The organism is Salinimicrobium oceani (assembly GCF_012037645.1).
Genome location: NZ_JAAVJR010000005.1, coordinates 230,686 through 288,356, shown reverse-complemented (window position 1 = coordinate 288,356; position 57,671 = coordinate 230,686). Strand labels below are relative to the sequence as shown.

The following is a 57,671-nucleotide window of genomic DNA, read 5'->3' as shown; positions in this document are numbered from 1 at the left end:
ATAAAAGAGAATATAAAAATCTTAAAAGGTACTGTAACTATTATTTTAATTGCCCATAGGTTGTCTACCGTGAAATATGCCGATAGGATTTACATGCTTAAGGAAGGAGAAGTTATATCTTCCGGCACCTATAATGAGTTACTTCAGAATTCAGAGTCTTTTCGTCGATTAGTAGCACTTCAAAAAGTTTAAAATGAACATCTTGATTGCGGGAATTTTTGGTTATAACAGTTATTCGAGGGGCATTATGCCTGATGTCCTGCAAACCTTAATTAATAAGTATCCGGAGGCTAATATATCTTTTCTAAGTTGTTCGAATAGTTTCGATGTCTGTTATTTTAATCCACAAAAACAGCCCGATATTTGTTTCCGTTGTAAGGCGGGAAATGCTAATACTCTGGAACTTGTCTCGGGTAATTTTACCCATCTCAAAATCGACGACCTGATCACGATTAAAGATCGGGCAACTGCCAAAGGTTTCTTTCAGAATAAGCCGCGAATAGACTTTGACCAGGTTTATGAGAATTTTGAAGTGGGTGAAGCCACACTCTCTACATATATTTCGGTAACACGCGACCGTGACCTGAAGGATGTTCGTCAACCATTCGTGAAGGAATTAGCAGTCAATGCTCTAACTCTTTACCTGGGGCTTCAGCACTGGTTAATTGAAAAAAAAATTGATGTAGTTTACAATTTTAATGGAAGACAAGATTATGTAAGGGCTGTGATGAGAGCGGCTATTTCCAAAAATATAGATTGTTATAATGTGGAAAAAACCCGATTAAAAGGGCACATTGACTTTTATAAAAACTCCTTTCCTCATGATCCTCAGTCTAAATTTGAATTGGTGGAGACATACTGGAGAGAATCTCCTCTTCCACTAAAAGAAAAAGAACGTATAGGAACAGAGTTTTATCTAAGACAAAGGGCAGGAGAAAGTGTGGTATTTCCTTCTTATACCAGTAAGATGAAAGAGGGAAGCATTCCGGAAGAAGCTTTAAATGGTAATAAAAACATCGTTCTCTTTAATAGTTCAGACGATGAAATTGCCGCATTTGGAGACCTATTTCAAAATCCTCATTTTAAGGATCAGAATGAAGGAATTAAATTTCTTACTAATTTTGTAGGTCAAAATCTTGCTGATCATAATCTTATAATTAGAATGCATCCTAATCTCACAGGTGTGCGGCAGGATTATGTGCAGGAAATAATTGATCTTCACCAGGTCTTTCCCAATATTTATGTAATAGCTCCCGAAAGTGCTATAGATTCTTACGCTCTTATGGAGTCTGCGGAGAAGGTGGTAAGCTTTGGCTCTACTACCGGTCTGGAGGCAACCTTTATGAGGAAACCTGTATTATTGTTAGGGATAGGTTTTTTTTATCCTGCCAATTATGCCTTTAAACCAAAAAATCGATCAGAGATTGAACATTTACTTCGAGCTCCTCTCCAACCGGCATCTCTTGAGGATACTCTTAAAGTAGGTTTTTTTATTGAGCAGGGAGGAATAAAAACACTGTTCTATTCCGAAGAGAAAATGGGCGAAGGGATCTATTTCAAGAACAGAAGAGTTCATTTTTATTCCTTTAGTCAAAGATCAAAGGCAGCGTTTATTAAAGTTGCTCATCAGTTATTTAATCTCAGATTAAAGTTAAAAAGTTAATTGTATGAAGTCAGGTTTCCGGTTTGCCGCCTTTGTTATGACCTACGAGAGACCGGATATATTAATCAATACCTTGAGACAGCTTCAAGGTCAAAGTTTGCCGCCGGAAATAATTATAGTAGTAGATAACAGCGATTCAAATGAAACTTCACAACTTCTGGATACACTAAATTTTGAAAAAGTAAATTATCTCCGGGTTGGATATAATTCAGGTCCGGCGGGAGCAGCAAAAATAGGACTTGAAAAATTAACTGCCATGGGCTATCAGTGGATCTATTGGGGAGATGATGATGATCCTCCCGCAAGCGAACAGGATTTTGAAATACTTTTCGGAGGAATAGAAATCTTGCAAAGAAAAGGAGTTAAACTTGGAATATTCGGAGGAAAAGGAGGAAGGTTGAATAGGTTGACCGGAAGAATAAGCTCTCTATCCAACAAAGAATTAAAGGAAGCTCCTTATCTGGATGTAGATTTAGTACCCGGAGGTCAGAATATGTTAGTGAATGCTGAGGTGGTTAAAGCCGGAATTTTGCCGGATGAAAGGTTATTCTTTGGTTTTGAAGAACTGGATTTCTGTCTTAAGGTCAAATCTGCCGGTTTCAAAATTTACATTGACGCTGATAATTGGTTCAGAACACGGGTAAGATCAGGTAATGTAGCAAAAAATTATCGATGGCGGGATCATTCTTTCGGGAACAGAGAATATTTACAGCGTGAGTTTTACAGCACCAGGAATCTACTTCAAATTTATTACCGGCATAAGTTTTTCTTTGCCTTCTTCTATTTCTTGTTAAAAAGCATTGCTAAAATGGTACTCGGTTATCGGTTTGGGAGAAATTATGGAAAGAAAATGTTCCTTTCTCAATGGAAAGCATTGAAGGCATTTGTGCAGCAGGATTTCAGCAGAAGACTAAAACCCAATTAATGCGGAATGCTTATATTGCGTAACAATCACTAGAAAAATATGTCTCGCATTACAAAGAAAGGCCTTTCTCTGCTCGACTGCACCTTAAGAGATGGGGGGTACTATTCCGATTGGGATTTTAGTGAGGATCTTGTTGAGGAATATATTGCGAGCATGAACGCTCTTCCTGTTGATTTTATTGAGATTGGTTACCGTTCACCGGTTAAATCCGGCTATTACGGAGCTTTTTATTACCTCCCGGAGGTGGTCCTTAGCAGGATCAGGAAAAATACTACAAAAAAACTAGCAGTCATTCTTGATGAAAAGGAAATCAAACAGGAAGATCTCCGATCACTACTTCTTCCCTGTCGGGGAATTGTTGAAGTAGTTCGATTGGCTGTTGCACCTCAAAACTTAATGAGAGCCTTAGCCCTGACTAAGGGTATCAGGAATATGGGATTTAAAATATCCTTTAATCTTATGTATGCCAGTACCTGGGAAGAAAAATTCCTTTCTGAATTGGATTTGGAGAAGCTTGAAAGATCCATTGATTATCTTTACGTTGTTGATTCCTATGGCGGAATGTATCCCGAACAGGTGAAGGAAATAATTTTAAAGTTGAAGAAAAATCCGGGTCTCAAAATTGGCTTTCATGGACATAACAATCTTGAGATGGCCCTCGCCAACTCTCTTGCAGCTATAGAGGCAGGTGCTGATATGATTGATGCTACAATTGGTGGTATGGGACGCGGCGCTGGTAATTTGAAAACTGAGCTCTTGCTCACTGTCTTGCATCAACAAAAAGACTTAGCTGTTGACTTTGATGTTCTGAATAACATCTGTAGCCGGTTTACACAGCTTAAGAGAAAATATAATTGGGGAAGTCACTTGGCCTATATGGTTTCCGGCGCTTTTTCCTTGCCCCAAAGGACAGTATTCTCCCAATTGAAAAAAAGGTATTTTTCATTAAATGCTATTGTTTCAAAAGTTAATACTTCTCCTGACAAAAACTCCTGGAGCCTCCGGAAAATTCCTTTTTTCAAATGCGGGCTAAAAACCGCAAAAGTAATGTTAGTAGGAGGAGGTCCGGGCGTACGGAAATATTCGGAAGCTTTAAATTTTTATCTTGAAGAGAATTCTGATGTAGTGATCATTCATTCAAGCTCTAAAAACATGAAAGTGTTCCAGGGATTACAAAACCGGCAGATCCATTGTATGCCAGGTTTGGAAGGAAAAAGGTTCGAGAGAATCTGGAAAAATTTTGATCAGGGCAAACACGAATTAATTTTTCCTCCGGAAAGCTATGCTTTGAGCGAGTACATTCCAGAAGGGCATGAGCAGAATAGTAACCGTCTTAACAAATTATCTTTTCCTGCTAATGGTGAAATATCAGCCACAGCCATGGCTCTTGAAGTAGCTCTGCAGCTTTCAGCTAAAGAGATCCTGCTGGTGGGCTACGACGGGTATGATGAATTAGTAAGTATGGAAGAGATGGAACTATATGAAGAAAATGATGATCTCTTTCAGCATGCTAATGATAAAGGTTTGGATATTCGATCTCTCACCCCCACTAAATATAATGTCCCGGTAACATCAATTTTTTCACTCATTTAATGTCTGTATCTGTTTTTTTGCCTGTAAGGAAAGGAAGTGAGCGTGTAGTTGAAAAGAACACCCGTGTTTTTAGCGGTATTCAGGGTGGGCTGTTGCAATTAAAACTTGAACAGTTACAAAAGATTAAGGAAGTAGATGAGGTAGTAATCTCCACGAATGATGCTAAATGTTATGACATTGCAACGTTCTGGCAAAAATCTTTTAATAAAATAAAAATTGTTGAACGTCCGGCCGGGTTGGGCGATTCAAACACAATCCTTTCAAATCTTATTGTTCATGCAGGGGAGGTTTGTTCTTCACAACATATACTGTGGACTCATGTCACATCACCATTTTTTGGACCGGAGCTTTATTCGGAAGCTATTAAAAAATATATTGTCGCATTGGAAAATGACTCTGATTCTCTTGTAACAGGCAGAAAGTACAGGGATTATCTCTTGGATGTGAAATCCGTAAAATTGATAAATAATCATTCGGTATTTACATGGCCCAGAACGCAGGATCTGAACGATTGTTTCGAAATCAATAATGCTGTTTTTTTGGCTGCCCGCGAGTTCTTTAGAAAAGGGGTTAGAATAGGCAAGAAACCTTTCTTAATGGTTACCGGAAAAATTAATTCCTTAGACATAGATGATGAAGAGGATTTTAAAATAGCTGAAGCGGTGTATGAAAGATTTATTAAGTAAAAAAAATATTCTGTGGGATTTTGACGGAGTCATATTAGACTCTATGAATATTCGGACAGAAGGCTTTAAGCAGGTGCTGATAAATTATCCTGATGACCAAGTTGAATCCTTACTGGTATATCATAGAAGGAACGGAGGCTTATCCCGGTATGTGAAGTTCAGATATTTTTTTGAACATATACGGCAAGAAACAGCTGAAAAGGCGAAACTGCAGAAACTAGCAGAAAATTATTCCAAGATTATGAGGAGCTTTTTAACTTCTCCTGAAAGATTAGTTCCGGAAGTGATAGATTTTATTAGAAAATATTTTCAACAACACCGAATGTACATTGTTTCCGGTTCAGATGGTAATGAACTAAGATTTTTATGTAAGGAACTTGGAATAGAACAATATTTTGTAAGTGTAGAAGGTTCTCCAACCCCTAAGATTCAACTTGTACGTAATATTCTTGAGAAGAATTTATATAAAAAAGAGGAGACCTGTCTGGTAGGAGATTCTGTTAATGATCTTGAGGCAGCGGAAAAAAACGGAATTAAATTCTTTGGTTATAACAATGAAGACCTAAAGGAGAAAGCGGACTATTATCTAAATTCCTTCCGATGAAGCTTATCAGAAATATTTATGCCGGCACGTTAATGCTTTCATCGGTTAAGATTTTTGATCCCCAAAAGGATTACAGGAACAAAAGAGTAGCTATCATAGGGGCCGCTGACTCGGCTTTTGATGAAAAGAACGGTAAATATATAGATGAACATGATGTGGTTGTCAGGATTAACAAGGCTCCGCATGTATGGACTCCTGAAAAGGCTGAATACATTGGTTCTAAATTCACCTATTTATACCACAGTTTTTATGAGAACGACTACAGCGGTGGTGGCCCTATTGATTGGGGATATTATGATAAACTCGGTATAGAAAAAATAATTAATCCTGTTTTTTCATCCAAAGGCCTAAGGACCCATTTTAGCTATTATAAAAGACATCGTTCATCGCGAAGCACCTACATACTCTCACGAGCTGATTATATTTGTATCAGTAAATCTTTAGGAAGCAGCATTCCAACTGTAGGTTTTTCTGCCCTAATGTCTGTTTTACAGGCTGATTTTAAGGAAGTCTATATTACCGGGTTTACCTTTTTTCAAACTCCCTACGCTACCGGTTATCGTGATCATTTATTAGATAAAGAGAAAAATAAGGCACATATTAAAGAACAGGGCTTACATGATCCTGATCTGGAGTTTAAATTATTCAAACAAAAACTTCAGCAGATATCATTTAAGAAAGTCATTTTTGATAAACAGCTTCAGTTTCTGCTGCAAAATGAGAAAATCTAAACTGATTTCTCTTATGTTGCTTCATTGGAAGGTGAATCACCTGAAAATTTGCCTTTAGAGACGTGAGTAATAATAAATGAAGGTTTGTTCTCCTAATTCTCCTTTAAAGATTGGGTATATTTGCCAAAAAACTTTATGCCTCCCAAACTTATCCGCATCACCACCATTCCGATTTCTTTGGAAAAACTTCTTGAAGGGCAGCTGACGTTCATGAATGAGTATTTTGAGGTGACGGCTATTTCTGCAGAAAAAGAACGCCTCGAGAAGTATGGTCGGGATAATGGCGTGGACACCTTTCACCTGCAAATGACCAGGGAGATCACTCCGGGAAAAGATCTGAAGGCCTTACTAAAACTCTACAGATATTTTAAAAAAAATAAACCTGAAATTGTTCATACCCACACTCCAAAAGCCGGAATCGTTGGAATGATGGCAGCTAAACTGGCAGGAGTGCCTGTTCGATTGCACACGGTGGCCGGTATGCCATTGATGGAAACTTTGGGAACTAAAAGAAAGATTCTTGAGCAGGTGGAGCGGCTGACCTACAGTCTTGCTACAAAGGTATATCCGAATTCCGAAGGTCTTAAAAAGATCATTCTAAACCATAATTTTATCAAACCCGAAAAATTGAAAGTATTAGGAGAGGGGAGTTCGAATGGGATAGATACTAAATATTTCAATCCGACAGATTTCACTGCAGAACAGAAGAAGGAAATCCGTCAGTCTTTAAAAATTCCTGCAGATGATCTCGTTTTCATATTTGTAGGCAGACTAGTCAAGGATAAAGGAATTAATGAACTGGTGCAGGCTTTTAAGCAATTAGCCTCAGAGAGTGAAAATATCGGTTTGCTCCTGGTTGGTCCCTTTGAACAGGAATTGGATCCCATTACAGGCGAGAATTTCAAGGAAATAAAGAAGCATCCAAAAATTATCACCACCGGTTACCAGGTAGATGTCCGGCCATATTTTGCAGTTGCAGATGCGCTGGTTTTTCCTAGCTACAGGGAAGGATTCCCTAATGTAGTTATGCAGGCCGGGGCAATGGGATTGCCTTCTATTGTTACCGATATAAATGGCTGTAATGAGATCATCCGGGACGAAGAAAACGGTTTAATAATTCCGGTAAAAGATCAGGGAGCTCTTCTGTTCGCCATTAAGAAACTGGCAATTGATAACGAACTACGCCAAAAGCTCGCCACAAATTCCCGTTCTGTTATAACTGCTAAATATGAAAGAAAAGTGTTCTGGAGTTTGCTTTTAGAGGAATATAGGTTACAGATGAGGGAAGTAGGCCTTGGGGACTAGGAGACAGGGAGACGAGGAGATTAGGAGAATTGAGACTGGGAGAAGAGGAGATTTTCGGTAAAAATTTTTTCACTTCCTTTAGGGATGGGGTAAAACAAAAAAACGAGACACTTAGTTCAGGAACTGCTGGCGCGGATTTGTAATCCGTGATGATACAGTTGTAAATTCCCAGCACCAAATTTTAATCACCAAATACTTAATTCCGGTTTAGACTGAGGGATAGGAGAAGAGGAGAACAGAGTATTGGGTGATTGGTAGCCCGGAGGATTGAGGGACTGCTTAATGAGGACATCTACTAAGTTCCATTTTTTTTGGCTCCCTTTAAGGGAAGAGTTAAAACGAAAAAAAATGGAATCCAGCAAAAAAACAAAGAACATAAGTATTGATTAACGCCTCCCAATTTACCAATCACGAATTAACCAATTACAACTTATCGATTCCCGTTTCCGATTTCCGATTTTTTCCCATCATAGCACGTGGCGAAAGAGGGCTGATTTCCCCAAATAACGTTTCCCGTTTTCCGATTCTCGAATTAACTAATTAATGATTCTCCAATTAACTAATAACGAAAGTCGAATTACCGAAATTAACATATCTTTGCGACGGATTTAAGCTATAAATCCTTTAGTTTGCCCCTGAAAAATCGGCTTTGTGTACAGAAGATATTTAAAACCTCTTATTGATTTTTTTATTGCACTGCTGGCTTGTTTTTTTCTTTTGCCGGTATTCCTGTTAATAGCTCTTTTATTATTTATTGCGAATAGGGATAATCCTTTTTTTTTTCAGCTGCGTCCGGGTAAAAATGGAAAGTTATTCAGGATCATTAAGTTTAAAACTATGAATGACAAAACGGATAGTAGCGGTAAATTGCTTCCAGATGCTGAACGCCTTACTCCCATAGGAAGAATCGTGAGAAAAACATCTCTGGATGAAATTCCTCAGTTGATCAACGTTCTTATCGGCGATATGAGCTTGATTGGTCCTCGTCCATTGTTACCAGAATATTTACCTTTATACAATAAAGAACAGCTTAGAAGACATGAAGCTAAACCTGGTATTACGGGATGGGCTCAGGTGAACGGAAGAAATTTTGTGAATTGGGATCAGAAATTCACCCTTGATGTTTGGTATGTTGATCATATAAGTTTTTCACTAGATTTCCGAATTTTATTAATGACGTTTTTAAAAGTAGTTAAGTCAGAAGGGATTAGTGCAAAGGGACATCCTACGATGCCGACTTTTACAGAATATTTGAAACAAAAAAAAACATATGAATAGAATTTTAGTTACAGGTGCCGGGGCCCTTTTAGGTCAGGGCATACTGAGATCTCTTAACCATTCAAAAAAGGAATATTTTGTTATATCTGCAGATCCCGATGTTCGTGCTACCGGTCATGCTTTGGCAGATAAATCATATATTATTCCTTCCGCTACAGAAAATAATTATCTTGGAAAGATTGAAGAGATCATTCAAAAAGAGGCAATAGAAATTATTTTAATAGGTACTGATGTGGAATTACCTCTTTTTGCAATAAAAAAAAACTATTTAGAAGATAAATATAAGATTAAAGTTGTGGTCTCAAATACAGAAGTGGTTGAAATTGCCAACAACAAGTGGTTGACCGCAGAATTTCTTCGGCACAAGGGATTTCCTTTTCCGATATCTGCTTTAACCACAGACAATTCTGGTATTAACAATTTACTTAAGAATGCCGATTTTCCATTTATTGCCAAACCAGTGGATGGGGCCAGATCAAAAGGAATAAAAATAATTAATTCACGGAAAGACTTAGAAGAGGTGACCCGGTATGAGAATAATCTGGTCGTTCAGGAAAAATTGGGAGAAGATGAAGGTGAATTTACAACCGGCTGTCTGGTTATTAACGGAAAATGTGTGGCTGTGGTTTCACTTGTGAGAGATTTGAGGGATGGAAATACGTGGAGAGCTTATAGAAAAGGTGATTCCCCTTATGATTTAGCCATTGCAAAGATAGCTGAAGAATTAGGAGTGGAGGGACCTGCAAATTTCCAATATAGAATAAAGAATGGCCAACCCGTAATCTTTGAAATTAATTGTCGATTTAGCGGAACGACTCCAATAAGACTAATGTTCGGATTTAATGAGGTTGAAGCTCTTGTGGAATATTATTTAAATGAAAAACCAATAAAAAAACCAAACTTACGACAAGGTACCGTACTTAGGACTTTTTCGGATATTTTCGTTTCTAATGAGAAGCTTGACGAATTTCGCCAAAAGGGTTCAATAGAACCATATTGTGCTGAATTTTTTCCTTTTAAATTGAAGGAATAAAAATGAAATATGCAATTTTTGGAAGCACTGGATTTATTGGTCAGCATCTTGTAAGTTATTTACGAGATCGTGGGGAAGACGTACTGGAAATTTCCAGATCGGGAAAAAGTGACTCCATACCTGTCGATATTACTAATAAAGAGGAATTTACTAAGATTAAATTTTCCCCTGATATCATAATTAACTGTGCATCAAGAACTCCGGTAAAAGGAAAAACATCCCAGGATCCTGATTTTCTTAAAGAAATTTTTCTGACCAACATTATAGGAGCCATTAATATTGCAAACTGGGCAATAAATGTAAAAGCAAAAAAATTAATCAATTGTTCTACTCTTGCGGTAGTTAACAAACCCTGGCCAGATCCTCTTTTGGAGAATCACGTAGATATTCCCAATGGTTATCACGTTGGCTACTCTATGTCAAAATTGAGCCAGGAACAAATATTAAATGAAGCTCTTAAAGATACTTCTGTTGAATTAATTCACGCCAGATTATCAGCGATATATGGTTTAGGTATGGTAGAGGAGGGGTTGATATATTCTCTCCTGGGCAATCTTATACAAGATAAAGATGTGGTTCTTTTTGATGCACATAAAAACACCTTGGATTTGCTACATGTTCGGGATGTGAGCGAAATTTTATTCCACCTCAGTCAGTCAAAAGATAGACATAATGTGGTGAACGTGGCGAGGGGAAAACAGATTTCTGTCTTTATCCTTGCAGAAGTTCTTAAGAAATTGTCGAAATCTTCATCTAGATTAGTTGACAAAGAAACCTCGAATTTGCCTTCTAAATCCAACGTCAGTACACTGCTTTTAAAGGAAGTTTTGAGAAATAAAAAGAGGGATTTTATTTCCATCCAGGATGGGTTAGAAGAAATTGTACAACATTTTCTAGATAAAAAAGAACTCGATTTTAATTAGAATTATGAGGTATTTGATCTTTGGTGATGTCCATGGCAATCTACCAGCCTTGGAAAAATTATTAAAAAAAGAGGAAGGAAATTTTGATCAATTAATTTCTCACGGGGACGTAGTTAATTATGGGCCTTGGAGTAATGAGTGTGTTGAATTATTAAATGATATACCTAATACCATTAGGCTTAAAGGTAATCATGAGGATGCTTTTTTATCAGGAAATTATCCGGGAAGTAATGAAGTGGTCAAAGCTTTTTTCGAACATTGTTATAGAAAATTTAAAAAAACAAATTTTATTGCAGAATATCAGCAGATGTACGATATAAAAAAATTTAGAGTACAGCATACTATAAGTAATGAATATATTTTTCCAGATACGGATATTTCGAAAATGAATATTAAGAGAAATTATGTCATTGGTCATTCTCATTATCAATTTGACCGGATTTTTGAAAATAATAGATTGATCAATACTGGCAGCATAGGCCAAAACAGGAAGTTTATTAATCTTGCTGAGTACATTATTGTAGATGAAGAAAAGGATATTTTAATTTTGAAAAACTTCATTTATGATGTCAGCCTGGTGATTAACGAGATGATTGCTGAAAATTTTCCAAAAATCTGTATTGACTACTATAAAACTAAACCTCAGTTATGAGCTTGTCAAAAATATGGCTTTCCTCTCCACATATGGGAGGAAATGAACAAAAGTATATTGCTCAGGCCTTTGAGCAGAATTGGATTGCACCCTTAGGTCCAAATGTCACCGGCTTTGAAGATGACCTTAAAAAATATTTAGGAGAGGATGTTGAAGTGGCTGCATTAAGTTCAGGAACCGCTGCATTACATCTGGCTTTGATTCTTTGCGGAGTGCAGAGAGGGGATGAGGTACTGTGCCAAAGCCTTACGTTCGCGGCTTCGGCAAATCCTATAGCATATTTGGGAGCGACCCCGGTTTTCATCGATAGTGAGGAGGACACCTTTAATATTTCTCCTGACTTCCTTGAAGATGCTATAAAAGACAGGATCCAAAAAGGCCAAAAACCTAAGGCACTTATTGCCGTTCATCTTTACGGAATGCCTTATAAAGTAGAGGATATTCATGCAATAGCAAGAAAATATGACATTCCTGTAATTGAAGATAGTGCTGAAGCCCTGGGAAGTACTTATAATGGGCAGAAATGTGGAACCTTCGGCGAATTTGCGGTTTTATCTTTTAATGGGAACAAGATCATTACCACTTCAGGAGGCGGGGCATTGGTGAGTAAGGATCCTAAGATGAAAGAAAAAGCGATATTCTTAGCTACTCAGGCGAGAGATGCGGCTCCCCACTATCAGCATAGTCAGATTGGATATAACTATCGACTGAGTAATATTTCAGCAGGAATCGGAAGAGGTCAAATGGAAGTGCTGGATGCTCATATCTTAAAGAGAAGAGAGATGAACCTCTTTTATAAAGAGATATTTGCTTCCTTAGACGGGGTGAAAGTATTAAATGAACCCGAAAAATCTTACTTTTGTAATCATTGGTTGACTGTTATTAAGTTAGATAAGGAAAAAATTCCTTTCAGTACAGAAGAACTTCGGTTACATTTGGAGAATTGGAATATTGAAAGCAGACCACTGTGGAAACCAATGCACATGCAACCAGTTTTTAAGGAAGCTCCTTTTTATGGAAATGGAGTTGCAGAAGAAGCATTTTTGACTGGTCTCTGTTTACCTTCTGGCTCTAACCTAACAAATGAAGAAAAAGAAAGAATAAAAGAAGCAGTAGATAATTTTCTTCAAGAGAAATAACTGACCCTAAATTTTAATATGGGTAAAAAGCTCAATTACGCATTACGCCAGATACTTTCATCAGAAAACAGTCTGGATATTAGAAATATTAAGTATTTGCCAAGATGGGCAATCCTTGGTATAGATACAGCCATTGTCATAATTGCTGACTTGTTGACAGTGGTAGCTCTAAGAGATCTTACTTCTCATTTTTATGACTTTCTTTCTCTTTATGAAAGGATGTTCCTGGTGATCGGAGTTAATATTTTTTTCTTTTTTATTTTCAGAACCTACGCAGGTCTAATACGACATTCTTCTTATGTCGATGCCCTTAAGATTATGTTGGCTTGCTTCAGTACTTTTTTGACCTTACTTTTTATCAATTATGCGAGTTATGTCTTGATTGGTGAAAAAATTTATCTTGTCGCCGGTTTAATTTTCTATTTCCTGGTTTCCTTTTCACTTCTTTTTCTCTTTAGACTTTCCGTTAAACAATTGTATGAGTATTTTAAAACCACTCAGAAAAATCAGAATTTGCAAAAGGCTGTGGTCTTTGGTGCCGATGAAAATGCGATCTCCATTGCAGGAGCATTAGAAATAGAACATCCTAAGAGATTTGATATTCGTGGTTTTATTACTAATGATAATACGCGTAGAAATATCAGGATCCTGGGGAAACCTGTGATCTATAATGGATTAAAAGTGAGTGCAGAGGCTAAGGCTCTTGGAGCCACTGCATTGATTCTTTCTGAAAATACACTGACTGCTGAAGAAAAATTTTCTTTAGTGGAGGAATGCCTTGAAAATGATATCAAAGTTTTTAACGCGCCCATTGTCTCAAATTATGAAGACGAACAATCGGTATCAAACAAAGTAAAATCCCTGCAAATAGAAGACCTGCTGGATAGAGAACCAATCCTTCTAAATAAAGAAAATAAGAGACAGCAATTAACAGGAAAGACAATTCTAGTAACTGGAGGGGCAGGTTCAATAGGAAGTGAGATTGTAAGACAGGTAGCAGAATATAACCCAAAATTGCTTATAATTTTGGATCAGGCAGAAACTCCTATGCATAATCTCCAGTTAGAGATTCAGGCAAAATTTCCAGATCTTAATTTCAGTAGTATCATTTGTGATGTGGGCAACAGAAAACGGTTGGAATTGTTGTTCAAGAAAAGACCGGTTGATGTTATTTATCATGCTGCTGCTTATAAACATGTGCCTCTTATGGAAGCCAATCCTCATGAAGCGGTTTTTGTTAATATCATGGGAACTAAAAACCTGGCCGATCTTGCAGTTCAGTATGAGGTAGGGCACTTTGTTATGGTTTCCACAGATAAAGCAGTGAATCCAACTAATGTAATGGGGGCTTCAAAGAGGGCTGCAGAAATGTATGTTCAGGCTCTTTATCATGCTGCTTGTGCACAGGGAAAAGGGAAAACAAAGTTCATTACCACACGTTTTGGAAATGTACTGGGATCTAATGGATCTGTAGTGCCATTATTCCGAAAACAAATAGAAAAAGGAGGTCCTGTTACCATCACACATCCAGATATCATACGGTACTTTATGACAATTCCTGAGGCATGTCAATTAGTGCTTGAGGCTGGAGCTATGGGAAAAGGAGGTGAAATCTACATTTTTGACATGGGAGAACCGGTCAAAATCATGGATCTGGCGATTAAGATGATCAAGCTAGCTGGTTATATTCCAAATAAACAGATTGGTATCAGGATCACTGGCTTACGACCTGGAGAAAAATTATACGAAGAGCTATTGAGTGAGAAAAGTAAAACCTTACCCACTCATCATAAAAAAATTATGATTGCAATAGATCAGGTTGGCAATTATCCCGAAATCAGTGATTCCGTTGATCAAATCGTCAAAGCAGCAAACAAATTAAAGAGCCATAAGGTTGTGGCTAAGCTTAAAGCATTAGTGCCTGAATTTAAAAGCAATAATTCTACTTTTGAAAAGTTAGATAAAGAACCTATTTTACACCCAAACCAGAAGAAAACAATTTAGATGGTCCAATTTAATCCCCTGAAAAACAAACTTAGGAGCTTTGTATCCCTAAAATTGTTTTTATTAATCTTAATGATTTTTTCAATTTCTTCCTGTTCTACAAAAAAAGAGATCGTTTATTTTCAGGACTTTGAGAGACTGCCAAATATGGCTGCACCTGAAGATTTTGTAGCCAAAATCGAGATCAATGATGTGCTTCGGGTGGATGTTTCTTCAATGGATCAGGAACTGTCGGCACCTTTTCAGTTAAACCTGAACCAGAGTTCAGGAGGTGGAGGAGGTAACCAGAATTCGTCAATGACAGGTTATCTCGTGAACTCAGAAGGCTATATAAATTTTCCCGTTCTTGGTGAGATCTATGTAGAAGGAAAAAGTAGAGAAGAACTGGAGGAAGAACTCACCACTGTGCTCCGTGAAAAGTATCTGAAGGATGCAGTAGTAAGAGTTCGAATAGTCAATTTTAAGGTGACAGTAATGGGGGAGACCGGTAGCAGCGTCATTGATGTGATGGATGAAAGGATCTCTGTGCCACAGGCAATTGCTATGTCAGGAGACATAACTTATGACGGTAAAAGAAATAATATTTTAGTGATTAGACAGGTGGATGATGAAATGAAGTATGAGACACTTGATCTCACCAGCGTAGATATTTTTCAAAATCCTTTTTATTGGTTAAAACAAAATGATATAGTTTATGTAGAGCCCACTTATAGAAAGGTGAAATCGGCAGGATTTATTACCAGCTGGCAGGGGCTAGTCTCAATTGTAACTACAGCGTTTAGCTTGTTAGTATTATTTAGCAGATAATTATGGAAGAACTCGAAGAGTTTTCAGAGAAGCAGGAATCGAATTTTGACCTTAAAGCTGAGATCTTTAAATACCTGAAGCATTGGAAATGGCTGGTTTTCGGCGTTTTTTTAGGATTAACTCTTGCTTATTTATATAACAGATATACGCTTCCCAAATTCGCCACGGAAGCAACCATGATGATCCTTAAAGATGAAAGCAGTAATCTTGTGGGAGCTTTGCCTTCAGGGGGAACATCTATTTTAGCATTTGAGAATAATTCCCTGGAAAATCAGATCGTTAATCTTAAATCTAAGCGATTAGTTGAAGGTGTCATAGATGAATTAAATTTAAATGTGTCCTATTTTTTAGAGGGTAATGTTATTGCAGTAGAAGCATATCAGAACCCTCCCATTGTCATCGAGTTTCTTTCCGAACAAAGGGAAGTTCATGAAGCCTTTTTAAACTTCTGGATTACACCGGTTAATAGCACTTCCTATGAACTGGAGACCGCTGACGGATCCTCAAAAACTTACAGTTTCGGGGAACCCGTGACCTTAAATGGAATTAGCTTCCTTATAGCACCAAATAAGAATGAGATCAACAGAAATGTTACCGTTAATGTTTTAGTTCGTCCAATAAGAGAGGTTGCGAATGAATATATCTGGAATATGACTGTTGCTCCGCAAGGAAAAGCCCAGGATATCCTTTCTCTTTACATCACTGGGGAAGTTCCTCAAAAATCTCAGGACTTCCTAAACACCTTAATGGTTCACTTTAATGCAGATGGGGTAGCAGATAAAAGGCAGGTAGCAGAAAATACTTCGGAATTCATTCGGAAACGACTTGAATTGATTACTCAGGAATTGGACTCCGTTGAAGGTGGTATTGCAGATTTTAAAAGTGAGAATAGATTCATGAGCGTTGAAAGTAGTGCTAGCCAATATTTATCAAAATCCACAATGGCTGAACAGGAGATATTCTCTCTGGAAACTCAACTTATGATCTTGGAGGGAGTTGAAAGTACATTAAGATCAGCAAAACCCTATCAATTGTTACCTGAAGGAATGGGGCTGGAACAAGGTGGTATGGGAAGTGCAATAAGTAATTATAATCAGCTGGTACTTCAGAGAAATGCCTATTTAAAAACCGGGACTTCTCAGAACCCCGTGGTAGAAACTCTTACTGAACAACTGGACGCCTTAAGAGATAATATTTTAAGCAATATTGACCAGACCAGAAGTTCAATAAATATTCAGCTCAGGGAACTTAATCAACTGGATAGAAGGGCAGAGGGACAGTTCAGCACTTTCCCAGGCCTGGAAAAAGGAATACGCAGTATTGAGCGGCAACAGGAAATAAAAGAACAACTTTACCTCTTCTTATTGCAAAGGAGAGAAGAATCAGCTATTTCTTTCGCATCAACATCTCCAGTCGCAAAGGTCATTGATCCTGCATTTACTTATAACGAACCTGTTGACCCCAAGCCCTGGTTGATTCTTACGGGTGGGGGATTGATAGGGTTACTTCTTCCTCTTCTAATTATTTTTGTAATAAACTTTTTAGACACTAAGGTTCATCACAAAGGAGATCTGCAGCCACTAATAAAAAACATTCCATTTTTAGGTGAAATTCCCAGAATAACAAAAGAGGAATCTGAGGTGATCCAGCTCAATGATCGATCTCCCCTTGCAGAATCTTTTAGAATACTTAGAACAAATCTTGCATATCTAGTGCAGTCACGAAATAAAGAAAAAGCAGAAGTAATTTTCGTAACCTCTACAATTAAAGGTGAAGGTAAAACCTTCATTTCATATAATTTGGCACGCACCCTTGCCAGTACAGGGAAAAAAATACTTTTAGTGGGTGCAGACGTTCGAAATCCGCGGCTCCATAAGTTTGCAGGAAATACTCTGGATACTAAAGGTTTGTCCGACTATTTATATGATATGGATATCAGTGCCGATGATATTATTCAAAATTTGAATCAGGATAATATACCAGTAGATACAGTCTTTTCAGGAGCAATTCCTCCTAACCCTGCTGAGTTGTTAATGAATGATAGAATGGAAGATTTTATCAATAGCCAGAAAGGGAATTATGATTTTATTATTGTAGATACCGCCCCTACAATGATTGTTACAGACACGCTCTTAATAAGTCAGCTCGCCGACACAACTATTTACGTTACTCGTGCAGGTTTTACTGAAAAGAAATTATTGGAATTTCCAAAGGATCTTAAACAGCAGGGGAAATTGAAAGGCCTGGCAATTGTTCTAAATGATGTGGACTACTCCAAATTCTCATATGGAGCCAAGTATGGTTACTCTTATGGCTACGGTTATGGATACTCTGCCGATGAAGAAAAGAAAGGTATATTTAACTTTCTGAAAAAACCATTTAGAAAAGCTTAGTAAGCAAAGACTTTTTTTGTGTTCTGAATTACGGGAAGGATGAGTTCAAGATCTTTTTTTCGAAAGCTTGCGGTTGATAGCTTTTCCAGATGGCGAAGCTGATGAGTATCGGTACCTAAAAAATCTATCATGCCTTCCTCAAGTAATCTGTAAGCAATCTCTTGCATATTTCGACCGTAGTGGCCAACAAGACTAAGCAGGTTTAGTTGAAATAGACACCCTCTACTCTTAAGGTCTGAGTATTTATTGAGAGATTTCGAATGGAAGTAGGCATAACGTTCTGGATGAGCTAATACAGTGCGATATTGGGCGGTTTGTAATTTGAACAGGATCTCATTTAAGTTTATTGGGGGTTGAAAATAAGACATTTCGACCAGTACCATGTTATCTTTAAGACACAAGAGATCCTCCCTCTCGAGTAAATCCAAGAATGCTTGATCCATCATATATTCCGCGGCAGGTTTTATCTCTATCTGGATGTTCTTATCCTTCAAAAGCTGCTGTAGATGGTGATGTGCCTGCCTAATACTGCTCGAGGTATTGGGGTAATAATCGTTCATTACATGAGGGGTAGCAATTAATTTTGAAATCCCTAAACTCTTAAAACGGTTTATTAATTCAACGGAAGCTTCCACATCGGCTGCCCCATCATCTATACCTGGTAATACATGATTATGAATGTCTATATACCCTTCCAAATAATCCTTTAGAAAATATTTTTTATGAAAAAAATTAAACATGTCGTGGTTTTGGAAGATAAAATTACTCATTTTAGTTCTAAGTGTATTGACCTTTATCTGGATAATACTACTTTTACAAGCAAATCTAAAACGTGCTACGTAAGCTCCCCTTTTTACTATTTTTAATGACCTCCGGGCTCTACTCTCAGGAAATTAATTATAATCTTTCTGCTATTGCTCAAGGCACTTTATTTTCTGGGGAAGAAAGTCCCTTCTGGATCCATTCAAACCAAAGGGGAAGGTTGGATGAAAAAACCAATCTCAGTTCCTGGTTAAATGGAACTGGAAGTTATGAATTTCGTTATGGGGGAGTGTTGACTGCAGGATTGGGAATACTATACCACGATGGCTACTCGAACGAGGTACAACTGGATGAATACTTTGTAGGCTATGAGAATAACTGGTTTGAAGCATATGCCGGCAGGAAACAAAAGACAGAATTTTTTAGCGGAATTAGCGCCACAAATGAGAATGTTTTGTGGTCTCTAAATTCAAGGCCAATTCCGGGATTAAGCTTTAGTACTAAAACAATTCCGCTCTTTGAACGTGCTGGAATTGGGTTTAAAGCCTCCTGGGAAGAATTTTTCTCTGAAGAAACCGAAAGATATATTCAAACGCCACGAATTCACCACAAAAGTTTTCATTTCATCTTCAACGGAATCAGGAACGTAGAACTGATTGCAGGAGGGCACCATTATGTACAATGGGCTGGTAAATCTCCGGAATATGGGGATTTACCATCTGGATTTGAAGATTATCTTAAAGTGATAACAGGAGGTAGTATCATTGGGGGAGATGGGTTTGTTGGGGAACAGGAAGTCAATGGGCTAGGAAATCACCTTGGAGGTTATGAAGTACAGCTAAACACTTCCTTCTCACATTATGACCTATCGCTGATCTACAATACCATTTTTGAAGATTTTTCGGGAATTAAACTTCGGAATACTCCCGATGGTCGCTACGGAATCTACTTGAAGGATCAGGAGCCGGAGAAGTGGGTGCAGGCTATGATGTATGAGTTCTATTTCACACGCCATCAAAGCAAAACCTATCCTACTACAGATGGGAAAGACAATTACTTTAATAATCACCTTTACCGCTCTGGCTGGACCTATGAAAAAAGGATCATCGGACTTCCATTTATGATGCTGGACAATGAGCGATTCAGAGTTGCTCATAACAATGTAGTGGCACATCATCTTGGATTAACGGGAAATGCGTTTTACACTTACCCTTATAAGCTTCTAGCCAGTTATCGCGCAAATTATGGCGCTAAAGGTGGAACCTCGAAACCAGTGGAACAGATCCTCTCCACATATTTAGATGTGAATGTATGGCAGGATTTCCTGAATATTAACCTTCAGTTTGGGGCAGACATTCATTCCGAAGATTCCTCAAATGTAGGGATTGGCCTAAGGGTTCAAAAAAGCTTTTTTTAGAGATGACTTAAATATTGCAAAAAACGAGAATCAAGCAGAAGCTTAGGTCTATACCTGAATTTCTCACTTCTAAAGTCGTCCTTCTAACTTGCTTCTACTCATCCTTAAACAAAATCGTAAAACTTAAATATATTCCCGCTACTGCCGCCAGTATAAAAAATATAATCGCCAGGCCGGGATATCCAAAGATCATAAAAGGTGAAGGAACGCTCATTAACATTGCTGCGCCTATGATCATTGCTGCAATTATTAATCCGAGGGTTATTCGGTTAGCTACTTTTTGAAATCCATCAGTAAACCTTTTTTCATCAATAGCATCAACCCGGAATCTGAATTCATTTCTGGCGAGGTTCTCTGTTATTTTATCCAGTCGATCAGGTAGATTTTCAGCAAGCTTCTTAGAATCCAGGAGGACCGAGAATATTTCTTCAGGCTTCAATTCATTCAGCATCTTATCCTGAAGTAATTTACTCATGTAACGTCTTACCGCGGCTCTCAGATCATACTCAGGTGCCAAAAATGCGATTATTTGATCCATGTTCAAAAGGATCTTTCCGAGGATATTGACTTCAACCGGCAAATGTATGCCGTTTAAAGCTGCACTTCTGTTCATCTGGATCAATAGTTTACCCGTCTGCATGTCCTTTGCAGTACTGTGACTGCTTTCCTGAACCATAATGCTAATTTGCCTGCGGAATTCCTTCTCGGTCGCCTGCTCTGTCATTTCACTCATGTGGAGCAGAATATCAGCGATCTCTTCCCCGTCGTTCTTACTAAGTCCTAAAAGCAGCCTTAGAAGGTATTCTTTCATCTTTTTGGAGAATTGCGCGACCATTCCCAGGTCCATCAAAGCAATTTTTTCATTTTCCAGAAGGTGGATGTTCCCGGGATGAGGATCGGCGTGTACGAACCCGTCAGAAACTATTTGCTTTAAATAGGCCTCTACTAATTCATCCACCAATGGCAAGTAATCGTTCTCTGTCTTTTTTAGTGGAGAAACACTGGTGATTTTCTTTCCTTTCACATACTCCATCGTAAGTACCCTCGAAGTAGTATAGTCAGGAATGGGTTGTGGCACGATGAGCCGTCGGTAATCGAGTAGATTGGTTCCTAAGGTGACAAGGTTGGTTGCCTCTCTTAAGTAGTCGAGCTCATGAAGCATAATTCTTCGTAACTCTCCCAGAACGTCATTAAATCCATATTTTTTACCCACCTCGGTATGTTTAACTGCGAGAGCGGCCATTTCCTCCAGCGTATCCAGATCATCCATGAATTTTTTTCGTATCCCCGGTCTCTGGACTTTTACTGCCACTGTTTTACCAGATCTCAGTTCAGCTAAATGAACCTGCCCAATAGAAGCACTGGCTAGAGGTTCTTCTTCAAAAAAATTGAAAGCCTTTGAGATCTTTGTACCTAATTCACTCTCAATGATGGTCTGGACTTCATCGTACGAAATAGTAGGTAGATCATCCTGAAGGGAAGAAAGAGCCTCAAGATACCTGTCGGGTAAAAGGTCGGGGCGAGTGGAAAGTAACTGTCCCAGTTTAATATAAGTCGGTCCCATTCCCTTAAGATCCTCAACTAACTCTTCCGGAGTTTGCTCATAATCCAGAAAACTTCGCGCTGTTTCCTCTTCCATTGCATTAGAAGCGGTCTGGTTGAGCAAATCACTGTTCCAATATTTAAGCATAAAGCTTAAGAACTTTTGATATCGGGCAAGACTTTCGGGCAAAATAGACATAATGATCTGTTATTGTTTTGAAGCTTTAAGGGTGAATTCCTTCTTCTTTCTTTATTTTATTAAAAATATAATTAAAAACATGGCTATCATCTGGTTTTTATAATTTTTAACTGAAAGGACCAGAACAAGGACAGGATCCGGGATTCCGTATAACTGAAGCTTTTTATAAATTATTGACTGAAAATGTATTATAAAAAATACCTTCCAAAAAGAGCAAAAAATGAGAAAAAGGTTTGCACAGATGTATCTGAAAACATACATTTGCAACCGCAAAATATTTGCAAGTTCATTTAAATAGGAGAGTTGCCAGAGTGGTTAATGGAGCAGTTTGCTAAACTGTCGACGAGCAATTGTCGCGTGAGTTCGAATCTCACACTCTCCGCTGAAATGATTCAAGATTTAGAATTCAAGATTAAAAGGAAAATTGAATCTTAAATTTTGAATTTTGAATCGCTACGGGGTGTAGCGTAGCCCGGTTATCGCGCCTGCTTTGGGAGCAGGAGGCCGCAGGTTCGAATCCTGCCACCCCGACAAAACAAAGCCCTACACGAGAGTGTAGGGCTTTTTTGTTGTTCTTAGGCGTGAGCTTGCTCACTAGCCTAAAGAACAACAAAAAAACCGGCAGGCGCCAGCCTGCAGGGCTTTGTTTTAGTCACCCCCCCTTCAGGATCACCGACCGCAGGGAGGTAATCCTATGAGGAGAAGTTCGAATTAGAAAGTATTAAATGTCGAAGCTCTCATAAGCCGCAGGGTCAACAAAAAAAACCAGGCAGGCGCTAGAATGCAGGAACTGGTTTTAATACCAATACTTTTGTATCCTGTGTTTTAAGCTGGTAATCCTTTAAGCAGATTCAAAGTGGAATTATTTCCGACTTTACATCCGGGATTGATTACTAAATAGCTAAAAATATGGTCCTTAAAATTGCCAGTTTTTTCACCTATTTTTAAGTGGCTCAAGCCATAGATTCAGGCATAATTTCTTAAATTTATATCAAACCTTCTTTTTGAATTCAGAACCTTTATACCAATCGAGATTTGTTGCGCTCCAATGCTGCGTCCTCATTCCCACATATAACAATCACACTACTTTAAAGAGAGTCTTGAATGATGTTTTAGAATTCACCAGGAACATTATTGTGGTTAACGATGGCTCTACAGATGCTACTAAGGATATTTTATCTGCTTTCAGTGATCTACATGTCATTAATCTTCCCGTCAATAAAGGCAAAGGAAATGCACTTAAAACGGGTTTTAAAGCGGGGCAGAAACTGGGATTTGACTACGCGATCTCTATGGATTCTGATGGTCAGCATTTCGCAGATGATCTTGATGTGTTTCTGCAGGCACTTGAAAACCATCATGAAAAGCAGCCCTTGCTGGTTATCGGCTCCCGAAAAATGGATGCTCCCGGTATCCCTGAAAAAAGCAGTATCGGGAATAAATTTTCCAGCTTCTGGTATTGGGTGGAAACCGGTATAAAACTACAGGATACGCAATGCGGCTACAGGTTATATCCTCTTCCTGTAGTCAATTCTCTGCATCTTTTCACCTCTCGCTTTGAACTGGAGATCGAGGTCATTGTAAAAGCGGCCTGGAAGGGAGTAGTGGTGAAGAATCTGCCCGTTAAAGTACTTTATGACCCTCAGGAGCGGGTAACTCATTTCAGGCCATGGCAGGATGTGGCAAGGATCACGCTTCTCAACATCATTTTTGTTTTTGCCGCAGCTTTTTATATAGCTCCCAGAAATCTTCTCCGAAAGCTGGGTTCTAATAGAGAAAGCATTCCTAAGACAAAATTTTCAGAGGAAAAATTGCCTCTGGAATGACTCCAAAATTTACCTTTTTTGACACAGTAGTACAACCTTCTCTTCCGTGTTAAGTGTAGTGAAGAAAAGAAAATCACTTCCCCCTTCTTTAATTCCGAAGATCTTACGCAGATTCTGAACAGATTCGGGAAAATTCCTCGTGGTAATGTTCGCTTTAGCCGATTTAAAGTTCCTTTTAAGCTCCTTTTTTCTGAATGGTAAAACTTTGATGATCTCAAACCTTCTCCCAGGAAATTCCCGGAGCTCATTTGAGGTAAAAAGCTGGGTGTTCGGATGTAATTTCTCAAGCCTAAAATCCCTGCCTAAAGCTCCAAACATCCCACTTTTCATGATGGCTGCGTTTGGTTCATAGAGGAATTTTTGAGGCGCAGTGTATTCCTCTGCCGGCTGGTGATCTATAAAGCTCTCAAACACCTGTTTTTCCTGCTTCTGAAAATTCACAGTTTTCACTTTCACAGCTTCGGAAGAATTTTTGCTAAGAATCCAGAGCAACTCCTTCACGTCATTATCTACAGCTATGATATGGATCTCACTCACCTTGTCTAGTTCTCTCAATCCCGCCTGAAGATCCAAAAGGGGAGAGGTCTTTATCAGAATATTTTCTGCTTTCTTCTGAAGTAATTCAAGATTTTCCGGCACATTCGGAAGGCAGTCCGATAAAAAGAAGACTCTGCCTCCGTGATCACTTCTTCTGGAAGGATCCAGGTAAAGCCAATCAAAACTTTCCGAAGTAAATTTCAGGAATTCCATTCCATCTTCGGGCTTGGAAATGACATTTTTGGCACCTAATATTCCGAAGTTATGCGCAGCGATTTCCTGAAGTTCCCTATTGATTTCAAAATGATAAACTTGATCAACATGCTTCGAAAAGTAAAAACTGTCAATTCCAAATCCGCCGGTGAGATCTGCCATAGATCCTCTTGAAACCAGCCCCGCTTTGTAGACCGCAGTAACTTCTGAAGAAGTTTGTTCTAAATTGATGTTGGGAGGATATAGAATTCCCTGGTGAGAAAACCAGGTTGGCAATTTCTTTTCTGCCCGCTTTTTACCCGATAGCTGCACCAGAAGTTCCTGAGTGGAAACCTCCGGAAAAGGACTCCCCTGAAATGCCATTTTTGAGGTCTCTTCTTTGTAATGGCTTTCCAAAAACTCCTGAACCTCTTTATGTAAAAGGTTCCTGTTCAATTATAGATCGCGGGTTAGACGTTTTACAATTTTGTATTCGCTCAAAGACTCTTTGGCTATTACTTTTACAGCGGTATAGAAAGGCACAGCCACAACCATTCCCATAATTCCGGAGGTAAGCCCTGCAATAAGGATCACCAGGAAGATCTCAAGGGGATGTGAGCGTACGCTGGCTCCAAAAATGAGTGGCTGATTGATGAAATTGTCGATAAGCTGACAAATAAGATAGCCGGCCATCACATAGATGAGCTGCGGAAGGATGATCGTCTGGAAATCTGCGCCCAGGTTACTGGAAATCACGAAGAGTGAAACCAGAATTCCCGCAATGATTGGTCCCAGGTATGGAACGATATTCAGAAAGGCACATATAAATGCAATTGCAATTGGGTTATTTATCTCAAAGATGGAGAGCAAAATACTATACAGGATAAAAAGAACAGTAATTTGCATGGTGAGGCCAACAAAATACCTGGAAAGCAGCACTTTAATTTTATTAAAAACCCGTTGAAATTTATCCTCATGCCCTTTATTGGCAAAGACAAGGATACTGTTAAGCATCAATTTGCTATCCTTTAAAAAGAAGAACGAAATAAAGATCACCGAAAAAACAGCGATCACCCCGGCACCAAGAATTCCGAAAAAGTTATTGAGATACTGCGGAATAGTGGCAAGATCAAAGTTCCGGATAAACTCAGTTTGTTTGATCCCTTCAATAATATCAATTTCCTCAACGCCGAAATAATTATTGATCTGTGTATTCAGCTCATTAAGATCTCGCGTAAAAGCGTCCATGTCTATCTGCCCAAGATTTTTACTCTGCTCTACTACAATTGGGATAAAAATGGTGATAAGGCCAATAAAACTGCTAAGTACTAGAAGAAGGACCATAACCACCGCTGCCTTGTTTGGGATCTTGAGGTGGTTGCGTAAGAAGATTACTACGGGTCTTCCTACAAGAGAGATCACTCCTGCAATGGCAATGTATACCAGCACAGATTGAATGAGGTAGAGGAAGTATAGTAGAAAGGCTACTCCCAGTATTATGGCAATAGCCCGAAGGATTCCAAAGGAAAGCTCTTTTTCGTTCACGAAGTAAATATATTATTTCTCACCGAACTGGATGCAGGCTTTTAGTAATTTCAAATAAGGCAATTCCTGCGGCATGTGTCACGTTCATGCTGCTGTTCTTCCCAAACATATTGATGTGCAGCAGCTTATCGGCCATTGTGAGGATATTACTGGTGATCCCTGAATTTTCATTTCCAAGAACAAGCGCTATTTTATTGTAAGTATCATATTTCTCCTCTTCAAGAGGGACACTCTCGGCTGCAATTTCAAGCGCCATGATGCTGTAGCCGCTTTCCTGTAGGTTTCTGCAAACTACTTCGGAATTATCATGCTCCTCAAAAATGACATTTTTGACAGTCGATCTTGCAGTTCTTTTCAGGCGGTTGCTCTTGAGATGGAGCTCTGTACCGCAGAAAATTATCTTTTCCACATTAAAAGCATCTGCAAGCCGAAAAAGGCTGCCCACATTCGCCGGACCAGATACCCCGTCCAGCACCAGTACCAGCGGAAACTTTTTTTCCTGAAAATCTGTAGTTTCGTGTGTTTTCTGCATTTAATTCGAGAAAGCGTATTTGATAATATTAGCGCCCATTTTCAAAGCTTTTAATCGAACCTCTTCGGGATCGTTATGAACCTGCGGATCTTCCCAGCCATCTCCCAGGTCACTTTCGTAAGTGAAAAGACATAGGAGTCGGTCATTTTCGAAGATTCCAAAAGCCTGGGGTCTAAGACCATCATGTTCATGAATTTTTGGCAAACCTTCTGGAAAAGAAAATGCTTCAGAGAAAATAGGGTGGGAGGCAGGTATTTCCTCCAGTTCCTTATCTGGAAAAACTTTTTTAAGCTCCCGCCGCACGTATTCATTCATCCCGTAATTGTCATCTATATGCAAAAACCCACCTCCCAAAAGATATTTCCGAAGATTCTCTGTTTCTTCCGGACTAAAAAACACGTTCCCATGACCGGTCATATGGATGAATGGATATTGAAAGATATCAGGACTTCCCGGAGTTACAGCTTGTGGTTTGGCATCAATCGAGGTGAAAATATTCTGATTGCAGAATTGAATAAGATTGGGCAGGGCAGTAGGATTTCCATACCAGTCGCCGCCACCGCTATACTTTAGTACGGCTATTTGTTGGGAAAAAAGGTTACCGGTGAATATTAGCAAGAAAAATAAAAGCAGGCTTTTTTTCATGTCTCTAAAATAGCAAAATTGGAGGTTATTCCTGCTCATTGATCAACGCTACAGTATGGCAGGCGACAATACCCGCAGTTTCTGTACGTAACCTGCTGCTGCCAAGACTTACCGCTTCCCAACCTCGCTTTAAGGCGGCATGAATTTCATCTGAGGAGAAATCTCCTTCCGGACCAATTAAAATAGTCGTGGAAATGCCCTTTTTGACACTCCTGGAAAGCAGCTTTTTTTCTTTTTCATCTTCACAATGGGCAATAAATCTATCTCCGGAAAATTCCTTTTCCAAAAATTCGGAAAAGGTTATGGGCTCATGAAGAACAGGCATTCGGGCATGTAAGGATTGCTTCAATGCACTTTGTATGATCCTTTGAAATCTTTCAGCTTTAACTACTTTTCTTTCACTGTGATCGCAAATTACGGGAGTGATCTCCTGAACTCCAATTTCGGTAGCTTTTTCCAGGAACCACTCGTAGCGATCATTCATTTTTGTGGGCGCAACTGCGAGATGTAAATGATATGGAGCAACAGGTTCCTTTTCGGCATTGATAATACGCGCGCTGCAATTGTTGGTACTGGCCAGGGTTATCTCGGTTTCAAAGATCCAGCCCTTTCCATTGGTAAGCTGCAGTTTATCGCCTTCTTTTTTGCGCAGCACTTTTACAATATGCCTGCTTTCCTCCCTGGAAAAGCGTATTTCTTCTTCATTTTCAGAAGCTTCAGGATGAAAGAATAACTGCATGACTTACATTTTAATTCTGGCTTTTGCCGTAGTTCCCATATGTGCAAAGTCTTCAGAAAGAAATTTGAAATGCCCTGCAATGGCGATCATTGCGGCATTATCTGTAGTATATTCAAACTTCGGAATGTAAGTTTTCCACTGGTATTTTCCTTCGGCTTCTCTTAAGGTCTGTCTTATGCCGCTATTTGCTGAAACTCCGCCGGCTATAGCTATTTGCTTAATACCGGTCTGTTTTACAGCTTTTTTCAGCTTATCCATTAAGATCCCGATGATCGTATGTTGAATGGAAGCGCAAATATCTTCCAGGTGGTCATCAATAAATTTCGGATCTTCTTTTAATTGCTTCTGAATAAAATAAAGAATTGAAGTTTTGAGTCCGCTGAAGCTGAAGTTCAGTCCTTCCACTTTTGGCTTTGGAAAAGGAAAAGCTTTGGGATCTCCTTTTTGTGCATACTTATCAACCAGAGGGCCGCCGGGGTATGGAAGTCCAAGGATCTTAGCGCTTTTGTCAAAAGCCTCTCCAACTGCATCATCCAAAGTTTCACCAATGACTTCCATTTGAAAGTAGTCACTGACCTTTACAATCTGCGTGTGGCCTCCGCTTATTGTGAGTGCTAAAAAGGGAAAATCGGGTTTCTTGAATTCTGGTTCCTCAATAAAATGCGCAAGAATATGCGCCTGCATGTGGTTGATATCTAAAAGTGGAATATTGAGTCCCAAAGAGAGTGACTTTGCAAAAGAAGTTCCTACCAGCAAAGAACCCATTAGGCCTGGTCCCCGGGTAAAGGCAATTGCCGTGAGGTCATTTTTTGAAATTCCTGCTCGTGACAGGGCTTCATGAATAACAGGTACGATGTTTTGCTGGTGAGCTCTTGAGGCTAGTTCTGGGACGACTCCACCGTATTTTTGATGGATCTCCTGGGTTGCAACAACGTTTGATAAGATCCTGCCATTATGAAGAACCGCTGCGGCCGTGTCATCACAGGAAGATTCGATGCCGAGTATATAAATATTTTGTGAAGCCATCCTTAGTTTTTAGGCCTGAAAATTGTTAATATTGTTCGCAAAGTTATAACATAAAAATCTATCAGAAAATTCTGGAAAATACTGGGTAAATCGCTGCTCGCCCTGCTGCTGCTATTCATCATTCTATTGATAGTTTTTTCCATTCCCTCTGTACAGACTTTTGTTGCCAGGAAAGTTACAGATTCCCTTCGAACATCTAAAGATGTGGATATCAATATTGGCCGGGTAGGTCTTACTTATGGGGGAAAACTGGACCTGAAAGATGTTTTGATTAGAGATCATCACCAGGACACCCTCATTTACTCCAGGAGTGTGCGAACTGCGCTTACGAGCCTCTCAAGTCTTTACAACAACAACCCTACCCTGGGAAGCACCACCGCATCAAACCTTTATATGCATATGAAAGTGTATGAAGGGGAAGAAAGAGACAATCTGAATATCTTTCTTAACAAACTGAAGTCTCAGAAGCAACAGGAATCGAAGCCTTTCCTGCTGGAGATCGATAGACTCGAGGTCATCAACGGCAAGTATAGTTACATTAATGAGAATCTTAATTACCCGGAAGTTATCGTACTTGATGAGCTCAACATTAATGCAGAAAATTTTGTTCTGGAGAATTCTGATGTTTACGTAGATATCAGGAAATTATCGGGTAAGGAGCAAAGAGGATTTCGGGTAGATCATCTTAGCACTCAATTCACTTATACTTCTGAAGAGATGACGCTGGAAGATCTGGAAATTGAAACTCCAGAATCGTCAATAGCGGCAAATATTCGATTTGATATTACAAATGGCTTTGCCGGTTTTATTAATGAAGTTCCCGTGAGAGCAGTTTTCGGGCCTTCCGTGATTTCCACAAATGACCTTCGCTTATTTTACGACAAATTCGGGGCCGATCAAAAAATTACCTTTTCGACGACACTTGAAGGCATCCTCAATGATTTTCATCTTTCAAATCTTGACATGAGCGGACTGGACAGAACTGTGCTGCAGGGCGAGTTTCAAATAAAAAACTCTCTCTCTACCGAAGAGAATGAGTTTTCTCTTGAAGGTAATGTCCAGGAACTTTCTACTAATTATTATGATCTGGTGAACCTTCTCCCCGGAATTTTAAAAGAAAAATTACCGCTTGAAGTACGGGAATTCGGAAGCGTTAAGATGGCAGGAACTGTTTTTGTTTCTGAAAATACGCTGGTAACAGATTCCAGGCTGATTTCTCAATTGGGTGCTGCAGATGTTGACCTGGAGATCAATGGCCTGTCTGGAAATGCGATTCCTTCTTATAAAGGAAAGTTACTCGTAAAGAACTTTAATGTAGGGAAGCTCACCAATGTGAAAGATCTTGGCGTTGCTTCTTTTAATGTGAGCTTCGATGGCCGTGGCTTTACAACAGAAACCCTGAACTCTCAAATCCGGGGAACGGTCTCTAAACTGGTGTACAAAGGTTATGCATATAACAACCTGAAGCTTCGCGGGACCTTACGGGCGCCACTTTTTAACGGGAACTTCATTTCTCTTGATCCAAACCTGCAGATGGAATTTAATGGACTTGCAGATTTTTCAGAAAATACCAATGTCTATGACTTTGAAGCTTCTGTAGCACATGCAGATCTCGCCGCTATGAACCTTGTTCAAAGAGATAGTGTCTCGGTTTTTCGCGGAGATGTTATTATGAATATGCAGGGAACGAATCTGAATAACTTCGAAGGGCAGATCTATCTTTTAAATACTTCCTATAGAAATGAGCTCGATACTTACAATTTTAGAGACCTTGATGTTACTTCCAGCTTTGATGGAGAAGTCAGGACGATTGAGATTCATTCTCCCGATGTGATCAACGGTAAAGTAGAAGGCGTTTTTGACATTACCGAAGTACCGGCGCTGGTGGAAAATGCTGTTGGGAGCCTGTACACGAATTACCGGCCGAATAAAATTACTACAAACCAATACCTCACTTTCGATTTCGATATTTATAATAAAATTGTAGAGGTGTTTTATCCTGAAATCACTCTGGCGCCAAATACTTTTATTAGAGGTAGTGTGGAGTCTGATGAATCTGAATTTCGTCTTGCCTTTCGCTCTCCTCAAATCAATGCTTTCAATAACCTATTTGAACAGGTTAATATTCAGGTAGATAACTCAAACCCACTTTTTAATACCTTTATTGAAATTGACAGCGTCGCTACCAGCTTTTATAACGTAAAGGATTTCAACCTAATTAACGTGACGCTTAATGACACCCTATTTATTCGTTCTGAATTTAGAGGCGGACCTAAGAGTGATGATGTTTTCAATCTCAATATGTACCACACCATTAACGAGAATAATAACTCGGTGGTTGGGATGCAGCGGTCAGACATTAAGTTTAAAGAAAGCACCTGGCATTTGAACGAGGAAGGTAACCGCTCGAACAGAGTAATTTTTTCAGAAGGACTTTCCAATATTAGGGTAGATTCTTTAGTCTTAAGCCACGAAGAGGAAGAAATAAGGCTTTCAGGACAAATGAGGGATACTACCTATAAGGATTTTCAAATGGAATTTGAAAATGTTGACCTCTATAAGATCACGCCAGAGATCAACAGCCTTGACATGGGAGGAATCGTTAATGGATCGCTCAACCTGCTTCAAAGAGACGGTGCGTATTATCCCAATACTTCCCTTACCGTAAGAAATCTTACCATTAACAATCAAATGCTGGGAAATCTTAACCTTGATGTAATGGGTAACCACGATCTTAGCCTTTACAACGTCAACACCACATTAAAGAACGAAGGACTCGAATCCCTCTCGGCTATTGGGGAGATTGTGGTTGAAGGAAATTCTCCCGTTATAGATCTTGATGTCTCTCTGCGGAATTTCAATATGGCTGCATTTAGTCCTTTAGGTCAGGAAGTGATTAGTAACATTCGCGGACTCGTGTCGGGAGAAGCCGATGTGACAGGAGATTACAGGAATCCTGATATTGAAGGACGATTGTTTCTGAATAAGGCTGGTTTAAAGATTCCCTATCTTAACGTCGATTTCAGCTTTGAGGAAGGCGCCGTAGTAAACCTCACGCAACAGCAGTTCAATTTTGATGAGATCAGCATTACCGATACGAAATATAAGACCACAGGAATACTTGACGGCACCATTTCCCATAAAAACTTCAGCAACTGGATTTTGGGATTAAATATTTCGACAGACAGGCTGCTAGTATTGGATACAGAGTACGACGATGAGGCCCTTTATTACGGTACAGGATTCATTGGTGGAAATGCTTCTATCTACGGCCCAACTTCCGAATTAGTCATAGATGTGATTGGCGCCACCCGGAGAGGAACCGTTTTTAAGATTCCTATCAGGGATTCAGAAAGTATTGGTGATAACTCCTTTATACATTTTTTAAGTCCCGAAGAGAAAGCGGCGCGATTGGCAGGGGAGGAGATCGCTTTTCAGGAAGTGAAAGGCCTGGAGCTTAATTTTGATCTTGACGTAACCAATGACGCCCTGGTTGAACTGGACATTGATGGTAGTATACTTCGAGGCAGGGGAGCGGGAACCTTATTAATAGAGATCAATACCCTCGGAAAATTCAATATGTGGGGAGATTTTATTGCCAACACCGGAGAATATATTTTCAACTATGGAGCGCTTCAAAAGAGGTTTGAAGTTAGGCCGGGGGGCAGCATCAACTGGAATGGGAACCCGGCGCTGGCCGATCTTAATATTAGTGCAGTGTATGAAGCACATGCAAACCCTGCTATTATTCTCGATAATCCCGGCATAAGTCGAAGAATTCCTGTAGATGTGGTGATCAACCTCGAAGGAGGCCTTCTGCAGCCCGATATTTCCTTTGACCTGGAATATCCTAATGTGGCATCGGCGGTACGCTCTGAACTGGAATACAAGATCGAAACAGGAACAAATACAGAAATCCAGGCGTTTTCACTTATTACCCTGGGGCAGTTCTATACCGAAAACGTACTTGTAGGCAGCCCCGGAAGTTTATGGGCCGGAAATCTTTTTGAAAGTGCTTCCGGCTTCTTTAATAACCTCTTGTCTGATGATTCCGGAACTTTTCAGGTAGGCCTTAACTATGAACAGGGAATTCGCACGCCAGAACAATCTATGGCCGACAGGTTTGGGGTTACGCTTTCAACACAGATCAGCGAAAGAGTTTTGATCAATGGGCAGGTGGGAGTACCGGTGGGCGGAGTAACAGAAACAGTAATTGTAGGGAATTTGGAAATAGAGTTCCTCTTAAATGAAGAGGGAAACCTTCGCGCCAAGATCTTTAACAGAGAAAACAATATTCAGTATCTGGGAGAAGAGCTTGGATTCACACAAGGTGTGGGCTTGTCATACCAGGTAGATTTTGATACTTTCAAAGGACTGCTCCGCAAAATTGTTGACGGCCAGGTGAACAATGCTGCAATACGACAGGAAGAAGCGGAAGGAGAGATACAGGAAAGAAAAAGCCTCGCCCCGGATTATATTAAATTCCCGGGATCTGATGACAATTAAGAGGTGTCAAAAATGACATTTTTGACACCTTATTTTACAGCAATCATACTGATTTCTACATTCACAAACTTTGGAAGATTGGCAACTTCAACAGTTTCTCTTGCCGGCGCAGTCGCTTCATCGAAGTATTTCGAGTAGATGGCATTGATCCTGGTGAAGTTATGCATATCGCTAATGAAGATAGAGCTCTTCACCACATTTTCAAAAGACATATCGGCTGCTTCAAGAATGGCTCTAAGGTTTCTCATCACCTGTTCCGTTTCCTCTTCAATGTTTTCCTGTTCCAGCTCTCCGCTCACAGGATTTAAAGCGATTTGTCCTGAGATATACAAAGTGTTTCCGCTTAATACAGCCTGATTGTAAGCTCCAATAGGTGCCGGCGCGTCTACAGTTTTGATGATCTTTTTCATACGGTTTTGATTTTAAAGGCTTCTATCTCTTTCCCTTCTTTTTTCATACTTAATGTCACTAAGTAATGAAGATTTTATACCTATAAAGAAGTTCCATTGTTTATACAATCCAAAAGGCGTCCAGCTAAAGGTCATTCTCCAACTCTCAAGGTCACGGGCGAATCTTAGCTGAGTATGGGTAAATCCATGATTCACGAAATCATAACCGGAAGATGCTCCAATATTCCAGTTAGGGGAAAGTTCTATATCTCCCGAAAACATGAGGGAATGTGAAGAAAGTTCATTCTGTCTTGCACTGTTGGAGTAATTCATGGTATACGCCAGGCGCAGATCCCACGGAATATTGAAGTTATACCAGCTGTTCTGGCTTTCCTCATCTTCTTCAGGCATATCTTCCTCTTGCTCATCGTAGAAGGTGCCATCAATGTCCATATCTTTTCCGAAGAGATCATCAGGCCTTCCTCCGTTTCGGAAGGTCTGGTTCTCAAGTCGGTTCACATTTTCCTTACCTCCTGAAAAATCTCTGCTTGAAAAGGAATATCCGAAGCTCACATTAGCGTTGGTGAGCCTAAAAAGACTTCCGCCGTTCTGAATATTCAATCGGTCGATACGCCGGTTGTTATTATTTAGCGCGTAAATATCGAGATTGGTTCCGAAGTTAACGTCAAGTTTGTTCTGTACAATGGGAATACTTCCCCTCACACTTATGGGAGACAGTCTTAAGGAATCTCCCGCGAGGTTGTAGGAGGTGCTAATATTCAGGTTGTTGAGTAGCTTGACCTTTCTTGGAGCAGCATCTGCCGAATCTTTAACCTTAGCCTCGAAAGTATTAGAAAGAGACAAGCCAATGGAACTTGAAAAGAGTTTTCCGGGAGGGCCGTAAAGTGTCCCCTGAAAACGAGAGTATTCCACGATCCTTGCTTCCCTATCATCGGTCTCGGGGATCATGTATTCATCATAATAATGCTCAAATCCGGGATTGATGTTATAACTGATGGAAGGTCGAAGTACATGACGAATGGCCTGCCATTTCCCATTGCCGCTAAAATTCTTTGTTCCGTAGATGGTAGTTCCTATACTGGTATTGAAATTATAGGTTCTATAAGAGTCAAACCCGCTTACCGTATCTATTACTTCCAGCCTTGCGTCTTCATCATATCTTCTTTCGAAGGTTTTGAAAACCCAGGCTTCGGTGTAGTTTGTTCCTGCATTGACACTTAGATAATTGAATAGCTTGAAGTTGGTCGTCAATGGAATTTGATGCTGGGCCCCGAGGATTGCATTTTTAAACATTTCGGGCTTAAAGAAAAGGGAATCAGTAGTTTGGAACCTGTTCTCTCCTCTAAAATTATACTGAAAATTTATATTCTCAATAATGCCTTTTTTGGCACCTATTTTTGGCTCAAAAGGATAAACCCTGGCCATACTTGCCTGCACAGTGGGCAAAGTCATGTTGATTTGCTGAGTATTGGTATTCTGGCTGTGGGTAGCCGCAACGCTTAAATTTACCTGCGGCTGAATATTAAAAGTTTTGGAATAAGAAACAGAAGAGCTCAGCGTGTTGGTCAATCTGTTTCCGGTATTCATTTGATTCGTTGAAGCCTGATAGTAATCACTACTACCAAGGTTTACTGAAGCCGAAAATCTCGAGCTGGGACTCGCTTTAGAATCCTGAGTATGATGCCAGCGCAGGTTATATACCGAAGATTCAGAAAAATCGGGAAATCCGCGTTCACTATTGATCAGCTTTTCATACCTAAAACTTAAATTTCCTCTGAAGCGGTAGCGAAGCGCATATGAAGACTCGGTTCTGAACCCATAACTTCCATTGGTGTAATAATCACCTAGCACGGTCAAATCCACATAATCACTTATCGCAAAATAATATCCACCGTTCTGCAGGTAATAACCGCGGTTATTGTCATCTCCAAATGATGGAATAATAAAACCTGAAGTTTCTTCTTCGGTCATTGGAAAGTAGCCAAAAGGCAGTCCAAGAGGGGTAGGTACATCGGCAATGTACATGTTTACCAGGCCAGAAACGATCTTCTTGTCTGGCACAAATTTAATGCGGCGGGCGTAAAAGTAATAATCTGGATTTTCTTCATTGGGAGAGGTGGTGAATTTGACATTTTTCATGTAATACACGCTGTCATTTTCTCGTTTAGTGATCTCTCCAAGTACTTTAAATTCTCCCTGTTCTGTTCGGGAATTAAATACCAGCGCCCTTTCGGTGTCAAAGTTGAACCTTATGGAGTCTGGCCTTACAACATTCTGCCCCTGTGTGAAAACGGGTTTTTGGCTGTAGGTTCCTGTAGAATCGGGAATTCCATAAGCGTAAATTTCATTTCGCTCGTTATCGAGAATTATTTTTCCTGCTGTAATATTAATATCTCCATAAGTAATCACAGCGTTGTCGTAGAGGTAAAGTCGATTTTCCCTGGGGCTCAACCTCATATAATCTTCAGCCGAATAGACTACCTGATCTGTTAGTACTTCATTAGATCGCCGAACCGTGTCTTGAGGGGCAGCGCCGGGTATTGCTGGGGTAGGAGCCGTTATGACAAGAGAATCCTGAATAGCTGGCGCAGCTCGCCGTTCAGCAGGAATGCGGATACCTTCATTAGTTTTGATCTCCTGCGCCGAAATTTTTGAAGCTGAAAGCAGCAAAAAAATAGAGCAGGAAAGTATGTAAAGTATCTTTGTTCGCAATGCTACTTATGCTATTTTTGTAAGGTGTGGCTTGTTTTTTGAAGTCTCAAAATTACATATATTTTTTAAGGTACCTTTTGAGTTAAACAAAAAATAATAACTGCCCCTATGAACCGTTATTTCCATATGAGAACGAACTTTTTTGCTGTTTTAATATTTCTTACTTCCTCAATTTTCGCTTTTGCGGCTACTTCAGATTCCAAACCTCCTCGAGAGAAATTTGTAGTTGTGCTGGATGCCGGGCATGGCGGGAAGGATCCCGGCAACACCTGGAATGGATACATTGAAAAAGACATTGCACTTAATATAGTGCTTAAAGTTGGCGCAGAACTAGAAAAACTGGCAGATGTAAAGGTGATCTACACGCGTAAGACCGACGTCTTTATTACACTTGCTGAAAGAGCCAATATTGCAAACAAGGCTGAAGCAGATCTTTTTGTTTCGGTACATATGAACGGCCATAAATCTCAGGCCCAGGGAACAGAAACCTTTGTGCTGGGGCTGCACCGTAATGAAGACAACCTTGAGGTGGCCATGCGCGAGAACCAGGTAATCTTTCTGGAAGAAGATTACGAAGTCACTTACGATGGCTTCAATCCTAATTCCCCCGAGTCTTATATAGGTCTAACTTTAATGCAGGAGGAGTATCTTGACCAGAGTATTATGCTTGCCGACCTTATTCAGAAGAACTTCACCAATGTCAACAAAAGAGTCAACCGGGGTGTGAAACAAGCCGGTTTCCTGGTGTTGAGACAAACCTATATGCCAAGCGTTCTTGTAGAAGCCGGATTTTTAAGTAATAAGTCTGAGGGAGCCTACCTGAACAGCTCAAATGGTCAATCGGCCATTTCTGAATCCATAGTTCAGGCCGTTAAGGATTATAAGAATTCCATCAACTTGGGACTTCTTGATGGCATCGAAGCCGACCCCGCTGTAGCTTTGACCACTGAACCCGAAGAACAGCCTGTAGACATTTATGACGGAATTACTTTCAAGGTGCAACTGGCAGCCACAGGCAAGAAAATAGATCCTAACCCAAAGAATTTTAATGGGCTTAGGGAGGTTTCCAGGAGTAAGGAGGGGAAGTTGTTCAAATATTATTATGGTGCAACCTCCAGTTATTCCCAAATTAAGGATTTGCATGATGCTGCAAAAAGAAGTGGATATCGCGACAGTTTTATTGTTGCCTTCCGCGGAAACGACAAGCTTAGCGTTAATGACGCGTTAAAAACGAAAATGAAATAGGCCTTCTTTTCTATATTAATTTTATATTTGTCGTTCATCAAACAGCATCTTTGTGAAATATACTAAAGAGGTAAAAACCGCTCTCCTGGCTATTGTTGCCATTCTTCTATTCATTTTTGGTTACAGTTTTTTAAAAGGTAAGAATTGGTTTGATTCCAGTAGGACATTTTACGCTGTTTATAATGATGTTGAAGGTCTTTCTCCTTCCTCGCCGGTTACCATCAATGGACTTAAAGTGGGGAGTGTAACGGGGATCAATTTCCTTGATACCTCTGGGCGCCTGGTTGTGAAATTCACTGTAGATAATGAATTCCCTTTTTCTGAAGAAAGCATCGCACAGATCTATGGCGGCGGACTTATTGGAGGGAAATCTCTCGCAATTCTGCCTCAGTATGAGCGGGGAAAAATGGCCCAGTCTGGAGATACTTTACCTAGCGAAATAGAGGAGGGGTTACTGGAACTGGTAAATGATCGTCTTACACCGCTACAGGAAAAAGTGGAGCGAGTAATCGTGAGTACAGATTCCCTTATTAACTCTTTCAATGAGGTGATGAATCCTACAACTCGCCAAAATCTGAAGAATAGTATCGCCGAACTGAATGCTGCAATGTCTTCTTTGCGTAATTCTGCTGGATCTGTAGAAGGAATTTTGGCCGAGAATACACCAAAGCTTAACCGTACCTTTACTAACCTGGATGAAATGTCGACCAAATTCAATCGGTTCTCAGACACGCTTTCGGAATTTGATCTGCACAAAGTGACCCAGGATCTGGAAAATGCCGTTGCAAATTTCCATAACGTCACAGAAAAATTAAATTCGGGAGAAGGAACGGCAGGAAAACTAATAAATGATCCCGCAGTTTTCAACAATCTTGAAAGAGCGACAAATCAATTGGACGCTTTAATTCAGGATGTGAAGCTCAACCCAAAACGTTACGTTCATTTTTCTATCTTTGGGAAAAACCCCGGTCCATATTCGCCGCCGAGAGATTCACTAAAATAACCAACCAACCATGCAAATCATTGCACAAATCCTTTTTATCCTGGCATTCGCTATTGGGATAGGCATCTTTATTCGCAACATCCGGAGAATGACCCGGAATATCAACCTGGGGCGGGAATCGGGTCGTGATGACCAGCCTGCTGTACGGTGGAAAAAAATGGCGAAGATCGCACTTGGCCAGTATAAAATGGTGAGACGGCCGGTTTCAGGAATCGTTCATATCATTGTTTACCTTGGTTTTATAATTATCAACATCGAAGTTCTCGAAATCGTTATCGATGGGATCTTTGGAACCCACAGGATTTTTGCATTTGCTGGAGAACCTTATCGGTATCTTATTGGAGCCTTTGAGATTCTGGCCCTTTTGGTGCTCGTTGGGGTGATCATTTTCTGGATTCGTCGTAACATACTGCACATTTACAGATTCAGGGCTCGTGAAATAACGAAATGGCCTAAGAATGATGCCAACTACATTCTTTATTTTGAGATGATACTTATGTCTCTTTTCCTGATAATGAATGCGGCCGATTATCAATTGCAGCTCAATCTTGCACCACATTACGCAATGGCCTCTGGAGAGATTGCGGGTGCTTTTCCGGTAAGTGGCCTGTTGCTGCCTCTTTTGGACGGCTTAAGTGACAGTAGCCTTATCATAATTGAAAGAACAGCCTGGTGGCTTCATATTCTGGGTATTCTTTTCTTTCTTAACTACTTATATTACTCGAAGCACCTCCACATTTTGCTTGCCTTTCCAAATGTCTATTATTCGAAGATCAAGTCTAAAGCTGAATTTGATAACATAGAAGCAGTTACCAAGGAGGTACAACTTATGATGGATCCAGACGCCGATCCTTTTGCTGCACCGGCAGAACCCGAAGGAGAAGAAGAGGGAGTGCCAGAGAAATTTGGAGCTTCAGATGTTTTTGATCTTACCAGGGTACAGCTCCTAAATGCGTATACCTGCACGGAGTGTGGCCGATGTACAGATCAATGTCCCGCCAATAACACTGGAAAATTACTCTCGCCTCGCAAGATCATGATGGACACAAGAGATCGTCTTGAAGAGGTAGGTGAAAATATCAATAAGAACGGAAAGTTTGAAGCAGATGGAAAACAGCTGCTTGATGATTATATATTAAGGGAGGAAATCTGGGCCTGTACCACCTGCCAAATGTGCATTGAAGCTTGTCCTGTAGGAATCGATCCGCTTTCGATTATTATGGAGATGAGAAGATATTTGATGATGGAACAAAGTGCCGGGCCTGCCGATCTCAATAATGCTATGGGAAATATTGAAAATAATGGCGCCCCATGGCCTTACAATCAAATGGACCGTCTTAACTGGGCATCCGAAAATTAAGTGAAAAATAGCCTTTTTTGAAAGGCTGTAATTTAGAATAAAAATGGCAGAAAGTCTTAAAGTGCCTACCATGGCAGAATATATGGCAGAAGGAAAACAACCAGAAGTATTGTTTTGGGTTGGCTGCTCCGGAAGCTTTGACGACAGAGCAAAAAAGATAACCAAGGCCTTTGTAAGATTACTTCACAAAGCTAAAGTTGATTTTGCGGTTCTGGGAACAGAGGAAAGCTGTACAGGAGATCCTGCAAAACGTGCGGGAAATGAGTTTCTGTACCAGATGCAGGCCGCTGGAAATATTGAAGTATTGAATGGATATGAGATCAAGAAGATTGTGACTACCTGTCCGCACTGTTTCAATATCATTAAGAACGAATATCCGGGGTTAGGAGGAACCTATGAAGTTATGCACCACACTACTTTCCTGAAATCTTTACTCGATGAGGGGCGACTCACCGTGGAAGGTGGAAAATTCAAAGGCAAAAGGATCACTTTTCACGACCCATGTTATTTAGGGCGGGGAAACAATATTTACGAAGCTCCGAGAGACCTATTAAGAAAGCTAGAAGTAGAGCTGGTGGAAATGAGAAGGTGTAAAAAAGACGCGATGTGCTGTGGAGCTGGTGGGGCCCAGATGTTCAAGGAGCCGGAACCCGGAAAAAAGGACGTAAACGTCGCTCGAACCGAACAGGCCATCGAAGTCAAACCTGAGGTTATAGCAGCAGGTTGTCCTTTTTGCAATACCATGATGACCGACGGAGTAAAAGCAAAGGATAAGGAGGAAAATATTGCAGTTATGGATATTGCGGAAATGATAGCCAACGCAGAAGATCTTTAAAAAATAATGTTTATTACAAACAGGTCCCTAAAATGACATTTTTCGGACCTGTTTCTTTTTGACCTTATTCTCCAATTTCCCTGATCTCAGGCTCTTCTTGCTCGTTTCGCACCAGGGTCACGATATTCTCTTCAGATAAACCTTCCTCAATGTAATCACCCGCTCGCCCCAGGGCATAAGCATACTTCTCCAGATTAGTTTTAAAATTTCTGTTTGTTTTCCCGAAGTCTTTGTCTCCGTAGCCTTTAAGGTAAGCGATAATCACTTCATCGTCAGATATTATAAAATGTCGTTGCTCCTCATATTGTTTCAGCATTTTTAGGGCATCGTCTAATCCTGTTAGTAACATCTCCCTATGTGATTTGCCTCCGGTGCAGGTGACTGGCGCCTGGTAATATTTACAGATAGGTGCCGAAATAGTATAACAGTAAAATAATACTTTGTTATGAAGTTCGTCCCATATTCCTCCAATTTCGAGATGTATCTCCTTTGCTTCCCTCAGCCATTCGAGTAAAACAAAAGCATCTTCTCCAGAGGAGTCAAAACCAAGTTTCTCTGTGATCTTATATAATTCTGGTTCTGTTTTTGTAGTCATACTACAAAATTGAGAACAAGACTTGTTATAGAGCATTATCTTTATCAGGTTCGTTCTGAATACATCTAATATTGCACTTAATTCTGTATGCAGAGGTGCTCTAATTTTAACCAATTGAAATTGGATGCCATGCTTCAAAACTGTTTCTTTGTATCTCTAAAAATCATCCAGTCACATGTTAGTTGAATTTGAAACCTTACCTGAAAGTTCCAGGGTTTGGATATATCAGTCAAACCGCTCATTTACAGAAGTTGAGCAGGAAGAAATTAAACAAAAACTTGAAGCCTTCATTGAGCAATGGACCGCTCATGGAGCCAATTTAAAAGCTTCATATGAGCTGCGTTATAAACGTTTTATCATTCTTGCACTTGACCAGAAGATGAACGCAGCAACTGGCTGTTCAATTGATGAGTCTGTAAGATTCATTCAGCAGTTAGAAAAGGAATATGCTGTAGATCTTCTTGATAAGATGAATGTCTCCTATAAGCAAGGAGAATTTATTGCTTATAAAACCTTGACAGATTTTCGAAAAATGGCAAAAGATAAAGCTGTTTCTCCAAAAACTATTGTCTTTAATAATCTTGTAAATAACAAAGCCGAATATCTTTCAGATTGGGAAGTGCCTGCATCTGAAAGCTGGCATAAGAGGTTCCTTAATTAATGCAGATAAAAAACAGCCCCTACTTCAGCCTTTTCCTGGCCCTGTTCTTTTTTGTAATAAACTCGTATTCTCAAACGCGTCCTTTAATTGCTGCACAACCCGAAGCACAAAGGCAATGGGTTGACAGTATATATGCTCAAATGTCGCTTCAGGAGAAAGTGGGACAACTTTTTATGATCGATGTTTTTTCGTCAGATCCAGATGAAAAGCTCAACAAAGCCCGTGAACTGGTAAAGCAACACCATGTGGGAGGCGTTATTTTTTCAAAAGGTGGTCCTTTGAGGCAGGCAAAGATCAATAACGAACTTCAGGAATATTCGAAGATTCCGCTACTCATAGGAATGGATGTAGAGTGGGGTCTTGCAATGCGGTTGGATTCTACCTACGCCTTCCCCTGGAATATGACACTGGGAGCTATCCAGGATGATAAGCTTATAGAAGAAGTAGGCGCCGGTATAGCAAGGCATTCTAAAAGGTTGGGTGTCCACATCAATTTTGCGCCGGTGGTAGATATTAACACCAATCCCGAGAATCCTATTATAGGAAACAGATCTTTTGGGGAAAATAAAAGTAATGTTACCCGAAAATCGGCAGCACTCATGAGAGGTCTGCAAAGAGAAAATGTTTTAAGCGGTGCAAAACATTTTCCGGGACATGGTGATACAGAAAAGGATTCTCACAAGACCTTGCCGACTATAGATTTCTCCAGAGACAGAATATTCCGCGAAGAGTTATTTCCTTATCGGCAGTTGATCGAGGAAGGCTTGACGGGAGTTATGGTAGCTCATTTGAATGTTCCAAGTCTGGAGCAAAGGGATAACTTTCCCTCTTCACTATCTCACGATATTGTGACTGGAATTCTTAAAGAAGAAATGGAATTCAACGGGCTAATTATCACCGATGCCCTCAACATGAAGGGAGTGGCAGATTTTGATGAACCGGGAGAAATTGAGCTGGCCGCATTTCTTGCAGGCAATGATATTCTTCTTTTCTCTGAAGATGTACCCAAAGCCACAGCAAAGATCATCGAAGCCCTTCATCTCGGTCTTTTTACCGAAGAACGCCTGGCGCATTCGGTGCGTAAGATCCTCTATGCAAAATATAAGGTGGGGCTGAATGATTTTGAGCCAGTAAAGGACGATTACCTTATCGAGGATCTCAACAGCATTAGGAATGAAATCTTAGCACATAAGCTGTACGAAAGTGCCATGACCGTTGTTAAAAATGACAGAGCTTCCATCCCTGTAAAGGATCTTGAAACAAGTAAGATCGCCTATGTCCACTTTGGAAAAGATCCTGGAAATCCCTTTTTTGAGCAGCTAAATAAATACACACAGGTTGATTCGGTTTCAGCAGAGAATCTTAATGAACTTCTGGATAAGTTGGAATCATACAACCTCGTGATCATAGGCTATCACCAGTCCAATGCTTCGCCCTGGAGTGGTTTTCGAATGAGCGATCAAGAGCAGACCTGGTTATATGAAGTAGCCAGGAAAAATAAGGTGATCCTCAACATTTTTACCCGACCTTACGCGTTACTGGATTTACAAACAACTGCAAACTTTGAAGCAATACAAGTTGCTTACCAAAACAGCAGGCTTGCGCAGGAAAAGGCGGCGCAGATCATTTTTGGAGCTATAGAGGCCAGGGGAAAACTTCCGGTAACCGCAGGCAATGAATTTCCTGTTGGGACAGGCTTCAAGACCCGGAATCTAGGCAGACTTTCCTATGGAATGCCTGAACATGTGGGAATGAACAGTTACAAGCTCGCAAAGATAGATACCCTCATCAACAAGGCCATTAGGGAAAAAATGACCCCCGGAGTACAGGTTCTGGTGGCGCGTAAGGGCAAAGTGATCTATGAACGGTACGCCGGTCATCATACATACGGTGATACTACTGCCGTAAAACCTTCAGATGTTTACGACCTGGCTTCACTTACAAAGATCCTGGCCACCCTGCCATTGGTTATGGAGCTGGTAGATAAGGATGAATTGGATTTACAGACAAAATTGGGAGAAATGTTTCCAGCTTTCCGAGGGAGTAATAAGGAGAATCTCAGCCTGCTTCAAATGCTGTCTCACTATGGTCGTTTGAAAAGCTGGATCCCTTTTTACAGAATGACCTTAGATCCCAAAACAAAACGTCCAGATGTGCGCTATATTCGGAAGGAAGAGGATCGAGGGTTCAATGTAAAGATCGCTGAAAATATGTTTGCACGGAATGATATCAAGGATTCTGTGTTTTATACCATCAGGAACAGTGACCTTGAAAAAAAGAAAGAATATAAATATAGTGATCTTCCTTTTTACCTACTGAAGTTTTATCTGGAAGACATCTATGGCACCTCATTGGAATATCTCGTTCAGGATCATTTTTACAAGTCTTTAGGTGCAAATAATACTACTTACCTGCCACTAAAAAAGTTTCCAGGATCAAGGATCGTACCTACCGAAGAGGATCAACTGTGGCGGAATCAATTACTGCAGGGATATGTGCACGATGAAGGCGCGGCACTGCTTGGAGGAATAGGAGGCCAGGCAGGTTTGTTTGGTAATGCCAATGACGTTGCCAAGATCATGCAAATGTATTTGAATGGAGGTGAATATGGTGGCAGGAAGTATCTGGAACAAAAAACAGTAGATAAATTTAATACCTGTTATTACTGTGAGCAGGATGTGCGGAGAGGTGTTGGCTTTGATAAGCCTCAGCTGAGTAACGCCGGTCCTACCTGCGGCTGTGTATCGATGAATAGTTTTGGACATAGTGGATTCACTGGAACTTTTACCTGGGCAGACCCCGATGAAGAAATAGTTTACGTATTTTTATCGAATCGAATTCATCCTTCAGCTAGCAACAATAAGATCACACAGGAGAGCATTCGATCTCATATTCAGGAAATTATTTACGAAGCTATAGACGCCAATAAATGAAAATAGCAATTGTTTGTTATCCCACCTTTGGAGGTAGTGGAGTTGTAGCTACAGAGCTGGGAATGGCACTCTCAAAAAGAGGCCACGAGATCCACTTTATCACTTATAAACAACCCGTTCGACTGGAACAGTTGTCATCTAATATTCACTTTCACGAAGTAAACGTGCCCGAATATCCTCTGTTTCACTATCAGCCTTACGAGCTGGCTTTAAGCAGTAAGCTTGTAGATATGGTGAAATTGCACGATATCGAGATGCTGCATGTACACTACGCTATTCCTCACGCGTATGCGGGATATATGGCAAAAAAAATGCTTGAGGAAGAAGGAATCATGCTGCCAATGGTCACTACCTTGCATGGAACAGACATCACCCTTGTTGGGAATCATCCTTTCTACAAACCAGCTGTGACCTTTAGCATCAACAATAGTGATGTTGTGACTTCAGTTTCACAAAGCCTCAAAGCAGATACCCTTCGCCTTTTCAATCTGAAAAGAGAGATCGATGTAGTGCCAAATTTTATTGACACGACCAAATACACACAGTCGCTTAGCAATTGTCAACGCAGTATGCTTGCAGCAAATGATGAAAAGATCATTACGCACGTAAGTAATCTTCGGAAAGTAAAGAGAATAGAAGATGTGATCACTATATTTTATCTACTTCAGAAGAAAGTAAAAGCTAAGCTTATAATGGTTGGACAGGGCCCGGAAAGGGAAATGGCCGAAGATATGGTGGCAGAACTAAACATTGAAGACAAAGTGTTGTTCCTGGGGGAATCTCATGAGATCGACAAGGTGTTGAGCTATTCTGATCTTTTCCTTCTGCCATCTGAAAAAGAGAGCTTCGGGCTTGCAGCACTTGAAGCGATGGTCAATGGCGTTCCTGTAATTTCCACAAACACTGGCGGGCTCCCGGAAGTTAACAAACACGGTTTTTCAGGATTTTTGAGCAATGTTGGAGACGTAGACGAAATGGCCGCAAATGCCGTGACCATTTTAAAAGATGAAGAAACGCTGAAGCAGTTCAAAGAGAATGCCCGCAAACAATCCTATATATTTGATATCTACTCTGTAGTGCCTTTATACGAGGATCTCTACAGGAAAGCTCTAGAAATGACAAAGGCTGCTAAAAATTAGATTTTAAGCAGCCTTTTCTTATTTCTGAAGTTTAGTGCTCCTAGAACTGGTAACGTATACCAAGGGCCAGGTCAAAGTCCACGTCGTCACCATAGTAGTTAACAACCCCGAACTCCGGACGGAAATCTAGCGATAAAAGTAGTGGAAAATCAAAATCATACTCTATACCTACGTTCCCTGCAGCATTGATAAAAAGGCCATTGTCGTCGTCATTCCAGCGATCGTTATTTCCATCTACAGAACCTATTCCTGCACCTACACCAGCATACCAGTTAAAACCACCTTCAATATTCCAAACCCACTGGTAGATACCGGTTAGTTTAAAAGCATCGTAGTTCTTCCCATTACGCCAGCCAAGATCAAGCTCAAGACGATTATTATCTGAAAGTCCGCGTTGATAAGATATTTCTGTTCCTACTCCGTCACTACCTCCAAGTCGTAAACCAAGAGCATTATCTGCCACAGTCTGCGCCTGCGAACTAAGAGTAAAACCAAAAATACATACTATTAGTAAACCTAATTTTTTCATATCTTTTTCTTTTATTTGTTCCTACAAAATTAGACGTTCTAAAAGATCAACAACTCCTGTCTTCGCTAATAAATTGTTAATATTAACCAGGTCCTGCTAATTAATCTGCCAAAAGACTGATAATCGAATATTTATGAATAATGAGCTGGAAGTTTTAAAAGCTAGTTTAGAGGGAGAACTCTTCTGTGATCCATTGTGGCGCAGCATTTTCGCTACAGATGCTTCCGTTTACCGCAGCTTACCACTGGCAGTAGCTTATCCAAGGAATTCCGAAGATCTTCGCAAGCTTCTGGCTTTCGCTGCACAGCATAAAACTTCGGTCATTCCACGTACTGCAGGTACTTCTCTGGCAGGACAGTGCGTAGGTGAGGGGATCGTGGTGGATGTTTCCAGGCATTTCACCTCTATCTTGCATTTTGATGAGAATAAACGACGCGTAAAGGTACAGCCAGGTGTGATTCGTGATGATCTCAATCGCTTCCTGAAGCCTTACGGCCTTTTCTTCGGACCTAATACCTCCACCTCCAACCGTTGTATGATTGGAGGCATGGTAGGCAATAATTCCAGTGGCACAACCTCCATTAAGTATGGCGTAACCAGCGATAAGGTACTCGAGATGACCGTCCTTCTTGCAGATGGTTCGCAGGCTGTATTTTCAGAAATTACTTCGGAAGAATTCCGTAGCAAAATGGATTTAGCTTCCATGGAAGGACAGATCTATAGAAAGCTTTATGAGGAACTGAAACCAAAGGAAGTTCAGGATGAAATTAGGACGCATTTTCCGAAGCCGGAGATCCATCGCAGAAACACAGGTTACGCCGTAGATGAATTGCTTTGGTCTGAAGTTTTTGGTGGCGAGAATGAGAAGATCAATATCTGTAGATTACTATGTGGAAGTGAAGGAACCCTTGCATTTACTACAGAAATCACCTTGCAACTAGATGAATTACCTCCTGCAAACGCTGTAATGGTTGCCGCTCACTTTGAATCTGTTGAGAAATGTCTGCAAGCTGTTGTACCGGCAATGCAACATTCCCTGTTCACCTGCGAAATGATGGACAAAGTGATCCTGGATTGCACCAGGAACAGCCTGAAATATAGAGAGAACAGGTTTTTTACCGAAGGAGATCCGGCTGCCATTCTCATGCTGGAGATAAGAGCCGAGGGAGAAGAGGAACTTTCAACAAGAACTGCCGAACTTCTAAAGACACTGGCAGATTCCCAACTCGCATACGCTTTGCCTGTACTGCGAAATGATTCTATCGAACTTGCCCTCGAACTTCGCAAAGCCGGTCTCGGCTTATTGGGAAATATTGTAGGTGATCGTAAAGCTGTTGCCTGTATAGAAGATACTGCCGTTGCTGTAGAGGATCTCGCTGCCTACATCTCAGAATTCTCGAGCCTCATGAAAGAATTTGGGCAGGAAGCAGTTTATTACGCTCATGCCGGGGCCGGGGAGCTGCACCTCAGGCCAATTCTCAACCTTAAAAAAGAAGAGGATGTGGTTCTCTTTAAAGATATTACAGAGGCTGTTGCCAGTCTTGTGAAAAAATATGGTGGCTCCTTAAGTGGTGAACATGGTGACGGCCGAGTGCGTGCAGAGTTTATTGAGTTAATGATAGGAACCAGGAATTATAACCTCTTAAAAAGGGTAAAAAACATCTTTGATCCCCAGCATATTTTTAATCCGGGGAAGATCATAGATGCACCACCCATGGATTCCAGCTTGAGGTACATTCCGGGCAGGAAGGAGCCTGAGATCGAAACTTTCATGGACTTTTCTGACTCTTTGGGAATTCTTCGAGGGGCCGAAAACTGTAATGGCAGTGGTGATTGCCGAAAGCCCGCAGAGGCCGGTGGCACGATGTGTCCCAGTTACAGAGCTACTCGTAATGAGAAAGACACTACCAGGGCAAGGGCTAATGCCTTGAGGGAATTTCTTACTCACTCCGAAAAACCCAACAAGTTCAACCATGAAGAATTAAAGGAAGTCCTGGATCTTTGCATTAGTTGCAAGGGATGCAAGAGTGAATGTCCTTCAAATGTGGATATGGCTGCCTACAAAGCCGAATTTCAATATCAGTACATGAAGACGAATGGCAGTAGTTTAAGGTCAAAAGCTTTTGCCTACAACGCCCGAATGAACAAGAAGACTTCCATATTTTCCCCTTTTTCGAACCTCATATTTTCAAATAAGTTTTCTTCAGGTATTATTAAGAATAGTCTGGGAATTGCGCCTCAGCGCAGCATGCCTAGGCTTTCTAAAAACAAGCTTTCTTCTTTATTTGAAAACCACAAGACTGAAATAAAGGCTCCGATAAAGTCTGTATATCTGTTCAATGATGAATTCACAAATTATTTAGAATCAGAGATAGGACTCGCTGCTATAAAGCTACTTCAGGGATTAAATTATAACGTAGAGATCATTGATCATCCGGAAAGTGGCCGCGGCTTTATGTCTAAAGGATATCTTGAGGAAGCCAAAGCAATAGCCAATGAAAATATTGCTATTTTTAAGAATATTATTTCAGAAGAAACACCTCTGCTGGGTATTGAACCTTCAGCAATCCTGAGTTTCAGGGATGAATACCTTCGCCTTGCCGACGATAAGGCTTCTGCCGAACGGGTATCCAAAAATGCCCTTTTAATGGAGGAATTTTTTAAGCGAGAAGTGCTGCTGGGAAATATCACCGCTAAATCCTTTACTTCAGAAAGAAAAAAGATCAAGCTCCATGGCCATTGCCACCAAAAAGCATTATCGGGCGTGGAAAACACTTTTGTAATGCTGAATCTTCCGGAGAACTTTGAGGTAACGGTAATACCTTCTGGCTGTTGCGGGATGGCAGGTTCCTTTGGTTATGAAAAAGAACATTACGAGGTAAGTATGCAAATTGGAGAGCAGACCTTATTTCCTGCAGTTCGAAAGGCAGCGGCAGATACGGTAATTGCTGCACCGGGCACGAGTTGCAGGCATCAGATCTATGACGGGACGGGGCGAAAAGCCTTTCATCCTGTGGAGATCATGGCCGCTGCGCTGAAATAACATTTTTAAATCTTGGCTTAAAAAATTACATTTGCTCAAAATCACCCTCAATGGCCGGAAATTCCTTCGGAAAACTATTTAAACTTACCACTTTTGGCGAATCACATGGCGAGGCTATAGGCGGCATTATTGACGGCTGTCCCGCCGGACTCGAATTAGATGTGGAGAAGGTACAGCAGGAAATGCAAAGGCGAAAGCCTGGACAATCTGCAATTGTTACTCAGCGAAAGGAGCCAGATACCGTAAAATTTCTTTCCGGGCTTTTTGAAGGAAAGACTACCGGAACTCCTATTGGTTTTGTAATTGAAAATGCCAACCAAAAATCGAATGATTATTCTCACATTAAGGATGTGTATAGGCCTTCACATGCCGATTACACCTATGATCAAAAATATGGCAACCGCGACTATCGTGGGGGAGGACGTTCTTCGGCGCGTGAGACTGCCTGTCGTGTAGCAGCGGGAGCAGTTGCGAAACAGCTGTTAGAGAATATAAAGATCACCGCATACACTTCGGCTGTAGGATCGATTCAGCTTCAGAAGAAATTTGAGGATCTCAACCTGGAGGAAATTGAGAAAAATCCAGTAAGATGTCCAGATCCAGAGACAGCAGCCAACATGGAAACCTTGATAAGGGAAATTCGCTCTCAGGGAGATACTGTTGGGGGAGTTGTGGAATGTGTGATCCAGGGAGTGCCGGTTGGCCTGGGAGAACCTGTTTTTGATAAGCTGCACGCTGCCCTTGGTGCTGCAATGCTATCCATAAATGCTGTAAAAGGCTTCGAATATGGAAGTGGTTTTGCAGGAGCAGCACTCAAAGGAAGTGAACATAATGATCTTTTTAATACCGACGGCTCTACCAAAACGAACTTTAGCGGAGGCATTCAAGGTGGGATTTCAAACGGAATGGATATAGTTTTTCGCGTTGCATTTAAACCTGTGGCAACTTTGATGCAAAAACAGGAGACGATAAACTCTGAAGGTGAACTTGTCGAAATGCAAGGAAAAGGGAGGCACGATCCATGTGTGGTTCCACGCGCTATTCCAATTGTTGAAGCCATGGCAGCGCTTGTACTGGCCGATTATTACTTATTAAACAGAAATTCCAGATTATAACATTCATTAGACTATAAGGAACTATGAAAAAATTAGCACTTCACTGGCAGATCATTATTGGATTGGTATTAGGTATTATTTGGGCCATGCTTTCAAGCCAGCTGGGGTGGAGTGAGTTTACCATAGACTGGATAGCGCCCTTTGGCACCATTTTTATCAATTTGCTGAAGTTAATCGCGGTGCCGCTAGTGCTTTTTTCTGTTATAAGTGGTGTTGCGAATATTGGTGATCCCGCCAGCCTTGGAAGAATGGGAGGGAAGACCCTGATGGCCTATTTGCTAACCACAGTACTTGCAGTAACTCTTGGGCTGCTCCTGGTCAATTCTATTAAGCCGGGAAAACTTGTGGATGAAGACAGCCGTATTGACAACCGCATTAGCTATGAACTCTGGGCAGCTTCCCAGGGCTATGAGATCAAAGACGGCATTAACTATTTACAAGATCCTCAGTTTCTGGATAAAGCCCAGAGGATATCAGACCTTTCGAGACAAGAGCTTAAAGACGCTTCTGTAGCGGATAAAATGCAGGCCGCCGATCAAACCAAAGAATCGGGTCCCTTACAACCTTTGGTAGATATTGTTCCCGAGAATTTTTTCCATTCCCTCACAGACAACGGTCTAATGCTGCAGATCATCTTTTTTGCACTCTTCTTTGGAATTGCCCTGCTGTTCATCCCGAATGAAAAATCTGCACCTGTCACTGCTGTCGTAGACAGCATTATGGAAGTATTCCTGAAGATGGTAGACCTGGTTATGCGTGCAGCGCCATTCTTTGTTTTCGCTCTTTTGGCCGGTGTGGTGAGTAAAATGGCTGGTGATGATATTGGAAAAGTATACGAGATTTTCAAAGGCTTAAGCTGGTATTCCCTTACCGTCTTCCTTGGCTTGATGCTCATGATCTTTGTAGTGTATCCATTGATCATCAAGATCTTTACCCGAAGTATTCCATACACAGGATTCTTTAAAGCGATGAGTCCCGCACAGACCCTGGCATTTTCAACGAGCAGCAGTGCGGCCACTCTTCCTGTAACTATGGAGTGTGTGGAGGAAAACCTGGGTGTAGACAAGAAGATCACGAGTTTTGTTCTGCCAATTGGTGCTACTGTGAATATGGATGGAACATGTTTGTATCAGGCTGTAGCGGTAGTATTTCTGGCACAATTACACATGATAGACCTTACCCTGGCGCAGCAGTTGACCATTGTACTTACAGCGACGCTTGCTTCAATTGGTTCGGCTGCAGTTCCAAGTGCAGGTCTTGTAATGCTCATTATCGTACTTGATTCTGTTGGGCTTAATCCTGCGTGGATCGCGATCATCTTTCCGGTAGACAGGATCCTTGATATGTTTAGAACGGTGGTGAATGTCACTGGTGATGCCACAGTGTCTTCAGTTATTGCCAAGGGAGAAGGCATGTTACACTATCCAGGGGAAGTAGATCCATCTGACACTTTTGATGTAGATTCAAAATAAGAATCCTTTTGAAAAGGAATTGATCCCGGTAAAATTTGGAAAGCTGTAAAGAATTGGTTGTCTTTGCCGGAATTTATTAAGAATTTCTCTTTTTAATAATCCGAAATGACCGAGAAAGTCCGCAGTTATTACGACAGTTTACTGGAAATAGATCAAAATCTCGATCGTTTGGTTCGAGAAATTGATGTGCTCAATTACCTGAATCCGCTGAACATCGAACAGGAAAAAAAGCGATTTTTCGCCTCAAAATTTTCTGAAGATCCCATCTTTAAATATCGAAAATTAAAGTTCGATCCTTATACTTTACAACGGCAGTTCTTCAGTCAGCGCCTTGAAGACATTCCCGATGAAGATATCTATAAACTTTATCACGATACCATTTACGAATATTCGGGCCTGGTGCAATGCGTGGCTTCAGTAGGGAAAGGGGCGAAGTTCTTCTACAATTCCCTGCGTGTATTCGGAACTCCACAGGAGAAGGATGTCAAAAATGCCAAATTCATCCTGCATTTCCACAAAGAAGAAGATGCTGAAGAAATGGTGCCAAGATATAATGCAGATCAAGCCCAGGCATACTTCCAGGCTTTTGGGGAAAAGTATCCATTTAAGTTCAAGATAAGGCAGAGCAACAGCATCACAGGGGCTGCCATGGCACTTAATACTACCCAGACCCTTATTGTCAAGAAAAACAGGAAATTTAGTGATAACGATCTCAAGATCCTTGCTAATCATGAGATTGGGGTAAATATGCTTACAACTTTCAACGGACTTAACCAGCCGCTCCGAATCTTTTCACATGGCTTTGCGAATCATCATGTCACCCAGGCTGGTCTTGCAGTGTTCAGTGAATACATGAGTGACAGTCTAAGTTTAAAGCGCATGAAAGAACTGGCCTATCGCGTGTTAGCAGCCGATAGCCTCATCAAAGGATATTCTTTTAGTGATACTTTTGACCTGCTTTACAACCAATACAAGCTGGATAGGGAAACGGCATGGATCATCACTTTAAGAGCCCACAGAGGTGGCGGATTTACCAAGGACTTTCAGTATCTCGCTGGATTGAAAAAGATCTTTGACTATCACACTGCGGGCAAGGATATGGGGCTCCTACTTACAGGAAAAGTCTCAGTGACAGATGCCGAACTCATTCAAGGTCTTCAGCAGAAAGGGCTGGCAGAAAAAAATGCTTTTTTCACCCATTCCTTCCGCAAGAACAAGAATACTAATGATAAACTTGATTTTCTTCTCAGCAATCTCAAGTAGTTATTTTAAAAATAGCGCCTGAAGTTTTGGAGTGGGAACCATGCAACTTTCCTGCTTTCCGAACCACTGGTACCTGTTACGGGCTATAAAACTATAAATGCCATCTCGCATCCCTTCGGGCAGGGACTTGAAGAACCTGAGCCAGGAATAGCCTTTTAAATGTTTGGCAATCTCAATTGCTGCAGTAGATTTGTGGTAGTATGCAACTCCAGGTTCAATAAGAATTACAGAATCGAGGTTTTCTGTGTCAATTCCTCGTTCGTTGATAATTTGCCGCCCCACATCACTTTGAAGTGGCGCAAAACGAAACACATCTTTGGTGTCGTTCTTAATGATCGTTTGAACAGTCTTATTGCATAAATTACATACGCCGTCGAAGAGAATGATCTTCTTGTTCTCTGGGAAATTAACCATAAATTTTTCTTTTTCTTTTTCTTTTTCTATTTTTTTCTTTGCACCAGCTCCAGTTGGTCTACAGATACCGAAGTGGTAAAGATCCCGTAGTTAACCTTGGCATTTCCTTTTTCAAGGCTGTCAATACTGCCCACGGCTTTTCCATCCTGCATTCTTACGCGATCCCCAACCTTTAACTCAGGTTTTGGTGCAGCAACTTCTTCTTTTTTCTCTTTTTCCTGCTTTTCTTTTTTCTTTTTCCTTATTTCCACCACCTTTTTCTCGGCTTCCTGCATTACCTGCTTCTCCTTAGCTTTTTCTACCTTCTTTTCTTTGGCTGAAAGCTTTTTTCTCTTGGAATTTTCAACCTCTACGATCTTCAGGAATTCGGCTATAAGTTCTTTTTTCTTTTTATTCTGAAAATATTTTTCACTTATATCGTTGATCTTATTCCCAAGGTAGATCAGCCTTTGATTGCTGTCATACAATTCCTGAAAATTCTCCAGCTTCTGCTGAATTTTCACATTGGTCTCTTCCAATTTCTTCTTTTCCGATTCTGTTTTCTGCTCCTTTGTTTTTAAGGAGGTTGTGGTTTTCTGAAGTTTGGAGCGCTCTTTCTGAAGGTCGGCAATACTCTTGTCAAACCTGATCTTGCCTCGTTCTACTTTTTTCTTGGAGCGATTGATGAGGCTGTATGGAATCCCATTTTTCTGTGCTACCTCAAAGGTAAAGGAACTTCCTGCTTCCCCCATGTGCAGCTTGTACAAAGGTTCAAGAGTTCTTGAATCGAAAAGCATATTTGCATTGATGATATGCGGCAGTTCGTTTGCCAGCATCTTAAGGTTCGCGTAGTGCGTAGTGAGAATTCCGAAAGCCTCTTTTTCATAAAAGACTTCCAGAAAGGTCTCTGCAAGCGCTCCTCCAAGTTCGGGATCACTTCCGGTTCCAAATTCATCTATTAAAAAAAGGGTTTTTGAATCTACTTTTTTCAAAAAGTAATTCATGTTTTTGAGCCGATAGCTGTAGGTGCTCAAATGATTTTCTATACTTTGATTATCCCCAATGTCGGTGAGGATCTTATCGAAAAAGCAAACCCGGCTATATTCATGCACCGGAATTAACAATCCGCTTTGTACCATTACCTGCAGCAGCCCCACTGTTTTTAAAGTGATGCTCTTTCCTCCCGCATTAGGGCCTGAGATCACGATGATTCGCTTCTCCTTATGCAGTGCTATGGTTTGAGGATAGGTCTTTTTATTCTGTTTCCTGTTATTGAGCAGTAACAACGGGTGATAAGCATCAATGAGTTCCAGTTCCCGGTCTTTCGTGATGGCAGGCATTACCCCGTTGAGCTCCATTCCATATTTAGCCTTGGCGGCAATAACGTCGACATCGCTAAGCAAATCCTGATATTCCATAAGCAGAGGACGAAAAGGCCGAATGAAATTCGTAAGCGCCTTGAGTATCTTCTTGATTTCCTCCTTTTCCTCATATTGGAGGTTATTCAGTTCTCTGGTATGATTATGTGTAGCTTCTGGCTGTATATAAACTATACTGCCGGTCTTGGAGTTTCCTAAAATTCCACCTCTAACCTTTCTTCGATGCATGGATGTAACAGCAAGAACTCTTATATTATCCACAACCGTTTCTCGAATATCATCAAGATATCCCAGGTTGTTATAATGTGTGAGCGCACTTACAAAACTTGAATTAATTTGCCCTTTCACCTGGTTGATCTTCCGCCTTAACTCCTGGAGCAGGGGGGAGGCATCATCTTTTACCTCGCCAAAACGATCAATGATCTTATTGATCTGTTCAATGATGGCTGGAGTAAATTCCACTTCTGAAATTCTTTGTTCCAGGCAGGGATAGAGTTCCTGGTATTTCTCAAAGAACTTGATGAGCGTATTCGCTGTTTCTGAAATGCTTCCAATCTTCCTGAAACTACCTGCCTCCAGACGCGTTTCTTCAATCCCCAGAAATTTGATTTCCTGATCTATCGCCTCAAAACCATGATTAGGGATCCTGCTATCCTGTTGAAAGGAGGACACGTATTCATTAGTTTGCCTAAGCCCAAACAAGGTCTTTTCGTAGCTCGAAAATGGTGCTATTTCTAGAGCCTTTTCTTTTCCGAGGCCAGTGACAGTATATTTGCTCACCTGCTGGCAAACTGCAGGAAATTCGAGGTCCTGGAGGGTTTTGGCTGTAACTTTAATCATATAAAATTTCCCTATTTTTGGGAAGCCGCAATTTAACTATTATTATGACCTTTAACATAGCGCCAGATTGGAAAAAAAAGTTAAATGATGAGCTGGAAAAGCCTTATTTTAAAGAACTCCTAAGTTTTGTGCAACAGGAATATGAAAAGGCTGACTGCTTTCCTCATCCCGATAACATCTTCAAAGCATTTGAACTTTCTTCTTTTGAAGATACTCGCGTAGTGATCATTGGGCAGGATCCATATCATGGTTATGATCAAGCCCATGGATTATGCTTCTCTGTACAGCCGCAGACCAAGGTCCCGCCTTCTCTTGTCAATATTTTTAAAGAGGTACAGCAAGACCTGGGAAAATCAATTCCTGCCCACGGAAATTTACAACACTGGGCGCAGCAAGGTGTGTTGATGTTGAATGCGACCCTAACGGTAAGAGCAGGACAGGCCGGCTCTCATCAAGGCAAAGGCTGGGAAAAATTCACAAATGCAGTAATTGAGAAACTTTCAGACGAAAAGGAAAACGTGGTATTCCTGTTATGGGGTGGTCCTGCACAGAAAAAGGGAAAAAAAATTGACAGAGATAAACACCTGGTGCTCAACAGCGGCCATCCTTCTCCTTTAGCGGCGAACAGGGGCTATTGGTTTGGAAACAGACATTTCAGTAAAACAAATGCCTATCTCAAAGAGAAGGGAAAAGTTCCCATCAACTGGTAGTTAGAAACGATAGCCAAGATAAATTGAAGGAAGTATTACAATATCCGGAGAATATTTATCGAACAAGTTTCTACCAATAGAAAATGAAAGGTCTATCAAAAATCCCTGTTTTGCCACAAACTTTCCGCCTACCCCTACACCAAAGGCTAGATCTGTATATTCCATATCAACTTCTCTTGTCTCGGGATCTCCAGTTACAGGGTTTTTAAATTCCATATCCCTTTCATGAGTTCCGTTAGAGAACATTCCAAGAAGATTTGCATAATAACCTCGTGCCACTACTTCATCATCAAAATAGTATTTGAATTTTCCCGTAATTGAAAAATCCTTGGCGTAAACTTTTGAAAGGTCACCGTCTTCTCCCGCATTTTTATTGAACACCTTCGAGAACAATTCAACTCCAACAGAACTATGGTCTGTAAGAACTCTTTCATAAGCTACATCGAGGGCTCCAAAAACAAGAACATTTAAAATATTGAGATGGATCTCATGTACGGTGGAATCCCGTTTATAAATCTTTTTTTCCTGAATTTCCTGCGCTATCCTTGATTCAGAGGAAACTGCCAGGGAATCCTGGTTTCTTTCTGCTTCCCCTTCCTGGGAAAATAAAGAACAAGTCATCAAACTTAAAAACAGGAAAAGAAAATATTTTGTCATAGGTCTTTTTATCTGGGTAAAAAATGTAAGTTTTCTTCCATTTTATCAATGAGATCTAGCTCGTGCAGTTGTTCCTGTACTTTTTGGATTTCTTGTACAGAGATCTGTTTTTGGCTCCACTGGGTTATCTGTAACCATTGTTCGATATCCTCCACTTTTTGGTCGTACTTTTT

Annotated in this window: 47 protein-coding genes and 2 tRNA genes (2 of these 49 only partly in view); 33 read left to right on the top strand and 16 right to left on the bottom strand. The window is 40.5% G+C overall.

The genetic code is table 11. The features are described 5' to 3' along the window. The 16 genes from HC175_RS10915 to HC175_RS10840 all read left to right on the top strand — a co-directional run. Positions 1-192: the end of an ABC transporter ATP-binding protein gene (locus tag HC175_RS10915; protein ID WP_235942591.1), read on the top strand. The gene continues 1,503 nt to the left of window position 1, outside the view; only the last 192 of its 1,695 coding nucleotides appear in the window; its start codon lies beyond the left edge, outside the window; the stop codon is at positions 190-192. Position 193: 1 nt separating this feature from the next. Further along, a complete protein-coding gene (locus HC175_RS10910) occupies positions 194-1,663 on the top strand; it encodes a capsular polysaccharide export protein, LipB/KpsS family (RefSeq protein ID WP_168138522.1) in 1,470 nt (489 codons plus the stop codon). 4 nt (positions 1,664-1,667) lie between these two features. Further along, complete coding sequence (locus tag HC175_RS10905; RefSeq protein WP_168138521.1) at positions 1,668-2,588, top strand: glycosyltransferase family 2 protein; 921 nt, start codon at positions 1,668-1,670, stop codon at positions 2,586-2,588. Between the two features lie 39 nt (positions 2,589-2,627). Continuing rightward, a complete protein-coding gene (locus tag HC175_RS10900; RefSeq protein ID WP_168138520.1) occupies positions 2,628-4,181 on the top strand; it encodes an aldolase catalytic domain-containing protein in 1,554 nt (517 codons plus the stop codon). Further along, the gene (locus HC175_RS10895) at positions 4,181-4,867 is read left to right on the top strand and encodes an acylneuraminate cytidylyltransferase family protein (protein ID WP_168138519.1); all 687 of its coding nucleotides are present in this window, start codon (positions 4,181-4,183) and stop codon (positions 4,865-4,867) included. The genes HC175_RS10900 and HC175_RS10895 overlap by 1 nt, the downstream gene beginning before the upstream one ends. Next, positions 4,848-5,471: an HAD family hydrolase gene (locus HC175_RS10890; protein ID WP_168138518.1), complete on the top strand. Its 624-nt coding sequence runs from the start codon at positions 4,848-4,850 to the stop codon at positions 5,469-5,471. Before HC175_RS10895 ends, HC175_RS10890 begins: the two co-directional genes overlap by 20 nt. Continuing rightward, positions 5,468-6,202 (top strand): glycosyltransferase family 29 protein, encoded by a 735-nt coding sequence (locus HC175_RS10885; protein WP_168138517.1) that lies wholly within the window; start codon positions 5,468-5,470, stop codon positions 6,200-6,202. Before HC175_RS10890 ends, HC175_RS10885 begins: the two co-directional genes overlap by 4 nt. A 135-nt stretch (positions 6,203-6,337) precedes the next feature. Next, on the top strand, positions 6,338-7,507 hold the full coding sequence (locus tag HC175_RS10880) for a glycosyltransferase family 4 protein (RefSeq protein ID WP_168138516.1): 1,170 nt from the start codon (positions 6,338-6,340) through the stop codon (positions 7,505-7,507). Between the two features lie 651 nt (positions 7,508-8,158). Then, a complete protein-coding gene (locus HC175_RS10875; protein ID WP_168138515.1) occupies positions 8,159-8,785 on the top strand; it encodes a sugar transferase in 627 nt (208 codons plus the stop codon). Continuing rightward, on the top strand, positions 8,778-9,818 hold the full coding sequence (locus HC175_RS10870; protein WP_168138514.1) for an ATP-grasp domain-containing protein: 1,041 nt from the start codon (positions 8,778-8,780) through the stop codon (positions 9,816-9,818). Before HC175_RS10875 ends, HC175_RS10870 begins: the two co-directional genes overlap by 8 nt. Before the next feature lie 2 nt (positions 9,819-9,820). Beyond that, positions 9,821-10,741, top strand: coding sequence for an NAD-dependent epimerase/dehydratase family protein (locus HC175_RS10865; RefSeq protein WP_168138513.1), 921 nt, complete (start codon positions 9,821-9,823; stop codon positions 10,739-10,741). A gap of 4 nt (positions 10,742-10,745) precedes the next feature. After that, positions 10,746-11,393 (top strand): metallophosphoesterase family protein, encoded by a 648-nt coding sequence (locus tag HC175_RS10860; RefSeq protein WP_168138512.1) that lies wholly within the window; start codon positions 10,746-10,748, stop codon positions 11,391-11,393. Further along, positions 11,390-12,532, top strand: coding sequence for a DegT/DnrJ/EryC1/StrS family aminotransferase (locus HC175_RS10855; RefSeq protein WP_168138511.1), 1,143 nt, complete (start codon positions 11,390-11,392; stop codon positions 12,530-12,532). The genes HC175_RS10860 and HC175_RS10855 overlap by 4 nt, the downstream gene beginning before the upstream one ends. Before the next feature lie 18 nt (positions 12,533-12,550). Continuing rightward, positions 12,551-14,536: a nucleoside-diphosphate sugar epimerase/dehydratase gene (locus tag HC175_RS10850; RefSeq protein WP_168138510.1), complete on the top strand. Its 1,986-nt coding sequence runs from the start codon at positions 12,551-12,553 to the stop codon at positions 14,534-14,536. A 72-nt stretch (positions 14,537-14,608) separates the two neighbouring features. Next, positions 14,609-15,343, top strand: a complete 735-nt coding sequence (locus HC175_RS10845; protein WP_235942590.1) for a polysaccharide biosynthesis/export family protein — start codon at positions 14,609-14,611, stop codon at positions 15,341-15,343. 2 nt (positions 15,344-15,345) lie between these two features. Next, positions 15,346-17,736 (top strand): GumC family protein, encoded by a 2,391-nt coding sequence (locus HC175_RS10840; RefSeq protein WP_168138508.1) that lies wholly within the window; start codon positions 15,346-15,348, stop codon positions 17,734-17,736. Here the strand turns inward: HC175_RS10840 and HC175_RS10835 are convergent. After that, the gene (locus tag HC175_RS10835) at positions 17,733-18,476 is read right to left on the bottom strand and encodes a tyrosine-protein phosphatase (protein ID WP_168138507.1); all 744 of its coding nucleotides are present in this window, start codon (positions 18,474-18,476) and stop codon (positions 17,733-17,735) included. The two genes, HC175_RS10840 and HC175_RS10835, sit on opposite strands and share 4 nt — an antisense overlap. A 92-nt stretch (positions 18,477-18,568) precedes the next feature. On the opposite strand from HC175_RS10835, the gene HC175_RS10830 reads away from it, so the two are divergent. Continuing rightward, on the top strand, positions 18,569-19,915 hold the full coding sequence (locus HC175_RS10830) for a capsule assembly Wzi family protein (protein ID WP_317172106.1): 1,347 nt from the start codon (positions 18,569-18,571) through the stop codon (positions 19,913-19,915). 94 nt (positions 19,916-20,009) lie between these two features. On the opposite strand, the gene HC175_RS10825 is transcribed toward HC175_RS10830, so the two are convergent. Then, entirely contained in the window at positions 20,010-21,656 is a 1,647-nt protein-coding gene (locus tag HC175_RS10825; protein ID WP_168138506.1) for an ABC1 kinase family protein, read from the bottom strand. A 297-nt stretch (positions 21,657-21,953) separates the two neighbouring features. Between HC175_RS10825 and HC175_RS10820 the strand changes: the two genes are divergently transcribed. From HC175_RS10820 to HC175_RS10810, 3 genes are all read left to right on the top strand, one after another. Beyond that, positions 21,954-22,038, top strand: a tRNA-Ser gene (locus tag HC175_RS10820). A gap of 74 nt (positions 22,039-22,112) precedes the next feature. Further along, a tRNA-Pro gene (locus tag HC175_RS10815) sits at positions 22,113-22,187 on the top strand. Positions 22,188-22,660: 473 nt separating this feature from the next. Beyond that, the gene (locus HC175_RS10810) at positions 22,661-23,482 is read left to right on the top strand and encodes a glycosyltransferase family 2 protein (RefSeq protein WP_168138505.1); all 822 of its coding nucleotides are present in this window, start codon (positions 22,661-22,663) and stop codon (positions 23,480-23,482) included. Between the two features lie 9 nt (positions 23,483-23,491). On the opposite strand, the gene HC175_RS10805 is transcribed toward HC175_RS10810, so the two are convergent. The 6 genes from HC175_RS10805 to tsaD are packed head-to-tail and all read right to left on the bottom strand — an operon-like array spanning position 23,492 to position 28,698. Beyond that, positions 23,492-24,628, bottom strand: coding sequence for a THUMP-like domain-containing protein (locus HC175_RS10805; RefSeq protein WP_235942588.1), 1,137 nt, complete (start codon positions 24,626-24,628; stop codon positions 23,492-23,494). A gap of 39 nt (positions 24,629-24,667) precedes the next feature. Further along, entirely contained in the window at positions 24,668-25,756 is a 1,089-nt protein-coding gene (locus tag HC175_RS10800) for an AI-2E family transporter (protein WP_168138503.1), read from the bottom strand. A gap of 19 nt (positions 25,757-25,775) precedes the next feature. Continuing rightward, positions 25,776-26,288: a TrmH family RNA methyltransferase gene (locus HC175_RS10795; RefSeq protein ID WP_168138502.1), complete on the bottom strand. Its 513-nt coding sequence runs from the start codon at positions 26,286-26,288 to the stop codon at positions 25,776-25,778. Further along, positions 26,289-26,933, bottom strand: a complete 645-nt coding sequence (locus HC175_RS10790) for a DUF4159 domain-containing protein (RefSeq protein ID WP_168138501.1) — start codon at positions 26,931-26,933, stop codon at positions 26,289-26,291. 25 nt (positions 26,934-26,958) lie between these two features. Beyond that, complete coding sequence (locus HC175_RS10785) at positions 26,959-27,672, bottom strand: 16S rRNA (uracil(1498)-N(3))-methyltransferase (protein WP_168138500.1); 714 nt, start codon at positions 27,670-27,672, stop codon at positions 26,959-26,961. Between the two features lie 3 nt (positions 27,673-27,675). Beyond that, positions 27,676-28,698, bottom strand: a complete 1,023-nt coding sequence (tsaD, locus tag HC175_RS10780) for a tRNA (adenosine(37)-N6)-threonylcarbamoyltransferase complex transferase subunit TsaD (protein ID WP_168138499.1) — start codon at positions 28,696-28,698, stop codon at positions 27,676-27,678. Positions 28,699-28,824: 126 nt separating this feature from the next. Here tsaD and HC175_RS10775 point away from each other — a divergent pair, with 126 nt between their 5' ends. Next, entirely contained in the window at positions 28,825-33,204 is a 4,380-nt protein-coding gene (locus HC175_RS10775; RefSeq protein ID WP_235942587.1) for a translocation/assembly module TamB domain-containing protein, read from the top strand. A 29-nt stretch (positions 33,205-33,233) separates the two neighbouring features. Here HC175_RS10775 and HC175_RS10770 read toward each other — a convergent pair whose 3' ends face one another. Continuing rightward, the gene (locus HC175_RS10770; protein WP_168138498.1) at positions 33,234-33,614 is read right to left on the bottom strand and encodes a Rid family detoxifying hydrolase; all 381 of its coding nucleotides are present in this window, start codon (positions 33,612-33,614) and stop codon (positions 33,234-33,236) included. A 12-nt stretch (positions 33,615-33,626) separates the two neighbouring features. Then, entirely contained in the window at positions 33,627-36,326 is a 2,700-nt protein-coding gene (locus HC175_RS10765) for a putative LPS assembly protein LptD (RefSeq protein ID WP_235942586.1), read from the bottom strand. Between the two features lie 108 nt (positions 36,327-36,434). Between HC175_RS10765 and HC175_RS10760 the strand changes: the two genes are divergently transcribed. Genes HC175_RS10760 through HC175_RS10745 form a run of 4 tightly spaced genes read left to right on the top strand, consistent with a single transcriptional unit; the run spans position 36,435 to position 40,769 of the window. Then, entirely contained in the window at positions 36,435-37,571 is a 1,137-nt protein-coding gene (locus HC175_RS10760; RefSeq protein WP_235942585.1) for an N-acetylmuramoyl-L-alanine amidase family protein, read from the top strand. Between the two features lie 52 nt (positions 37,572-37,623). Next, entirely contained in the window at positions 37,624-38,574 is a 951-nt protein-coding gene (locus tag HC175_RS10755) for an MlaD family protein (RefSeq protein WP_168138497.1), read from the top strand. A gap of 10 nt (positions 38,575-38,584) precedes the next feature. Next, the gene (locus HC175_RS10750) at positions 38,585-39,934 is read left to right on the top strand and encodes a 4Fe-4S dicluster domain-containing protein (protein ID WP_168138496.1); all 1,350 of its coding nucleotides are present in this window, start codon (positions 38,585-38,587) and stop codon (positions 39,932-39,934) included. Between the two features lie 43 nt (positions 39,935-39,977). Beyond that, positions 39,978-40,769 (top strand): (Fe-S)-binding protein, encoded by a 792-nt coding sequence (locus HC175_RS10745; RefSeq protein ID WP_168138495.1) that lies wholly within the window; start codon positions 39,978-39,980, stop codon positions 40,767-40,769. Positions 40,770-40,833: 64 nt separating this feature from the next. Here HC175_RS10745 and HC175_RS10740 read toward each other — a convergent pair whose 3' ends face one another. After that, entirely contained in the window at positions 40,834-41,364 is a 531-nt protein-coding gene (locus tag HC175_RS10740) for a hypothetical protein (RefSeq protein WP_168138494.1), read from the bottom strand. A 175-nt stretch (positions 41,365-41,539) separates the two neighbouring features. Here HC175_RS10740 and HC175_RS10735 point away from each other — a divergent pair, with 175 nt between their 5' ends. The 3 genes from HC175_RS10735 to bshA are packed head-to-tail and all read left to right on the top strand — an operon-like array spanning position 41,540 to position 46,097. Then, positions 41,540-42,025: an ABC transporter ATPase gene (locus HC175_RS10735; RefSeq protein WP_168138493.1), complete on the top strand. Its 486-nt coding sequence runs from the start codon at positions 41,540-41,542 to the stop codon at positions 42,023-42,025. After that, positions 42,025-44,958: a serine hydrolase domain-containing protein gene (locus HC175_RS10730; protein WP_168138492.1), complete on the top strand. Its 2,934-nt coding sequence runs from the start codon at positions 42,025-42,027 to the stop codon at positions 44,956-44,958. Before HC175_RS10735 ends, HC175_RS10730 begins: the two co-directional genes overlap by 1 nt. Next, the gene (gene bshA / locus HC175_RS10725) at positions 44,955-46,097 is read left to right on the top strand and encodes an N-acetyl-alpha-D-glucosaminyl L-malate synthase BshA (protein ID WP_168138491.1); all 1,143 of its coding nucleotides are present in this window, start codon (positions 44,955-44,957) and stop codon (positions 46,095-46,097) included. The genes HC175_RS10730 and bshA overlap by 4 nt, the downstream gene beginning before the upstream one ends. Before the next feature lie 40 nt (positions 46,098-46,137). Here the strand turns inward: bshA and HC175_RS10720 are convergent, their stop codons facing one another. Continuing rightward, a complete protein-coding gene (locus HC175_RS10720; protein WP_168138490.1) occupies positions 46,138-46,626 on the bottom strand; it encodes a hypothetical protein in 489 nt (162 codons plus the stop codon). A gap of 133 nt (positions 46,627-46,759) precedes the next feature. Here HC175_RS10720 and HC175_RS10715 point away from each other — a divergent pair, with 133 nt between their 5' ends. The 4 genes from HC175_RS10715 (at position 46,760) to HC175_RS10700 (ending at position 53,519) form a co-directional block, all read left to right on the top strand. Further along, positions 46,760-49,669, top strand: coding sequence for an FAD-binding and (Fe-S)-binding domain-containing protein (locus tag HC175_RS10715; protein ID WP_168138489.1), 2,910 nt, complete (start codon positions 46,760-46,762; stop codon positions 49,667-49,669). 50 nt (positions 49,670-49,719) lie between these two features. Continuing rightward, positions 49,720-50,784, top strand: a complete 1,065-nt coding sequence (gene aroC, locus HC175_RS10710) for a chorismate synthase (RefSeq protein WP_168138488.1) — start codon at positions 49,720-49,722, stop codon at positions 50,782-50,784. 23 nt (positions 50,785-50,807) lie between these two features. Next, positions 50,808-52,256, top strand: coding sequence for a dicarboxylate/amino acid:cation symporter (locus tag HC175_RS10705; RefSeq protein ID WP_168138487.1), 1,449 nt, complete (start codon positions 50,808-50,810; stop codon positions 52,254-52,256). A gap of 105 nt (positions 52,257-52,361) precedes the next feature. Beyond that, positions 52,362-53,519, top strand: coding sequence for a peptidase MATCAP family protein (locus tag HC175_RS10700; RefSeq protein ID WP_168138486.1), 1,158 nt, complete (start codon positions 52,362-52,364; stop codon positions 53,517-53,519). Here HC175_RS10700 and HC175_RS10695 read toward each other — a convergent pair whose 3' ends face one another. Continuing rightward, complete coding sequence (locus tag HC175_RS10695; protein WP_168138485.1) at positions 53,520-53,933, bottom strand: thiol-disulfide oxidoreductase DCC family protein; 414 nt, start codon at positions 53,931-53,933, stop codon at positions 53,520-53,522. It lies immediately after the preceding gene. Positions 53,934-53,959: 26 nt separating this feature from the next. Next, positions 53,960-56,131: an endonuclease MutS2 gene (locus tag HC175_RS10690; RefSeq protein ID WP_168138484.1), complete on the bottom strand. Its 2,172-nt coding sequence runs from the start codon at positions 56,129-56,131 to the stop codon at positions 53,960-53,962. A 44-nt stretch (positions 56,132-56,175) separates the two neighbouring features. Between HC175_RS10690 and HC175_RS10685 the strand changes: the two genes are divergently transcribed. Further along, positions 56,176-56,841, top strand: a complete 666-nt coding sequence (locus HC175_RS10685; protein ID WP_168138483.1) for a uracil-DNA glycosylase — start codon at positions 56,176-56,178, stop codon at positions 56,839-56,841. Here the strand turns inward: HC175_RS10685 and HC175_RS10680 are convergent, their stop codons facing one another. Then, positions 56,842-57,498: a hypothetical protein gene (locus tag HC175_RS10680; RefSeq protein WP_168138482.1), complete on the bottom strand. Its 657-nt coding sequence runs from the start codon at positions 57,496-57,498 to the stop codon at positions 56,842-56,844. Positions 57,499-57,506: 8 nt separating this feature from the next. After that, positions 57,507-57,671, bottom strand: partial view of a substrate-binding domain-containing protein gene (locus tag HC175_RS10675; RefSeq protein ID WP_168138481.1) — the final stretch only. Its footprint extends 684 nt past the window's final position; 165 of the gene's 849 nt are visible here — the last part of the coding sequence; the start codon falls outside the window, past its right edge — the gene reads right to left on this strand; it ends in the stop codon at positions 57,507-57,509.

Excerpts from the sequence above, each read along its gene's own strand:
- HC175_RS10750 (WP_168138496.1), top strand. The coding sequence starts at position 38,585 with ATGCAAATCATTGCACAAATCCTTTTTATCCTGGCATTCGCTATTGGG.
- HC175_RS10745 (WP_168138495.1), top strand. The coding sequence starts at position 39,978 with ATGGCAGAAAGTCTTAAAGTGCCTACCATGGCAGAATATATGGCAGAA.
- HC175_RS10790 (WP_168138501.1), bottom strand. The coding sequence starts at position 26,933 with ATGAAAAAAAGCCTGCTTTTATTTTTCTTGCTAATATTCACCGGTAAC.
- HC175_RS10905 (WP_168138521.1), top strand. The coding sequence starts at position 1,668 with ATGAAGTCAGGTTTCCGGTTTGCCGCCTTTGTTATGACCTACGAGAGA.
- HC175_RS10895 (WP_168138519.1), top strand. The coding sequence starts at position 4,181 with ATGTCTGTATCTGTTTTTTTGCCTGTAAGGAAAGGAAGTGAGCGTGTA.
- HC175_RS10900 (WP_168138520.1), top strand. The coding sequence starts at position 2,628 with ATGTCTCGCATTACAAAGAAAGGCCTTTCTCTGCTCGACTGCACCTTA.
- HC175_RS10860 (WP_168138512.1), top strand. The coding sequence starts at position 10,746 with ATGAGGTATTTGATCTTTGGTGATGTCCATGGCAATCTACCAGCCTTG.
- HC175_RS10760 (WP_235942585.1), top strand. The coding sequence starts at position 36,435 with ATGAACCGTTATTTCCATATGAGAACGAACTTTTTTGCTGTTTTAATA.
- HC175_RS10795 (WP_168138502.1), bottom strand. The coding sequence starts at position 26,288 with ATGCAGAAAACACACGAAACTACAGATTTTCAGGAAAAAAAGTTTCCG.
- HC175_RS10730 (WP_168138492.1), top strand. The coding sequence starts at position 42,025 with ATGCAGATAAAAAACAGCCCCTACTTCAGCCTTTTCCTGGCCCTGTTC.
- HC175_RS10870 (WP_168138514.1), top strand. The coding sequence starts at position 8,778 with ATGAATAGAATTTTAGTTACAGGTGCCGGGGCCCTTTTAGGTCAGGGC.
- HC175_RS10720 (WP_168138490.1), bottom strand. The coding sequence starts at position 46,626 with ATGAAAAAATTAGGTTTACTAATAGTATGTATTTTTGGTTTTACTCTT.
- HC175_RS10840 (WP_168138508.1), top strand. The coding sequence starts at position 15,346 with ATGGAAGAACTCGAAGAGTTTTCAGAGAAGCAGGAATCGAATTTTGAC.
- HC175_RS10785 (WP_168138500.1), bottom strand. The coding sequence starts at position 27,672 with ATGCAGTTATTCTTTCATCCTGAAGCTTCTGAAAATGAAGAAGAAATA.
- HC175_RS10735 (WP_168138493.1), top strand. The coding sequence starts at position 41,540 with ATGTTAGTTGAATTTGAAACCTTACCTGAAAGTTCCAGGGTTTGGATA.
- HC175_RS10835 (WP_168138507.1), bottom strand. The coding sequence starts at position 18,476 with ATGTTTAATTTTTTTCATAAAAAATATTTTCTAAAGGATTATTTGGAA.
- bshA (WP_168138491.1), top strand. The coding sequence starts at position 44,955 with ATGAAAATAGCAATTGTTTGTTATCCCACCTTTGGAGGTAGTGGAGTT.
- HC175_RS10690 (WP_168138484.1), bottom strand. The coding sequence starts at position 56,131 with ATGATTAAAGTTACAGCCAAAACCCTCCAGGACCTCGAATTTCCTGCA.
- HC175_RS10910 (WP_168138522.1), top strand. The coding sequence starts at position 194 with ATGAACATCTTGATTGCGGGAATTTTTGGTTATAACAGTTATTCGAGG.
- HC175_RS10845 (WP_235942590.1), top strand. The coding sequence starts at position 14,609 with ATGATTTTTTCAATTTCTTCCTGTTCTACAAAAAAAGAGATCGTTTAT.
- HC175_RS10850 (WP_168138510.1), top strand. The coding sequence starts at position 12,551 with ATGGGTAAAAAGCTCAATTACGCATTACGCCAGATACTTTCATCAGAA.
- HC175_RS10885 (WP_168138517.1), top strand. The coding sequence starts at position 5,468 with ATGAAGCTTATCAGAAATATTTATGCCGGCACGTTAATGCTTTCATCG.
- HC175_RS10825 (WP_168138506.1), bottom strand. The coding sequence starts at position 21,656 with ATGTCTATTTTGCCCGAAAGTCTTGCCCGATATCAAAAGTTCTTAAGC.
- HC175_RS10880 (WP_168138516.1), top strand. The coding sequence starts at position 6,338 with ATGCCTCCCAAACTTATCCGCATCACCACCATTCCGATTTCTTTGGAA.
- HC175_RS10705 (WP_168138487.1), top strand. The coding sequence starts at position 50,808 with ATGAAAAAATTAGCACTTCACTGGCAGATCATTATTGGATTGGTATTA.
- tsaD (WP_168138499.1), bottom strand. The coding sequence starts at position 28,698 with ATGGCTTCACAAAATATTTATATACTCGGCATCGAATCTTCCTGTGAT.
- HC175_RS10695 (WP_168138485.1), bottom strand. The coding sequence starts at position 53,933 with ATGGTTAATTTCCCAGAGAACAAGAAGATCATTCTCTTCGACGGCGTA.
- HC175_RS10680 (WP_168138482.1), bottom strand. The coding sequence starts at position 57,498 with ATGACAAAATATTTTCTTTTCCTGTTTTTAAGTTTGATGACTTGTTCT.
- HC175_RS10740 (WP_168138494.1), bottom strand. The coding sequence starts at position 41,364 with ATGACTACAAAAACAGAACCAGAATTATATAAGATCACAGAGAAACTT.
- aroC (WP_168138488.1), top strand. The coding sequence starts at position 49,720 with ATGGCCGGAAATTCCTTCGGAAAACTATTTAAACTTACCACTTTTGGC.
- HC175_RS10865 (WP_168138513.1), top strand. The coding sequence starts at position 9,821 with ATGAAATATGCAATTTTTGGAAGCACTGGATTTATTGGTCAGCATCTT.
- HC175_RS10855 (WP_168138511.1), top strand. The coding sequence starts at position 11,390 with ATGAGCTTGTCAAAAATATGGCTTTCCTCTCCACATATGGGAGGAAAT.
- HC175_RS10715 (WP_168138489.1), top strand. The coding sequence starts at position 46,760 with ATGAATAATGAGCTGGAAGTTTTAAAAGCTAGTTTAGAGGGAGAACTC.
- HC175_RS10890 (WP_168138518.1), top strand. The coding sequence starts at position 4,848 with ATGAAAGATTTATTAAGTAAAAAAAATATTCTGTGGGATTTTGACGGA.
- HC175_RS10700 (WP_168138486.1), top strand. The coding sequence starts at position 52,362 with ATGACCGAGAAAGTCCGCAGTTATTACGACAGTTTACTGGAAATAGAT.
- HC175_RS10770 (WP_168138498.1), bottom strand. The coding sequence starts at position 33,614 with ATGAAAAAGATCATCAAAACTGTAGACGCGCCGGCACCTATTGGAGCT.
- HC175_RS10685 (WP_168138483.1), top strand. The coding sequence starts at position 56,176 with ATGACCTTTAACATAGCGCCAGATTGGAAAAAAAAGTTAAATGATGAG.